Below are 57,395 nucleotides of genomic sequence, written 5' to 3'. Positions count from 1 at the left end.
CGACCTGGGTCGGGGCAGGCGTTGGCGTGGCCGCAGGCACCGGTGCAGCGCTGGCTGTTGCGCCCGGTGGTGGAGCCACGGTGGTAACGGTTGGTGGCGTGGCGCTGGAGCCTTCTACCGGCACACCGTCATCGCCTTCGGAAATGGCACCGGCTTCTTCTGCCAGCGGGCCACGCATGACCGGCTGGCCGACCATCGGCAGGTTGGTAGGCTGGCCGGACCCGGCAAACTCAACGGCTGGTGCGCCATTGGTGGTGGGCTTGCCCAGTGGCAATTGGGCCTGCTCGGTCGGTGCGCCCGGAGCGGTCGGGGCCTTGCTGCGGCCAGGAATCAGCCAGGCGGCGGCAACGGCAACCACGACAACAGCAGAAATCGCCAGTACGTGTTTCTTCGGCATGGTGAACCCCATCTTTGGACGCTTAACCGCAGAGCGGCTGGCAATCATTGCTTCAATCATCGCATCCCGGGCCACCTGGTTGATGGTGCCAGGCCAGCCGTCGGAGCTTTCGTGAATATCAGAGATCTGCTGCGCAGAGAAAAGTTCGATGCCCTGGCCAGCACCTTCAAGGCGCTGGGCCAGGTACTCGCGGGTTTCTTCTTCTTCGTAGGGCTGCAATTCGATGACGTGAAACAGCTCTTGCTCGCCACTGAGCTGCTCCAGATCGGCAATCAGCGACGCCTCACCGAACAGGAACACATGGGGACGACCTTCCGGCGTACCCGCCGCCAGCGCCAGCAAGGCTTCGAGGGCAGACTCGTCGAGCTGCTCGGCGTCGTCCACCAGCAGGTAGACTTCCTGGCCGGTCAGCCCCAGTTGCACGACCTGCTTGAGAATCGCGGTCGGCTCGGCATTGGCCACGTCCAGCGCCTGGGCAACCTGGCGCAACACGCCTGCCGCATCGCCGGCGCCACGGGCGGAAACCACCACGCTCTGCACCGATTGTTTGTTGGTGCTGGCCACCAGGGCCTGGCGCAGCAGGGTCTTGCCGCTGCCCAAGGGGCCGGTGACCACCAGCAGCAACTGGCTGTAGCGCGCCAGGTGGTGCAACTGCCCAAGCACCGGCTTGCGCTGCGCAGGGAAAAACTTGAAACCGGGGACCCGTGGCGCAAAAGGGTCATGGCTCAACTGGTAATGGCCGAGGAAAGCCTCGTCGGCATGCAAACTAGTCATCGGGATCTGGTTAACCTTTCAGCTGGGCCAGGGCGCGGTAATCCGCTCCCAGCGTGGCCTGTAGAATCTCTTTCGGATAATCGTCGGTCACTACCGCTTCGCCCATTCGGCGCAACAGCACCAGACGCAAACGACCATCGATCACTTTCTTGTCTATCGCCATATGTTCGAGGAAGTCAGCCTCGGTCATTTCCTCGGGAGGAATGACCGGCAACCCGGCGCGCTGGAACAGGCGGATACCGCGGTCACGCTCTTGGACACTGATCCAGCCCAGGCGTTGCGACATCTCCAAAGCCATCACTGTGCCAGCCGCTACAGCCTCGCCATGCAACCAGACACCATAGCCCATGTGGGTTTCAATCGCATGGCCGAAGGTGTGGCCCAGGTTCAAGGTGGCGCGCACACCCGACTCACGCTCGTCGGCATTGACCACCAGGGCCTTGGCCGCGCAGGAGCGGGAGATAGCCTCGGTCAGCGCCACCTGGTCCAGGTTGCGCAAGGCATCGACGTGTTCTTCAAGCCAGGTCAGGAACGGCTCGTCACAGATCAACCCATACTTGATGACTTCCGCCAGGCCCGCCGACAGCTCGCGGGGCGGCAAGGTATTGAGGGTGGCAGTATCGATCAGCACGGCGTTGGGCTGGTAGAACGCACCGACCATGTTCTTGCCTAGGGGATGGTTGATGCCGGTCTTGCCGCCCACCGACGAGTCGACCTGGGACAGCAGGGTGGTCGGCACCTGGATAAAGTCCACGCCACGCTGGTAGCACGCGGCCGCAAAACCGGCCATGTCGCCGATCACGCCGCCGCCAAGGGCGACCACCGTGGTACGCCGGTCATGGCGCGCGGTGAGCAGTCCGTCAAAGATCAGTTGCAGGGTTTCCCAGTTCTTGAACGCTTCGCCGTCGGGAAGAATCACCGAAATCACCGAATACGCTGCCAGGCTGCGACTCAGACGCTCAAGGTAGAGCGGCGCCACTGTCTCGTTGGAGATGATCGCCACTTGTCGCCCGGCAATATGCGGTGCGAGTAACTCGGGCTGGTCCAACAAACCTTCGCCAATATGGATCGGGTAGCTACGCTCGCCAAGATCGACCTTAAGTGTCTGCATGTGTCCCCGCGCTGAAGATGGAAGCAGGCGTCCTGCCCTGTATTAACGTTGTCGGCACCGTCGAGATCGGACGCTGCCTGATGGCTCTACGCCACACCTCGGACGGTTGCAACGCGTTGCCGAGGATAGCGCATTTCGGCCCTGGCTTTAACGGGGCGCAAGTTGCTGCAAGCGCTCGAGAATGTCGATTACGACCATGCGCGGCGGCCGTTCATCGGTTTCCACCACCAGATCGGCGATTTCCCGATAAAGCGGATCGCGCAGCGTCAGCAAGTCCCGCAGGGTTTTCTCGGGGTTGGCGGTGCGCAGCAATGGCCGATTGCGATCACGTGCGGTGCGCCCGACTTGCTGCTCGACCGACGCGTGCAAATAGACCACCCGACCGCCGGCATGCAGCGCCCGCCGGTTTTCCTCGCGCATCACCGCACCGCCGCCGGTGGCCAATACCACGCCATCGCAGCCGCACAGTTCGGCAATCATCGCCTGCTCGCGGTCACGAAAGCCCAGTTCGCCTTCCTTATCGAAGATCCACGGGATATTGGCGCCCGTGCGCAATTCAATTTCCTTATCGGAGTCTTTGAATGGCAGGCGCAGCTCTTTGGCCAGCAAACGGCCGATGGTGCTTTTTCCAGCCCCCATCGGCCCTACAAGAATCAAATTTCGCACAGAATCAACGACTCACAGCAATCGCCTGGTTATTCATAATACGCGGAGTCAGGAATACCAGCAGCTCGGATTTTCTTTGGGCAACGACATCACGCCGGAAAAGGCGGCCAAGATACGGCACATCGCCCAAAAATGGCACTTTATCTACCACCTTGCTTTGGTTTTTGGAGAAAACCCCGCCCAGGACGATGGTCTCGCCGTCCCTGACCAGAACCTTGGCAGTGACCTCGTTCTTCTTGATCGGCGGCACATCGTTGAGTTTGTTCAGGTAGTCCGGCTCATCCTTGGTCACCCGGACCTCCATGATGACCTGGTCATCCGGGGTGATTTGCGGCGTCACCTCCAAAGAAAGCGAGGCCTCCTTGAACGACACCGACGTCGCACCCTCGGCAGTGGCTTCCTGGTAGGGGATCTCGGTGCCCTTGAGAATCCGTGCGGTCTCCTTGTTGGAAGTGACCACCTTGGGCTGGGAGATCACCTCGCCATTGCCGCCTTTTTCCATGGCTGTGAGTTCCAGGTCCAGCAGCACGTTATCGGTGATAAACGCGATGCCCAGGCCAGAGCTTGCGTTGACCACGCCCAGGTCAACGAACGGCGAGCTATCGGGCGGCTCGCCCTCGCCGGACGGGCTTTTACCAACCCCACCCCCGCTCCAATGACCTTTATTGCGCAACAACCCACCCCAGCGCACGCCCACGCTTTTGTCATAGTCGACATTGGCCTCGACTATCCGCGCCTCGATCATCACCTGGCGCACCGGGATATCCAATTGATTGACGATGCGCCGCAGCTCCTCCAGGCGCTCCCCCGTCTGGTAGGCAATGATGTTGTTGGTACGGTCATCTACCGTCACCGAGCCACGCTCATCGGCCACGCCCTCAGGCCCGCTCACCGACTGGAACAGCTTGGCCAACTCGGCCGCCTTGGCGTAATTGACTTGCAGCAGCTCCCGCCGCAAGGGCGCCAGCTCGGTCATCAGCTTGCGCGACTCCAAGGCCAGCAGCTCACGGGCGGCCAGTTCCTCAGCCGGCGCCACCAGCAGCACATTGGCCGTCACCCGCTTGTCGAGCCCCTTGGCTTGCAGCACCAGGTCCAGGGCCTGATCCCAGGGCACGTCCTTGAGGCGCAGGGTGATCGAGCCCTGCACATCATCACCGGCCACCAGGTTGAGGCCAGCCACGTCGGCAATCTGCTGCAGGACTGCGCGGACCTCGATGTCCTGGAAGTTGAGAGAGAGCCTGTCACCGCTATAGGCCCCTCGTCCGGCGCCCAAAGGCGAAGCACCAGGGGGTGGCAACTGAATCAGGTCAATCCGCTTGGGCACAGCCTCAGTCATCGGTGCCGTGAACGCTATCCATAGCGCCACACCGAAGGACGAAATAATCCTTTTCATTTTTTGCTTCCGTTATGAATTCACGTTCAACACCAAGGTGCGCGGGCGCTCAAGCCAGGCACCCTCACCGTCGGGAAAAAGTTCGACCAGCTCCAATTGCCCCTCATGGATCGCCACGACACGCCCATGGTCGGCCCCCAGGTAATCCCCCACCGCCAGGCGGTGAACACCTGCGGCGCCACGCAGCAGGGCAAATGTCTGCGCGCCCAGCGACAAGGTGCCGACCATCTGGAACTGGTCCAAGGCAAACCCTTCGAGAAACTGCCGGGGGCGGTCGAAGTCCGGCGCAGGTCCGGCTTTGCCGGTGGGTCGACTGGCGGGCTGGCCCGCTGGCTGGAAGGGATCACGCACGGGTGGCGAGCTGGAGACAACCCGCAGCCCCGGCAATGCTGCGGGCGTTCCGTCAGCAAGAGGTACCACCTGCCGGCGAATCAATTGCAACTCGTCGTTCAGCGCCTGCAACTGCGGGTCACGCTCGCACCCCGCCAGAAGCAGCAGGCCCAGGCCCGTAACCATGAGGCGGTTCATGGCAATGCTCCCTGGTTGCTGTACCTGTAGGTCTTGGCAAGCATCGTCAGACTCAGCAATGCGCCATCCTGTGGACTCACAGGGCGAATGACAAAGTCATGCAGGGTTACGATATGCGACAACCCAGCCACCCCGCTGATGAAAGCCAACAGGTCGTGATAGGTGCCAAGCAGCCTGAGCTGCATCGGCCGCTCGACGAACACGGGCTGCACCTGCTCGTCCAGCACGCTGAGCTGCTCGACCAGCACCCCGCTGGCTTGCCCCAGCCGGGCGAAGTCTTCCAGCAGGCCGGGCATCTGCGTCAGCGTGGGCATTTGCCGCAACTGCTCGTTGAAGGCGATGCGCAAGGTCTCAAGCTCACGCGCCACCCCGTCATATTGCGCGGCTTGCCGGGCTTTTGCAGCAAACTGCTGGCGCAGCGCTACTTCCCCTGCTTCCTGGCGTTGCAACACCTCGCGGGCGCCGCCCAGGTACACCGCATCCCCCGCCAGCAGTACCAGCAACGCAAGCACCGCGCCCACCAGAAGCCTGCCAGCCAACGGCCAGCGTGCGATGTTGCAGTACAGCGTGGAGAGTTGTGGGAGTGCCAGCCCTGACAGGCTGGACCAAAGACTCACCGCTGCGTCTCCAGGTGCTCCCCATGGTCCACCATCAACTGGAAGGCGCTGCCTGCACCACCCTCCTCGGCCCGGACATGCCGCAGATTGGGCGCGCGCAGCGTGTTGGAAGCCTCCAGGCTGCGCATCAGCCGGGCGACATCATCGCTGGACACTGCCGTGCCAGTGACCTCCACCGATGTGCCACTGACGCTGACCTCGCTCAGTTGGACGCCATCCGGCATCGCCCGGGCCAACTGGTCGAACAACTCCTGGCCGGATGCGCGATGCCCCTGCAGGTCTTCGACCACTTTCATCCGTTCCATCAGTTGCTGACGCTGTTCGCGCAGTTCGTCGATGGTCTTGATCCGCGAGTCCAATACCGTGACTTGCTTGCTCAAGTGATTGTTACGGGCCACTTGTCGATCAATCGCTCGATCAATGACCCGGTCGGCCAGCCATACCGCAGCCAATGCAATAGTGGTGATCAGCAACAGAAAAATCAGGAAAAACCTGCGACGGCGCTCAGCGCGCTCTTCACGCCAGGGTAAAAGGTTGATTCTTGTCATCAATCGAAACTCCTGAGGGCCAAACCGCAGGCGACCCGCAATCCCTGGGCATCGGCTGCCCATTGTGCACTATTGATCCCACTCCCCGGCGCTATCCGGGCGACCACCTGGTCGGTCATCCGCGCCACGGCAAACGCCTCTACATCCACCACTCGCGCAACCAGGCCAGCCATGGCCAATACCGCTTCGCGCGCTTCCACCTGCTCCTTGAGGCACGCCACAAGCAGCACATCAACATAACCGGGTTCATGAGCCGATGGGCCCTGCACCTGAAAATCAATGGCAACCTCATCCAACGGATAAGGAATGTACTGGTCGGCTTCACAGCGCAAGCGCTGCTCCATCTCGTCGGGCTCAAGCCCAGCCTCCAGCGCAACCACCCGGCTGATCACCGCAGGGCCCGCCACGGCAACCGCCGCCTGCGTGACCTGGATCTGCGCCCGGAACAATGCCTTGGAAATGGTCTGCGCGACAACCTCCAGATCAACGATATTACTGTCGACCACCGCATGGCCCGGCAAAGGCTGGCTTGCATACGCGCACACGGCATAGCCCTCGCCGGCGCGGGCCAGCTCTAGTACGTTGATGCCGCTGTCCTGGATGTCCACACCCAGTACGGTTTCGGCTTTTCGCCTGAAAAATCCCTTTCTCATAAAACTCCCTAAAGCTTTGCCTGTCTCAGGGCTGGTCAGTTCCGGGTTTGATGCATTCGGTCGGCTCGGTTGAGCCGCGCCCATGACGCCCCGAGGCGAAAAATGCTTTAATGCCCAGCGTTTTTTCCCGCTTTTTATCCGCAGGTCGGGTCGATACATTCCTAGTCATGCCTATCCCGACACCTAACTCATTCTTTTCTCTGGAAATCCAAAAGCCTTGATTCGTCTGCTGAAGTTTTTCGGGTACTCCTTCGTCGCTATCGTTTGCGGGCTGCTGCTCGTGTTCAGCGGCGCCTATCTCTACCTTAGTCCTGGATTGCCCTCGGTAGAGGCCCTGAGAAGTATCCAGTTGCAGATTCCTTTGCGGGTCTACAGCAGCGATGAAAAACTGATCGCGGAGTTCGGCGAAATGCGCCGCACCCCGATCCGTTTCGCCGATATTCCGCCCAACTTCATCAATGCCCTGCTCTCGGCCGAAGACGATAATTTTGCCAACCACTATGGCGTGGACCCCAGCAGCCTGGTGCGCGCGGCCACACAACTGGTAAAAAGCGGACACATTCAATCGGGCGGCAGCACCATCACCATGCAGGTGGCGAAGAACTTCTTCCTCACCAGCGAGCGCAGCTTCTCGCGCAAGGCCACGGAAATCCTCCTGGCGCTGCAGATCGAACGCCAACTGACCAAGGATGAAATCCTTGAGCTGTACGTCAATAAGATCTACCTGGGCAACCGCGCCTACGGGATCGAGGCGGCGTCCCAGGTGTACTACGGCAAGTCGATTCGTGACGCCAGCCTGGCACAAATGGCAATGATTGCCGGCCTGCCCAAGGCGCCGTCGCGCTTCAACCCGCTGGCCAACCCGGCCCGCAGCAAAGAACGTCGCGACTGGATCCTGGGGCGCATGTACAAGCTGGGCAAGATCGACCAGAACGCTTATGAAACGGCGGTGGCCGAGCCGTTGAACGCCAGCTACCACGTACCGACGCCAGAAGTCAGCGCACCGTACATCGCCGAGATGGCCCGCGCCGAAATGGTCGGCCGCTATGGCAGCGACGCCTACACCGAAGGTTTCCGCGTCACTACGACAATTCCGAGCAATTTGCAGGAAATCGCCAACAACGCTGTGCATGAAGGGCTGATCACCTACGACCAGCGCCATGGCTACCGTGGGCCGGAATCGCGCCTGCCGGGCAAGACCCTGAGCGCCTGGACGGTCGAACTGGGTAAACAGCGCTCCATCAGCGGCCTGGATCCGGCCATCGTCACCCAAGTGAAGAAAGATGGCGTGCAGGTGCTGACCCGCAGCGGCGAAGAACATGTGGCGTGGGACAGCATGAAGTGGGCGCGCCCCTTCCTGAACACCAACAGCATGGGGCCGATGCCCAAGCAGCCATCGGACGTGGCCCAGGTCGGTGACCTGATCCGCGTGCAGCGCCAGAAGGACGACAGCCTGAAATTCAGCCAGGTCCCGGTCGCCCAGGGCGCCCTGGTATCCCTGGACCCGCAGAACGGTGCGATCCGCGCCTTGGTCGGCGGCTTCGCCTTCGAGCAGAGCAACTACAACCGCGCCACTCAGGCCAAGCGCCAGCCGGGCTCCAGCTTCAAGCCATTTGTCTACAGTGCCGCGCTGGATAACGGCTATACCGCAGCCAGCCTGGTCAACGACGCGCCTATCGTGTTTGTCGACGAGTACCTGGACAAGGTCTGGCGCCCGAAGAACGACACCAACACCTTCCTCGGCCCGATCCGCGTGCGCGAGGCGCTGTACAAGTCGCGCAACCTGGTGTCGATCCGCTTGCTGCAGGCGATGGGCGTGGGCAAGACCATCGACTATATGACCCGCTTTGGCTTCAACAAGCAGGACCTGCCGCCCAACCTGTCGCTGGCCCTGGGCACCGCCACCCTCACCCCGATGGAAATCGCGACGGGCTGGAGTACGTTTGCCAACGGCGGCTACAAGATCACGCCGTACCTGATCGACAAGATCGAGAGCCGCAACGGCGACACGCTGTTTGTTGCCAACCCGCCGAGCGTGCCCAACGGTGTCGCCGCCAGCGATGGCCTGGCCGCACCCGCCAACGGCGGCATCACCATCGAGCCCGTGCCCGGCGCTGCGCCCGCCGATGCTGCCGCAGCCGCCCCGCAAACACCGGCGGTGGCTGAGCGTGTGGTTGACGGACGTACCACCTATATCCTCACCAGCATGCTGCAGGACGTGATCAAGCGCGGCACCGGCCGCCGTGCGCTGGCCCTGGGCCGCACAGACCTGGCAGGCAAGACCGGTACCACCAACGAATCCAAGGATGCGTGGTTCTCCGGCTACAACGCCGACTACATCACCACCGTCTGGACTGGTTACGACCAGCCAGAAAGCCTCGGTCGCCGCGAATACGGCGGCACCGTCGCGCTGCCGATCTGGATGAGCTACATGGGCGGCGCCCTCAAGGACAAGCCGGCGCACACCCAGGCCGAGCCGGAAGGCATCCTGAGCCTGCGCATCGACCCGATCAGCGGCCGCGCTGCTACACCCGGCACGCCGAATGCGTACTTTGAACTGTTCAAGAGCGAAGACACGCCGCCGTCGATGAATGAACTGGGCAATGGCGTGGCACCGGGCAGCCCGTTGCCGGCGGATGAGTCGGCGCCGATCGATCTGTTCTGATTAACACAGACCCCCTTGTGGGAGCGGGCTTGCCCGCGATAGCAGCCTGTCAGTTGATGCATTTGTTGCTGATACACCGCCATCGCGGGCAAGCCCGCTCCACATTTGAGCCTGCATTCTGCCAGCCACAAAAAAGCCCCGACTCGCAAGAGCCGGGGCTTTTTGTTGGTGCGCTACAACGGCTTAGCCGTTGAACACATCATCCACGCTTTGCAGCGGGTAGTTCTTCGGATACGGCAGGGTTGCCACACCTGTCTCGATGGCGGCCTTGGCCACGGCATCGGAGATCACGGTGATCAGGCGCTTATCCATTGGTTTCGGGATGATGTACTCACGGCCGAATTCCAGTTTGCCGCCACCGTAGGCGTCGCACACGTCCTGGGGTACCGGCAGCTTGGCCAGTTCACGCAGGGCATTGGCGGCAGCCACTTTCATCTCTTCGTTGATGCGCTTGGCGCGAACGTCCAGGGCGCCACGGAAGATGAACGGGAAGCCCAGTACGTTGTTGACCTGGTTCGGGTAGTCCGAACGGCCAGTGGCCATGATCACGTCGTTACGGGTGGCGTGTGCCAGTTCCGGGGCGATTTCCGGATCAGGGTTCGAGCAGGCGAACACGATCGGGTTGGCCGCCATGGACTTCAGGCCTTCGGCGCTCAGCAGGTTCGGGCCGGACAGGCCGACGAACACGTCAGCACCGTCAAGTGCGTCTGCCAGGGTGCGCTTGGAGGACGGGTGAGCAAACATCGCCTTGTACTGGTTCAGGTCGGTACGCTCGGACTGGATCACGCCCTTGCTGTCGACCATGTAGATGTTTTCAAGGCGCGCGCCCATGCTCACGATCAGCTTCATGCAGGAGATGGCCGCAGCGCCGGCGCCCAGGCAGACGATCTTCGCGTCGGACAGGGTTTTGCCAGCGATTTCCAGGGCGTTGATCATGCCGGCCGCGGTAACGATCGCGGTGCCGTGCTGGTCATCGTGGAAAACCGGGATGTCGCACTGTTCGATCAGGGCCTTTTCGATCTCGAAGCACTCAGGTGCCTTGATGTCTTCCAGGTTGATGCCACCGAAGGTGATGGAGATGCGCTTGACGGTGTCGATGAAGGCCTGCGGGCTTTCGGAGTCGACTTCGATGTCGAAGACGTCGATGCCGGCAAAGCGCTTGAACAGTACGCCCTTGCCTTCCATCACTGGCTTGGACGCCAATGGGCCGAGATTACCCAGGCCAAGAATCGCGGTGCCATCAGAAATCACTGCAACCAGATTGCCCTTGCCGGTGTATTTGTAGGCCAGTTCGGGATCGCGGGCGATTTCACGCACGGGCTCGGCTACACCGGGGCTGTACGCCAGCGACAGGTCGCGTGCGGTAGCAGTGGCTTTGGTGAGCTCGACACTCAGCTTTCCTGGACGAGGATGGGCATGATATTCGAGAGCGGCAGTTTTCAAATCAGACATATCGGCATTCCGCTTTTTACTGTTGGACGACGGATCGCCGAGGATACTCGCCTCGCAAAGTCCCCACAAGACTGAGCAGTCACAGGTGTCAAGGGCCCTACCCTACGACTTTCGGCCAAGAGCCACGGGATACAAGGCCTACAACTGTTCACAATCGATAGAAAAAATGTCTACAATTTTTCTTATTGTGCCAATTGCAGCATGCCGGGATCGGTCAACGGGAGCAGCCAACGCGCCTGGCCACTTTTCAGGCCGCCACGCCGAGAGCGGTCCACCACCCAGCCACGGGCCTCGATATCCTGGCCTTGCAGGCGCCGGAGCAAGGCGTCATCGAATTGTCCGACAAGATTGGGTGCAACCCGTAATACCAGAGAGCCCTGCAATTCGATCCAGATCCCGCCACGATTGCGTTCGACCTTGCTTACGCGGCCACTGACCACGGCAAAGCCCGACTGCCTGATTTGCTCGGCTTTGTGCACGGGCGACTGGCGCCACAGGCCCAACCTGGCAGCCCGCGCACTGCGTTCGGCCGCTTGCTGGCAGGTGACCAAGTCGACATTGGGCGCCACCGCCACCAGGAATCCGAGGCCCTCGGCGAGCAGTTGGGCCTCCAGGTTCGCGCCGTTGGCCCCATAAAGATGGGCCAGGGTCCGCCCGTAACGGTCCTTGCCCTCACGGCCCGGCACCACCCCGACCCGGCCACCACTGGCATCCACCAACCCTTGCAGGCGTTGGTGCGCTGCTACGGCGAATGGCTCGTCCGGGCGGCCTTTCTTGCCGGTCTCCGGGGCATTGACGCCGATCATCCGCACACTGCGGCCGTCCTTGAGGCGGACGGTGTCGCCGTCGACCACGCGCTGCACCTCGACGGTACTGATCGCTGCAGGGGCGGGGCAAAACACCTCGGCCTGGGCGGCCGACAACCAAATCGCAGGCACAAAAAAGGCGCCCGCAAGGGACGCCTTTTTCATTAGCAGGTAAAAGCCCATCAGGCTTTTGAACCTTACTCTGCAGCAGCTGGAGCTTTCTTGCCGAAAGCACCGAAACGGTCGGCGAAGCGCTGTACACGGCCGCCAGTATCCAGAGTCTTCTGCTTACCGGTGTAGAACGGGTGGCACTCGTTGCATACGTCAGTACCCAGTGGCTTGCACAGGTTCGAACGAGTTTCGAACTTGTTGCCGCAGCTGCAAGTAACTTGGATGGTTTCGTACGCTGGATGGATATCGGCTTTCATGGTGTCTTCCTCAGGCTAGCGTGCCGCCACTCGACACTATTGTCGAATACCGCACGTAATTAGGCCGCGGATTCTACCAGAGCTTTTTAAACGCGCAAGCGCCGCCATGCCCCCTTTCATCAGAAACTGTGGCAGGACACTCCCCTGCGGGTCTGCTAGGCTCGCGCCCTTCTTCACCGCCTGCCATATGAGAATTTCCCGCGTGCCCGACGCCATTTTGCGCCTCGCCCTGCCCTCGCCCCTGCGCCGCCTGTTCGATTATCGGGCGCCTGCCGGTGTGGTGCGGGCGCAGCTGCAGCCGGGGATGCGCGTGCGCGTGCCGTTCGGCCGACGGGAGATGATCGGGATCCTGATCGAAGTGGCGGACCACAGCGAAGTGCCAGCAGAAAAGCTCAAGCCGGCCCTGGCCATCCTCGATGCCACGCCACCGCTGCCGGCGTCGCTGTTCAAGCTGTGCCTGTGGACCTCCCAGTATTACCAGCACAGCCTGGGCGACACCTTGAGCTGGGCCTTGCCGGTGCTGTTGCGCCAGGGCGAGCTGGCCGAGGCCCGCCAGGAGCGTTTCTGGTCGATGGCCCCCGGCGCACGCCTGGACGACCCACGCATCGCCCGCGCCCCGCGCCAGCGTGAAGCCCTGGCCACCCTGGCGCAGCACCCCCACGGCGTTGCCCATCAGTTGCTGAGCAAACTGATGTTGAGCAAGGACAGCCTGGACCTGCTGCTGGCCAAGGACCTGGTGCAAGTGGAAATCCGCCGCCATGCACCCGGCGAGCGCCATGAGCACTGGCTGGCCCAACCGGAACTGCCGCTGAACCCGGAACAGCGCGCCGCCTTTGAAGCCATCAGCGCTGGCGCCGACAGCTTCCACGCGTTCCTGCTGGCCGGCGTCACCGGCAGCGGCAAGACCGAAGTCTATTTGCAGTTGATCCGCGAAACCCTGGAAGCCGGCAAGCAGGCGCTGGTGCTGATCCCCGAGATCAACCTCGGCCCCCAGACCCTGGCGCGCTTCGAGCAGCGCTTCAATGCGCGGATCGCCCTGGTGCACTCGGCCGTCAACGACCGCGAGCGCCTGGAGTCCTGGCTTGCCGCGCGGGACGGCGAGGCCGACATTATTATCGGCACCCGCTCGGCGCTGTTCACGCCGATGAAAAACCCCGGCCTGATCATCATCGACGAAGAACACGACGGCTCCTACAAGCAGCAGGAAGGCCTGCGCTACCACGCCCGCGACCTGGCCCTGGTGCGCGCACGCCAGGAAAACATCCCGATTGTGCTGGGCTCGGCCACGCCCTCCCTGGAGAGCCTGCACAACGCCTATACCGGGCGCTACGGCCTGCTGCGCCTCAACGAACGGGCGGGCGGTGCCAAGCAACCGCGTTTCCTGCGCCTGGATGTAAAAAGCCGGCCACTGGACAGCGGTATTTCCGGGCCGATGCAACAAGCCATCGGCCAGACCCTGGCTGCCGGCCAGCAAGTGCTGGTGTTCCTCAATCGCCGGGGCTTTGCGCCGACCCTGCTGTGCCACGATTGCGGCTGGATGTCGGAATGCAACCGTTGCGACGCGCGGATGACCGTACACCAGCGCTCCGGCGAGTTGCGCTGCCACCACTGCGGCCATGTGGAACGGGTGCCACGCCATTGCCCGCAATGCGGCAAAGTCGACCTGCGGCCAGTGGGCGCAGGCACCGAGCGCGCCGAGGAACGCCTGGGGATTCTGTTTCCGGACTTCCCGGTGCTGCGTGTAGACCGCGACAGTACGTCGCGCAAGGACGCGATGAACCAGTTGTTCGCCACCATCCAGAAAGGCCAGCCGTGCATCCTGGTCGGCACGCAGATGCTTGCTAAAGGCCATCACTTCCCGCGCGTGACCTTGGTCTCGATCCTGGATGCCGATGGCGGGTTGTTCTCCGGGGACTTTCGCGCCAGTGAACGCATGGCACAACTGATCGTGCAGGTCGCAGGCCGCGCCGGGCGTGCCGAGGAACCGGGCAAAGTGATCATCCAGACCCACTTGGCCGACCACCCACTGCTGATTCAACTGACAGAACAAGGCTACTTCGCCTTCGCCGAGCAGGCGCTGAGCGAACGTCGCTCCGCCGGCCTGCCGCCTTTTGCGCACCTCGCACTGTTACGCGCCGAAGCCCATAAGCCGGGGCAGGCCGAAAGTTTCCTGGATGAAGCGTGCAGCGCGGCTGAACGTTTGCTCGGTGAGCTGGGTCTGAGCGGCATCGAGTTGCTGGGCCCTGTGCCAGCACCGATGGAACGGCGCGCCGGACGTTATCGCGCACAGCTCCTATTGCAAGCCACCGCCCGCGCACCGCTGCATCGGCTATTAAGTAGCTGGTTGCTTGCGCTGGAGCAAATGCCCAGCGGGCGACAGGTGCGATGGTCGTTGGATGTCGATCCGGTGGATTTGTACTGAGAGATAAATTGCTATCGCAGGCAAGCCAGCTCCCACATTTGACGGTATTCACACATCAAAATGTGGAAGCGGGCTGGCCCGCGATGAGGCCCGCAGGTCCAGTAACGGACCTTGATGGTTGGCAAGCCCGCCCTCGCACCGGATAATGTCCAGTTTTTCCACCTGCGCATCGCGCACCGCCGCTTGCGGTCGAAAGAGAACACCATGAAAGACACAATTCGCCAGTTGATCCAACAAGCCCTCACCCAACTCGTCAACGAAGGTGTGTTGCCTGAAGGCCTGACGCCGGCGATCCAGGTGGAAAACTCTCGAGACAAGACCCACGGTGACTTCGCCAGCAACATCGCAATGATGCTGGCCAAGCCTGCAGGCATGAAACCGCGGGACCTTGCGGAAAAAATCATTGCCGCACTGCCGGCCGACCCACAGGTGAGCAAGGCCGAAATCGCCGGCCCCGGCTTTATCAATATTTTCCAGAACACCCAGGCCCTGGCTTCACGCCTGGACGCCGCCCTGGCCGACGCCAAAATCGGCGTACGCAAGGCCGGCCCGGTACAGCGTGTGGCCATCGACCTGTCGGCCCCCAACCTGGCCAAGGAAATGCACGTTGGCCACCTGCGCTCGACCATCATTGGCGACGGCGTGGCGCGGGTCCTGGAGTTCCTCGGCGATACCGTGATCCGCCAGAACCACGTGGGCGACTGGGGCACGCAATTCGGCATGCTGATGGCGTACCTGCAAGAAAACCCCATCACCAGCAACGAACTGTCGGACCTGGAAAACTTCTACCGCGCCGCCAAGAAGCGCTTCGACGAATCCGAAGAGTTCGCCAACCGCGCCCGTGGTCTGGTGGTCAAGCTGCAGGCCGGCGACCAGGAATGCCTGGAGCTGTGGGCACGCTTCCGCGATATTTCCCTGTCCCACTGCCAGAAAATCTACGAACTGCTGAACGTCAAGCTGACCATGGCCGACGTCATGGGCGAAAGCGCCTACAACGACGACCTGATCAATGTGGTCAACGACCTCAAGGCCAAGGGCCTGCTGGTTGAAAGCAACGGCGCCCAGTGCGTGTTCCTCGACGAATTCAAGACCGCCGACGGCGAGCCGCTGCCAGTGATCATCGTCAAGGCCGATGGCGGTTATTTGTATGCCACCACTGACCTCGCGGCCGTGCGCTACCGCAGCGGCGTGCTCAAGGCCGACCGTGCGCTGTATTTCGTCGACCAGCGCCAGGCCCTGCACTTCCAGCAAGTGTTCGAAGTGGCGCGCCGCGCCGGTTTCGTCACCCACCCGATGCACATGGAACACATGGGCTTCGGCACCATGAACGGCGCCGATGGCCGTCCGTTCAAGACCCGCGACGGCGGCACCGTGAAGCTGATCGACCTGCTGAACGAAGCCCAGGAGCGTGCCTACAACCTGGTGAAGGAAAAGAACCCGGAACTGGCCGATGCCGACCTGCGCAACATCGCCCGGGTGGTGGGGATTGGCGCGGTGAAATACGCCGACCTGTCCAAGCACCGTACCAGCGACTACAGCTTCAACTTCGAACTGATGCTCAACTTCGAAGGCAACACCGCGCCGTACCTGCTCTATGCCTACACCCGTGTGGCGGGCGTATTCCGCAAGCTGGGCAAGGATTTCAGCGAAGTCGACGGCCAGATCATCCTGCAAGCGCCGCAAGAGCATGACCTGGCCGCCAAGCTGGCGCAGTTCGGCGAAGTACTCAACAGCGTGGGCGAGAAAGGCACGCCGCATATCCTGTGCACCTACCTGTATGAAGTCGCCGGGTTGTTCTCCAGCTTCTACGAGAACTGCCCGATCCTGAGTGCCGACGACGAAACGCAAAAGCAAAGCCGCCTGCGCCTCGCCGCACTGGCTGGACGGACCCTCAAGCAAGGCCTGGAACTGTTGGGCCTGGAAACTCTGGAGCGTATGTAAGTTGGCAGCCAAGAAAAAACCTGCACCCAAGCGCGGCGCCAGCCGCTACCAGGCACCGGCCAAACAACCGATCCCGGGCTGGATGTGGCTGGCCATCGGCCTGTCGGTCGGTGCGTTTATCGTGTTCCTGATGAAACTGGAGCCGGGCCAGGGTGAAGACGTCAAGCGGGTCAAGCAGGAGCAACAGAAGGCCAGCAAGATCGCCGAAGCGAACAAGACACCACCGAGCCCGACCGCGCCTGTGAAGCCGAAATACGACTTCTACACGCTGCTGCCGGAGTCGGAAGTGATCGTGCCGCAAGACGCCGTGCCGGAGAAAACCCTGCCGACACCGCAGGTGCCGACCACCCCGGTAACCCCGGCGGAAGCAGCGAAGATCGACACCGCGCGCGCCCAGGCGGCACTGGCCGGGATTACCCCGCCGCCGGCACCACCGGTCGCCACCACCAAGGCGGCGCCGGTGACCAAGTTCTTCCTGCAGGCGGGATCGTTCCCCAAGCAGGCGGATGCCGATCGGGTGCGTGCGCAGATCATCCTGCTCGGGCAGACCGTGACGGTGGAGTCCGGGACGGTGAAGGAGGCGACCTGGTATCGCGTGTTGGTCGGGCCGTTCAGCAACCGTGAACAGCTGACCGTGGCGCAGAAACAACTGGCGGGCGCTGGCTTTAGCAACCTGTTGTTACAACAACGCCAGAGCCGCTGATCCACAGTCAACACGAATCAAATGTGGGAGCTGGCTTGCCTGCGATAGCCACAGGTATCTACACAACTTTCAGAAACTGACGAACTCCCCCGTGGCGAGCGGGCTTGCCCCGCGCTGGGCTGCGAAGCAGCCCCAAAACCAGCCGCTGCGGTGTATCTGGTACAACGCATTCGGCTTATTGGGGCTGCTTCGCAGCCCAGCGCGGGGCAAGCCCGCTCGCCACAACTGCGCTATCTGCCTGGATCTAGGCGTTGCGGCAAAGTTGTGTAGATACCTATGCTGCGATAGCGGTGTATCAGTCAATATTTTCAGTGACTGATACACCGCTATCGCAGGCCAGCCAGCTCCCACACTGGTTTTATAGTGCGCTCAAGCCTGTGCCAGCCCGCTAGACACCACTCGTGCGCGTATCCTTCCTACGGTTGAAATCTCCCCCGCCACCCCCATATGAGTTTCATCAGGGCATTTTCGCCCCGCAGCGTGGAGACTCTCCCCTTGACCACCATCGTTTCAGTTCGTCGCCACGGCAAAGTCGTCATGGGCGGCGACGGCCAGGTTTCCCTTGGCAATACCGTGATGAAAGGCAACGCCAAAAAAGTGCGTCGCCTGTACCACGGCCAGGTCCTTGCCGGTTTTGCAGGGGCCACCGCTGACGCCTTTACCCTGTTCGAACGCTTTGAAGGCCAACTGGAAAAACACCAGGGCCATCTGGTGCGCGCCGCTGTCGAGCTGGCCAAGGAGTGGCGCACCGATCGCTCCCTCAGCCGCCTCGAGGCCATGCTCGCCGTCGCCAACAAAGACGCGTCCCTGATCATCACCGGCAACGGTGACGTGGTTGAGCCCGAGAACGGCCTGATCGCCATGGGTTCCGGCGGCGGCTACGCCCAGGCCGCCGCCAGCGCACTGCTGAAGAAAACCGACCTGTCGGCCCGGGAAATCGTCGAGACCGCCCTGGGTATCGCCGGCGATATCTGCGTGTTCACCAACCACAACCTGACCATTGAGGAGCAGGACCTCGCGGAATAAGCCGTCGGCTTTTTCCTGCTTGAGGACCACACACCACTATGTCCATGACTCCCCGCGAAATCGTCCATGAACTCAATCGCCATATCATCGGCCAGGACGATGCCAAGCGCGCCGTTGCCATCGCCCTGCGTAACCGCTGGCGCCGGATGCAACTGCCCGAAGAATTGCGCGTTGAAGTAACGCCCAAGAACATCCTGATGATCGGCCCGACCGGTGTCGGCAAGACCGAGATCGCCCGTCGCCTGGCCAAGCTGGCCAACGCGCCGTTCATCAAGGTCGAAGCCACCAAGTTCACCGAAGTTGGCTATGTGGGCCGTGACGTCGAGTCGATCATCCGTGATCTGGCCGACGCCGCCCTGAAGCTGCTGCGCGAACAGGAAATGACCAAGGTCAGCCATCGCGCTGAAGACGCTGCCGAAGAGCGCATCCTCGATGCCCTGCTGCCACCGGCACGTACCGGTTTCAATGAAGACGCTGCTCCCGCCTCGGATTCCAACACGCGCCAGCTGTTCCGCAAGCGCTTGCGTGAAGGCCAGTTGGACGACAAGGAAATCGAGATCGAAGTCGCCGAACACGCTGGCGTCGACATCTCCGCTCCGCCTGGCATGGAAGAAATGACCAGCCAGTTGCAGAACCTGTTTGCCAATATGGGCAAGGGCAAGAAGAAAAACCGCAAGCTCAAGGTCAAGGACGCGCTCAAGCTGGTGCGCGATGAGGAGGCCGGGCGCCTGGTCAACGAGGAAGAACTCAAGGCCAAGGCCCTGGAAGCCGTCGAGCAGCACGGTATCGTGTTTATCGACGAGATCGACAAGGTGGCCAAGCGCGGTAACTCCGGGGGCGTCGATGTGTCCCGCGAAGGCGTACAGCGCGACCTGTTGCCGCTGATCGAAGGCTGCACGGTGAATACCAAGCTGGGCATGGTCAAGACTGACCACATCCTGTTTATCGCGTCTGGTGCGTTCCACCTGAGCAAGCCAAGCGACCTGGTGCCGGAGCTGCAAGGCCGCCTGCCGATTCGCGTGGAACTCAAGGCGCTGACCCCTGGCGATTTCGAGCGCATTCTCAGCGAACCGCACGCCTCGCTCACCGAGCAATACCGCGAGCTGCTGAAGACCGAAGGCCTGGGCATCGAGTTCCTGCCGGACGGTATCAAGCGCCTGGCGGAGATTGCCTGGCAGGTCAACGAGAAGACCGAGAACATTGGCGCCCGTCGCCTGCATACCTTGCTTGAGCGCTTGCTGGAGGAAGTTTCCTTCAGCGCCGGCGACATGGCGGGCGCGCAGAATGGCGTGGCGATCAAGATCGACGCCGACTACGTCAACAGCCACCTGGGCGAATTGGCGCAGAACGAAGACTTGTCTCGTTATATCCTGTAAGCCTCACACAGGAACCGCTCTGCTTTAATGTGGGAGCGGGCTTGCTCGCGAATGCGGTGGGTCAGTTTATGCAACTGTGACTGACCCACCGCATTCGCGAGCAAGCCCGCTCCCACATTTTAAAGCCGGTTCCTTCAGGATCATCCATGAGCGGTTCCCCCAATGTCTAAAATGCCCACCGCCATCAACCTGCACAAAGCCTCCAAGACCCTGTCGCTGACCTACGGGCCGGACGAGGTCTATCACCTGAGTGCCGAACTGCTGCGGGTGCACTCGCCTTCCGCCGAGGTCCAGGGCCACGGCAATCCGATCCTGCAATTCGGCAAGCTCAATGTCGGCCTGACCAAGATCGAACCCGCCGGGCAGTACGCACTGAAATTGACCTTCGATGACGGGCATGACAGCGGACTGTTCACCTGGGACTACCTCTACCAACTCGCCGTACGTCAGGACGCGTTGTGGGCCGACTATCTTGCCGAGCTCAAGGCGGCCGGAAAAACCCGCGACCCGAGCCAGTCCGTCGTCAAGCTGATGCTCTAACTCAGGCTTCTTGCTCATTAGTGGGCATTTTCTAATTTCATCTGCTTGAATGCCCTGTCGTGTGGCCAACGATTGGCCCGCTTGCGCATTAAATAAAACTCGGGTAACCAATGGAATTGGCAAGTTCCCTGCATTTGACGATGTGGTATCAACGGTCACCCGAGCAGCAGTACCAGGCTTGTGTTGTGCCTCGATAGTTGGGGCACAGCGGTACCCGGTACTCGTCTTTCGGACAATGGAGCGTCGTAGATGAGTAATAAGAATAACGATGACTTGAAACGCCAGGCCTCGGAAAACACCCTGGGGCTGAACCCGATCATCGCGTTACGCAAAAAGGATTTATTGGCTTCTGCGCGGATGGTGCTGACCCAGGCCATCAAGCAACCGTTACACAGCGTCAAGCACGTCGCCCACTTTGGCGTCGAATTGAAGAACGTGGTGTTCGGCAAGTCCGAACTTGCCCCGGAAAGCGATGACCGTCGCTTCAACGACCCGGCCTGGAGCCAGAACCCGCTCTACAAGCGCTACCTGCAAACCTATCTGGCGTGGCGCAAGGAATTGCACGACTGGATCGGCGACAGCAACCTGTCGGAACAGGACATCAGCCGCGGGCACTTCGTCATCAACCTGATGACCGAGGCCATGGCGCCAACCAACAGTGCCGCCAACCCGGCCGCCGTCAAACGCTTCTTTGAAACCGGTGGCAAGAGCCTGCTCGATGGCCTCTCGCACCTGGCCAAGGACCTGGTCCATAACGGCGGCATGCCGAGCCAGGTGAACATGGGCGCCTTTGAAGTGGGCAAGAGCCTGGGCACCAGTGAAGGCGCGGTGGTGTTTCGCAATGACGTGCTGGAGTTGATCCAGTACAAACCGATCACCGAGCAGGTGCACGAACGGCCACTGCTGGTGGTGCCGCCGCAGATCAACAAGTTTTATGTATTCGACCTGAGTCCGGACAAGAGCCTGGCGCGCTTTTGCCTGCGCAATAACCAGCAGACCTTTATTGTCAGTTGGCGCAACCCCACCAAGGCCCAGCGCGAATGGGGCCTGTCGACCTACATCGAGGCGCTCAAAGAGGCGGTCGATGTGGTGACCGCGATTACCGGCAGCAAAGACATCAACATGCTCGGCGCCTGCTCGGGAGGCATCACTTGCACCGCGCTGCTGGGCCACTATGCGGCGCTGGGCGAGAAGAAGGTCAACGCCCTGACCTTGCTGGTGAGCGTGCTGGACACCACCCTTGACACCCAGGTGGCCCTGTTCGTCGACGAGCAGACCCTGGAATCAGCCAAGCGCCACTCCTATCAGGCCGGCGTCCTGGAAGGCCGGGACATGGCCAAGGTCTTCGCCTGGATGCGCCCCAATGACCTGATCTGGAATTACTGGGTCAACAACTACCTGCTGGGCAATGAGCCGCCGGTGTTCGACATCCTGTTCTGGAACAACGACACCACGCGCCTGCCCGCGGCCTTCCATGGCGACCTGATCGAGCTGTTCAAGAACAACCCGCTGATACGGGCCAATGCCCTGGAAGTGTGCGGTACACCGATCGATCTCAAGCAGGTGACGGCCGACATCTACTCGCTGGCGGGCACCAACGACCACATCACACCGTGGCAGTCCTGCTACAAGTCGGCGCAATTGTTTGGCGGCAAGGTCGAGTTCGTATTGTCCAGCAGCGGGCATATCCAGAGCATCCTCAACCCGCCCGGCAACCCGAAGGCGCGCTACCAGACCAGCGAGAGCATGGGCGAGAAGGCCTTGGACTGGCAGGAAAACGCCACCAAACATACCGACTCATGGTGGCTGCACTGGCAGGGCTGGATAGGGGAACGCTCGGGCAAGCTAAAGAAAGCACCTACGAGTTTGGGTAACAAGACCTACGCAGCGGCAGAGGCTGCACCCGGCACATACGTTCACGAGCGCTAAGGCAAACACTTTTGCGCGATTGAAATGGGATCAAATGTGGGAACTCGGTCAGGGTGGGAGCGGGCTTGCTCGCGATGCAGGCAACACGGTGTCTCTGTCAGGCCGAGTTGATGCCATCGCGGGCAAGCCCGCTCCCACACAAGCCCGCTCCTACATGGGCCGCATTCCAGCAGTAACACTTCACAGGGTTTGAGCATGCCGCAACCGTTCATCTTCCGTACCATCGACCTGGATGGCCAGACCATCCGCACGGCGGTACGACCGGGCAAGTCTCACTTGACGCCACTGCTGATTTTCAACGGCATCGGCGCCAACCTTGAGCTGGTGTTTCCGTTCGTCCAGGCCCTGGATCCGGACCTGGAAGTGATTGCCTTCGATGTACCCGGTGTCGGCGGCTCGTCGACACCCAGCCGCCCCTATCGCTTTCCCGGCCTGGCCAAGCTCACCGCGCGCATGCTCGATTACCTGGACTACGGCCAGGTCAATGCCGTTGGGGTTTCCTGGGGCGGCGCCCTGGCGCAGCAGTTTGCCTATGACTACCCGGAACGCTGCAAGAAACTGATCCTGGCCGCCACCGCCGCCGGCGCCTTCATGGTGCCGGGCAAGCCAAAAGTGCTGTGGCTGATGGCCAGCCCCCGGCGCTACATCCAACCGTCCCACGTGGTGCGCATCGCGCCAATGATTTATGGCGGCTCGTTCCGCCGGGATTCAAAGCTGGCCGCCGAGCACGCGAGCAAAGTGCGCTCGGCGGGCAAGCTGGGCTACTACTGGCAACTGTTCGCAGGCCTGGGCTGGACCAGCATTCACTGGCTGCACAAGATCAAGCAGCCGACCCTGGTGCTGGCCGGCGACGACGACCCGCTGATCCCGCTGGTCAATATGCGCATGCTGGCCTGGCGCATTCCCAATGCGCAGTTGCACATCATCGACGACGGCCATCTGTTCCTGATTACCCGGGCCGAAGCGGTGGCACCGATCATCATGAAGTTTCTCCAGGAAGAACGCTTGCGTGCGGTGATCCATCCGCAGCCGGCGCCCTACAGCAATACCTGAGCAGTAGCGGGTCAGGACGACCCTTACGCGCAACTTGGCCAGAACCGACTATGGTTCTGAACTGGCGTGCTTGTTGGCGAATTGACGAAGGAGTGTTGACCCATGCGTGACAGACCCGTAAATGTCCCGGCCCCCACACCCGCCGCGTTCATCAATGCACAAAGTGCAATCACCGGCCTGCGCGGCCGGGATCTGCTGTCGACCCTACGCAGTGTCGCGGCCCATGGCTTGCGCAACCCGTTGCACAGCGCCCGCCATGCCCTGGCACTGGGTGGGCAACTGGGTCGGGTGCTATTGGGTGAAACCGTACATGAGCCCAACCCCCACGACAGCCGCTTTGCCGACCCCACCTGGAAACTCAACCCCCTGTACCGGCGCAGCCTGCAAGCCTATTTGAGCTGGCAGAAGCAGACCCGGCACTGGATCGACGACAGCCACTTGAGTGACGACGATCGCGCGCGAGCACACTTTGTCTTCTCGTTGCTCAACGATGCGGTGTCGCCGTCCAACACCCTGCTCAACCCGCTGGCGATCAAGGAGTTGCTCAACTCCGGTGGCAACAGCGTGGTACGCGGCATGGGCAATCTGTTCGATGACGTGCTGCACAACAACGGCCTGCCGCGCCAGGTCAGCAAGCAGGCGTTTGAGGTGGGCAAGACAGTCGCCACCACGCCAGGCTCAGTGGTGTTTCGCAATGAACTGCTGGAGTTGATCCAGTACAAGCCCATGAGCGAAAAACAGTACGCCAAGCCGCTGCTGGTGGTGCCGCCGCAAATCAACAAGTACTACATTTTCGATTTGAGCCCGGCCAACAGCTTCGTGCAGTACGCCCTGAAGAACGGCCTGCAGGTGTTTATGGTCAGTTGGCGCAACCCGGATGTGCGCCATCGCGAATGGGGCCTGTCCACTTATGTGGCGGCGCTGGAAGAGGCGCTGAATATCTGCCGGGCAATCAGCGGCGCCCGTGAAGTGAACCTGATGGGCGCCTGCGCCGGTGGCCTGACCATCGCGGCCCTGCAAGGCCACCTGCAGGCCAAGCGCCAACAACGCCGGGTCGCCAGCGCCACCTACCTGGTCAGCCTGCTGGACAGCCAGATCGACAGCCCCGCCATGCTGTTTGCCGACGAACAGACCCTGGAGGCAGCCAAGCGCCGCTCCTACCAACAAGGGGTGCTGGATGGCCGCGACATGGCCAAGGTCTTCGCCTGGATACGCCCCAACGACCTGATCTGGAACTACTGGATCAACAACTACCTGCTGGGCAAGGAACCACCGGCGTTCGACATCCTGTACTGGAACAACGACAACACCCGCTTGCCGGCGGCCTTGCACGGCGATCTGCTGGACTTCTTCAAGCACAACCCGCTGAGCCATCCCGGTGGCCTGGAAGTGTGTGGTACGCCCATCGATTTGCAGAAAGTCACGGTCGACAGCTTCAGCGTGGCCGGGATCAACGATCACATCACGCCCTGGGACGCGGTCTACCGCTCGACCTTGCTGCTGGGCGGTGAAAAACGCTTCGTGCTCTCCAACAGCGGGCACATCCAGAGCATCCTCAACCCACCGGGCAACCCCAAGGCCAACTTTGTCGAAAACCTCAAGCTGAGCAGCGACCCGCGCGCCTGGTACTACGACGCCAGCCATATCGAGGGCAGTTGGTGGCCGCAGTGGCTTGAGTGGATCCAGCAACGCAGCGGGGTGCAGCGCGAGACCCTGACGGCCCTGGGCAACCAGAACTACCCACCGATGGAGGCGGCGCCCGGCACCTATGTGCGGGTTCGCTGACACCCTGGCCCCTTGAACACTAAGAAGACTGGATGAAAACCCGCGACCGTATCCTTGAATGTGCCCTGCAGTTGTTCAACCAAAAGGGCGAGCCGAATGTTTCAACCATGGAAGTGGCCAATGAAATGGGGATCAGCCCCGGCAACCTCTATTACCACTTCCATGGCAAGGAACCCCTGGTCATCGGGCTGTTCGAGCGCTTCCAGGGCGAACTGGCCCCACTGCTCGACCCACCGGCGCAAGTGCAGTTGGCGCCGGAGGATTACTGGTTGTTCCTGCACTTGATCGTCGAACGCATGGCGCACTATCGGTTCCTGTTCCAGGACCTGTCGAACCTGGCCGGGCGCTTGCCGAAGCTGGCCAAGGGCATTCGCAACCTGCTGACCGCACTCAAGCGCACCCTGGCTTCACTGTTGGCGCGGCTCAAGGCCGAAGGCCAGTTGGTCAGCGAAACCCAGGCCCTGGGCCAACTGGTGGAGCAGATCACCATGACCCTGCTGTTTTCCCTGGATTACCAGCGGATTCTTGATCGCGAGGCTGAGGTGCGAGTCGTGGTCTATCAAGTGATGATGCTGGTGGCCCCGCACCTGTTGATGCCCGCACGCTTGGCGACCGAGCGTTTCGCCCTGCGTTACCTGGATGACCCGGTTTGACGGTCAAGGCCGAACCCCGCCTGTGGAAGGGGCCAGGTTCAGCCTCCCGTCAGGTTATCCCGACTTCCTGAACTGGTGCGTGAACTTGAACAGTTCACTGTCGCTGCTGATTCCCAACTTTCGATAAGCCGATTGTTTTTGTGTACTGATCGTACTTGCACTGCGCGAGAACTTTGCCGCAATTGAGTTCACCGACATACCATCCAAAAAACACCGCAGTACTTCTTGCTCCTTGGGTGAGAGACAAGCGTTCAATTGCAACGGCGTTGCAAAGTCCATTTTCGACTTAATGCTCGCGACTTCAAGCACCGATTGCATGCCTTGCAGGGCTGGCACCATACAAGGTTGCAGGTATATGCGGCCTTGGGCGACGGTGCGAATCGCCGTAATCAACTCCGTCAAGTTCTGGGTTTTACCCAGAATCCCCCAACAGCCGGCTTTCAATGACAGTGAAACCGTGGCCGGCGTGTAGTGCGAACAGACAATCAACGGCCGGCACTGCCTGAAACGCCTGTTCAGCGCCTGGATCAGGCTGATGCCATCGCTGTCCGAGGGGGCCAGGATAAAGTCCATGACCACCACATCCACCGGGCGCCGGGCCAGCGCTTCCAACAACTCCCGCCCCGTCCCGAATGATCCGACCACGTCCAGATCGGTCTCTTTGCTCAAGCCCAGCTCGATGCCCTGGCGGACCATTGCGTGGTCGTCCAGCAGCATGACGGTATAAGGGGTGGCAATTGAAGTAGGCATAAATAGCCTCGCTTAAATGAATGCAGCAGCACATACCTGATCTGTTACTGCAAGCACGGTATACCCGGCCACACACTAGGATCAATACAACACAGCAATAAGTTAGATGCCTACAGCAATTACCTACAGACCATTCTTAGTACTACAGAAAATTCTGAAATTTATTAATTTTGTTTTCGAACAATTACGAGACAAAACTCGCTACTTCTCTATAGATGCAACGCGCGCAAACAGACAAATTAGGGCTCCCCGCCTTTTAAGCACCCAGCGTTTGAAACACTGGCGGGCCACCCCGATGACTCACGACTGGAAACACCATGAAAGGCAACACTGTATCCACGCTTACAGCCGCGCTGGCCTTGACCGCCGCAGTATCACAAGCCGCCCACGCAGCAGATGGCGTTATCAACTTCAGCGGTCTGGTGACCGATGTCACCTGCACGATCGAGGGCGCGGCACCGGGCTCTGGGGCAGTGGTCAAGGACATCAACCTGGGGGGCGTGTCGGCTGCGCGCCTGGCCGTCGCAGGCAATCGCGCCAACCTCACGGGCTTCACCATCCGTATTGGCGCCCCCGGCGAAGGCAGTTGCACCAACGGGCGCACCGCCATGGTGGCCTTTGACCCGACCAGCCCGGCCATTGATGTGGCAACCGGGCGCTTGAACATCGACGGTTACGATAATCCGTCCGACAGCAGCAACGCCAAGAACGTACAGATCGAAGTCACCAACCGCGATGGCACGCCGATCAATCTTTACAGCGAGAAATCCACCGGTGTGGTGATCGCCGACAACCAGGCACTGATCCCCCTGGCTGCGCAAATGTACGCCAGCGCGCCTGCCACCGAAGGCAAGGTCAATACCCGTGTCGGCTTTTTGATCGAGTACGCCGAGTAAGGGCGCAACCAGCCTTGCCAGTGCCGACCTGCGTGAATCGCGCAGCTCGGTACTGGCTGATGCGAAGAGATTTCAGACGATGAAAACAACAAACTGCCGGGTGCTGCTCGCCTGTGCCTGCTGCTTATTATTGCTGCTGCCCCCGCCATCCCATGCCGGGGTGATTGTTCACGGCACACGGGTGATCTACCCCGCGCAACAGCAGGAGGTGGTGGTGCGCCTGGAGAACAAAGGGACACGTCCCGCGCTGGTGCAAGCCTGGCTGGACGCCGGTGATCGGCATTCGCCCCCCGCGGCGGCGAAAACCCCGTTCACCCTGTCGCCACCGATCTTGCGCATCGAGCCCTACCAGCAACAGGCGATACGCCTGCGGTACACCGGCGAGCCGATAGCCGAGGACCGCGAAAGCCTGTTCTGGCTCAACGTGCTGGAAGTGCCGCCGCTTGCCACCGACGCGATGCAAAAGAACCAGATTGAATTGTCATTCCGCACCCGCTTGCGCGTCTTTCTGCGCCCACAAGCACTGCCTTACCCGGTCGACAGCGCGCCGGCAAAACTGCAATGGCAACTGCTGGCCCACGAACAAGGCCTGGCCCTGCAAGCCAGCAACCCGACGCCGTACCATATTTCGCTTGCCTCGATCGAGTTGTTGAGCGATGGCCAACGCTTCAGTAAAGCGCCGAACAAAGCCGCCGATGACAGCCTGCTGCTACCGGGTGGAGGCGTGAAGGTGTTTGCACTCCCCCTGCTACGCCAGCGCCCCCACGGCGAGGCCAAAGTGGAGTTCACCACGGTCAGCGATTTTGGCGCCCGCGTACGCCATTCCGTTGACCTTGGCCCTACGCCCGCCAAGCGAGTCACGCCATGAGTGCGACCAACCGCTTCATGACGTTAACCGTTGCGCTGTTGAGCAGCGCCGCCGTGCAAGCGAGCGTTATCGTCAACAGCACCCGCATTGTCTATCCACAGAACGACAATGAAGTGACCGTCCGGCTTGAGAGCAAGAACCAGGCCCCGGTACTGGTCCAGGCGTGGCTGGACAGCGGCGATGAACAATCCACCCCGGACGTGGCCACCGCACCGTTTGTGGTCATCCCGCCGATCTTTCGCATGGAGCCGGGCAAGCAACAGGTTGTGCGCCTGGCTTATACCGGCCAGGACCTGCCCTCGGCCCAGGAAGGCCTGTTCTGGTTCAACCTGCTGGAGGTGCCCTCACAGCGCCAGGGCGCTGCACAGAGCAATCAGTTTCAGTTGGCTTTCCGCTCGCGCATCAAGCTGTTCCTGCGCCCGGCCAACCTGCCCTACGGAGTCGAGGCCGCGCCCGGCAAGCTGCAGTGGCAGCGCGTGGCCACCGAGCAGGGCCAGGCTCTGGACGTGTTCAATCCAAGCCCTTACCACGTGACCTTCGAACAGATCCGCGTGCAGGTGGCAGAGCAGCAGCACGTGCGCGAACCCGCGGCCTCGGGTGTTGAAAACATGGTGATACCCGGTGGCCGCCTGCGCTTCGCCTTACCTCGGCTCACCGCGCCTTTGAACAGCTGCGCGACTGTGGCGTTTGAGACATTGGATGATTTCGGGGCAAAGGTGCGGCACACCACCGAGGTCTGTCCATGATGGGCCAATGACGGCATCGGTAATGGGAGCTGTGGGGGGCTTTGTTGGGGCTGCTTCGCAGCCCAGCGCGGGCGATGCGGCGTGCCGACAAGCCCGCTCGCCACAGTAAGCCCGCTGGCCACAGCAGGCGCCGCGCGATATGGGGCGGCGCGGATTAATTCTTCAACACATGCCTTCGCTGAATGCCCATTGCCCGGGGTAGGGACGCCCTATGCCGGGATTTGGACAGCACTTGCCTTTGAGAATCGTAGATATGAGTTTCAACACCCTGGTGCCTAGCCTGCTGCTGAGCGGCGCCTATGCCATGGCCGCCTACAGTGCCGAACATGTCGAGTTCAACCCGGCCTTCTTCGCCGGTGCAGCGGCGGGTTTGCAGGTCGATATTGCCAAGTTCAACCAGGGTAACGTGGTGCTGCCCGGCAGTTACCGCACCGAGGTACACCTCAACGGGCAATGGATCGGACGCGAAACCTTGACCTTCGTCGCACTCGACGGCCAGCGTAGCGCCCAGGTCTGCCTGGAGCGTGATGCGCTGCAGCGGTTTGGCATCGACCTGGGCAGCGCCGCATTTGCCCCCTGCGCCGATATCGCCACTTATCTGCCTGGCGCCAGCGGCCAATTTGACCCAGGCGAAAACCGCCTGGACCTGCAGGTGCCACAGGTTTACCTGGCTCGCCAGGCGCGGGGCTACATCGACCCACGGCACTGGGACAGCGGCATCGATGCCGCCTTTGTGCGCTACAACGCCAATACCTTCAGCACCCAGGCCGGCGGGCGCTCACAGGGCTCGATGTACCTGGGCCTCAACACCGGGCTCAATCTGGGTGATTGGCACTGGCGTCACGACGCCAGTTACAGCCACTCCAACAATGCCAGCGGCTATCAAAGCAACGCCACCTATGTGCAGCGCGAGCTGAGCGCGTGGCAATCACAGTTGATGGTGGGCGAAATCTACACACCGGGGGAGCTGTTCGACAGCGTGCGCCTGCGCGGTGCCAGTGTGTCGAGTGATGACCGCATGCTGCCGGACTCCCTGACCGGTTTTGCGCCCGTGGTGCGCGGCGTCGCCGAGACCAACGCCCGCGTCAGCGTGCGCCAGCGCGGCGTGTTGTTGGACGAAGTCTCCGTCGCGCCTGGCCCCTTTGTGCTCAAGGACTTTTCCCCGACCGGCTATGGCGGCGACCTGAGCGTGACGATCACCGAAGCCGACGGGCGCCAGCGCGCGTTCATCGTGCCGTTCGCCGCCAATGCCAACCTGCTGCGTCCCGGCTATCACCGCCACTCGTTGAGTGTCGGTCAACTTGATGAAATCGGCCTGCGGCATCCGCCCAGCCTGGTGCAGGCCACTTATCAGCATGGCCTGAACAATCTGCTGACCGGCTACACCGGCGCCATGATGGGTGACGACTACCAATCGCAGTTGCTGGGCACGGCATTCAATACGCCATGGGGTGCGCTGTCTGTCGACCTGACCCATTCAAATGCCCATCTGCCGGGTCACGGCTCCCGTGACGGGCAGAGCGTACAACTGCGCTACAGCAAGAACTTCGCAGATACCGGCACCCACTTTGCCCTTGGCGCTTACCGTTACTCCACCACCGGTTTCCTGAGCCTGGGCGACGCTGCGCGCATTCGCGACCTCGCCATCGACGGGCTGAACCTGGACGACGTGACCCGCCTGCGCGCCCGCACGGACCTGAGCCTGAGCCAGGGCGTGGGCAGCGGTTCGGTGTACCTGACAGGTTCTGCACAAAACTACTGGAACCGCGCGCAGGGCAACCTGACGTTCACGGCGGGGTACAGCAGCACCTGGAAAGGCCTTCACTACACCGTCAGCGCCCAACGCAGCCGTGACGTGCTCAGTGAAAGGGTCACTCAGCAAGTAGACGTCACCTTGAGCCTGCCACTGGGCAGCGGCGCCCGCTCGCCAACCTTGACTACCACGGCCTACCGCGGCGACCAAGGCAGCGGTGAGCGGATCAGCCTGGGCGGCAGCCTGGGCGAACACAGTCAACTGAGCTACAGCGTCAGCCGCAGCCGGGCCCAGGGCAGCGGCAGCACCACCAGCGCCGACGCGAAATACCAGACAAACCATGGCGTGCTGTCTGCCGGTTATGGCCAGAGCGACGCCTACCGCTCGACCTCCCTGGGCATGACCGGGGGCATTGTCGCCCACTCGGGCGGGGTGATTTTTGCCCCCGAACTGGGCGATACCCTGGGCATCGTCCAAGCCCCCGACGCCCAGGGCGCGCAAATCAATGGTCACCACCGTTCGCAAGTCACCGACAGCGGCTTTGCCGTGGTGCCCCACCTGACGCCCTACCGCCAGAACATCGTCGAACTGGACCCCAAGGACCTGCCCGTCGATGTCGAGCTCAAGACGGCCTCGCAGAATGTGGCGCCCCGCGCCGGTTCGGTGGTCAAGCTGCAATTCGGCACGATCAGCGGTCAGGCCTTATTGATCACGGCACCGCGCCAGGACCGCAGCCCGCTGCCGTTCGGTGCCGATGTGTTCGACGAGGACGGTGCCAGCGTCGGGGTTGTCGGCCAGGGCGGCAAAGCGTTTGTCCGCGTGGCCCGCCCGTTGGGCCAATTGACCGTCAGGTGGGGCGCCGACGCCAGCACCGCGTGCCAGTTGCACTACGACGTGAACGCCCAGGCGCAGGCGGCTGGCACCCAGCGGCTGCGTCATCTGCACGCAGGCACCTGCCGGGGCGATGCAGCCAACGCCGCGTTGTAGACAGCCACGCACACGCCCTATTTCCCAGCGCAGGACAGACGATGAAACACCCCATCAAACTCATTGCAACACTGCTGATGTCCGGCCTCTCGAGTGCCGCGCACGCCGCGTGCGACCGGTATCAGAACGACACACTGACCCTCAACATGCCCGCCACTGTCACCGTACCGGCCAGTCTCCCGGTGGGTGCCGAAATTTTCAGTGGTACCTTCAGCGGCACAGCGCAGGCCTTCACCACGAACTGCCCCACCTTGACACTGTTGACGATCACCGGGCGCTACCAGACCAAAGACCCCGGCTACCCAGCGGCCTATCGCACCGAAGCGCCAGGTGTGGGCGTACGTCTGAGACTCACGAATGCCGCAGGCATCGATTATCCGTTCGCATTGCATAACCAGCAGAGCAGATTCTCAGGACAAGTCCACAGCTTCACCGGCGCGACGCTGAAGTTCTATAAAACCGGGCCGGTCACCGACGGCACCCTCCCGGCCGGGGCCATCCGGGTGAACCGGATGGACAACACCCCGGAGAGTTTCACCCTGCTGCTCGGCAACGCCGTGCGTTTTGTCAGCCCTGCTGCCACCTGCGACCTGGCAACCGGGGACGTCAACCGCACCATTGCACTCGATCCGGTCAAGGTCAGTACTTTGCAAAACGCCACCTTCGCCGGCGCCCGCGACTTCGAGCTCACTGCGATCTGCCAGGATGCCTCCCAGGTCACTTTCCGTTTTTCCGGCGCTCCCGCCGGGGGCAACAACGCCCTCTTCGCCAATACCGGCACTGCCGGCGGCGTCGCACTGTGGCTGTATTCGCGGATCAATGGCGCAGTCCAGAACATCAACGCCGACGGCACCAGCGACACGCGCACGGTGGAGGTTTCCGGCGATCGCGCAGTCCTGCCGCTGGGCGCGGCTTATCACGCAAACGGCACGGTCAGCCAAGGCACCCTCCTCAGCACCGCTACCGTCAACATCACCTACAACTGAATCCCGGAGAACTATCTAATGAGCACCCGCAGACTCTCGCTACTGCTGGCCGTGACGGCTGGCCTCGCGGCCAACACGGCGCACGCAAATGCCACGGGCACCCTGCACTTCACCGGCCAGGTCGAGGCCGGCACGTGCAACCTGGCCGCCGGCGACGAAAACCGCACCTTTACGCTGCCGGCCATCAAGATCTCCGACTTCGATGCCGCGCCGAGTGCGGGCGCGTTTGATTTCGAGATTTCGGCCGATTGCGAATCGGACATCCGCCACGTGACGTTCTTGTTCGCCGGCACGCCGTCGACCGGCAATCCGGCATTGTTTTCCAATACGGGGACATCGAAAGGCACGGCCTTGTGGTTGGCACACCGCGCGTCCCCGGTTTTTGCGATTGCTGCCAATGGCAACGCGGCCAAACGCAGCCGCAAGATTGCAACGAACAGCCACAAGGCGGTGATCCCGCTCACGGCGGCGTACCATAAAACCGGCGCAGCGATCAGCCAAGGCACGCTGGTGAGCGCGGTGACCGTTTCAATCACCTACAACTGATGGGTTTGGGTGGCGCTGGCGAAATAGCTCGTTGTGCACAATAAAAAACGCCCGACCTTTGCAGGCCGGGCGTTTTCAGGTGTCCCGTAACGATCAGGACTGACTGGTAGGCGGGGTTACCGGCGTGACAGTCGGGGTAGCCGCAGCGGGCGTCGGCGCAGTGGCCGAGTTGGTCGCGGATGTCGCCGTTGCAGGTTTGGCCGCAGCGGCTGGCTTTGGTGCTGCTGGCTTCTTGGCTACAGCCGGCTTTTTCGCCGCAGGCTTTGCAGCAGGTTTGGCCGCTGCAGGCTTGGCGGCCGGTTTGGCTGCAACGGGCTTGGCCGCAGGTTTCGCCGCAGCGGTTTTTGCCGCTGGCTTGGCGGCTGGCTTGGCTGCCGGTTTCGCGGCTGGCTTGGCCACAGGTTTTGCAGCAGCTTTGGCAGCCACTGGTTTCTTGGCCGCAGGTTTGGCCGCAGCCGTTTTTGCCGCTGGCTTGGCAGCTGCCTTGGCCGCGGGCTTAGCGGCAGGTTTGGCGGCGGCCTTGACCAACGGTTTGGCTGCGGTTTTCGCTGCAGGCTTGGCTGCCGCGGTTTTCGCAACCGGCTTGGCAGCAGGTTTTGCCGCCGCTTTGGCGGGAGCCACTTTGGCGCCGGTCAGTTTCTCGATCTGCTTGGTCAGGGTATCGACCTTGCTGTGCAGCGCCTTCACTTCATTGCGGCTGGGCACGCCCAGGCGCGAAATGGCACTGTTAAGACGCTTGTCGAGTGCACCTTCCAGTTCGCCCCAGGTACCCAGGACCTGTTTTTTGGCATCACTGATACGGGACTTGGCAGAGCTGGCGCTCGCCTTGGCCGCATCGACTTGTTTACCGACGGTGCTCTTGGTCAACTTCTCGGCCTTCTCGCCGTCTTTAACCAAAGTCTCGAAGAGTTTGCTGCCGTCACTGTCGATCTTCGAGTACACGCCTAAACCAGCCAGCCAGATCTTGCGGGAGTATTCTTCAACTTTCCCGACCCAAGAGCTGCCTTCTTTCTGAGTAGTCTTTTTAACAGCCATCCGATGTCTCCTTAGTGTTTACGCGCGACACGTTCGAGCAATGCCGTTAGCTCATCGAGCTTAGCAGAGAGTGTCTCCACGTCATGTTTAGACGCAATGCCGATACGATTCAAGGCACTTGCGACACGCGCATCAAAAGCCTTCTCGACTTTATCCAGTTGCACTTCCACACGACCTTTGACGCCGGAGACATTGCTCTTGACGTAATCAATCTGACTGTTGGCTGCATCAAGTTGTTCATTCACAACTTTTTTGCCTTTGCTTTCAACATGTTGACCGGACTTAACGAGTTCCTTGAAGTACTCGCTGCCTTCGCTGCCGACCTTCGCGTAAGCCCCCAAACCCGCCAACCAGATCTTGCGAGCATAGGTTTTAACCTCACTCAGAGCGTTGTTTTGGGTGTCGATTTTTTTCTTCAAAATAACTTTGGCCATGGTGCACCTCACGCATAAAAGGGTGGAGGAACTGCCCACAGGAGTTGAGGGCTGACTACAAAGTAGGGAGAAAAATTAGAATCGGCACCCTAACAAGCAGCCCTTTCTAAGGCGCTCAAGTACCACTTCGTGCCTAGCAAGTGTGGCGAGCGGGCTTGTCGGAGCGCCGCATCGCCCCCGCTGGGCTGCGCAGCAGCCCCAAAGCCTGGCACCTCGGTGTATCTGATAAAAATGAGGTGTGCCTTATTGGGGCTGCTGCGCAGCCCAGCGGGGGTGAGCCCCCTCGCCACAGCAGCCTGCTGCCACAGTTGAGTGTTTGCGCTGCAAGTACAGGTCAGGCCAGTGCCTTATCCAAGGCCTTTTCGATTTCCGACTTGATGGTGCCACTCATGGCCGACATCAATAGGCCCAGTTCCACCTCGACCCTTAAAGAGTCCTCGGCTACTTTCACCGTGCCTTTGACCCCGGAACGCTTGAGGTTCAGCGTATCGCCGGACCACGACGGCTCAAGGCCGTATTGTTCCTTGAGTTTGTGCGCCAACTTGTCGGCCTTCGCCCTGGCGACTTCTTTGCCAAGTGTATGGGCACGTTCAACCTGTATCCGGGCCATGTGAATGACTCCTCGCTGCAAAGACTTAGTGAGCCCCTTGTTTACCCGGCCATGCGGCAAAAGGTCTCGGTGGCGATCTATCTTACCTTCAGCCTTGCCAAGACAAAGCAGGCCCTGGGGATTATCATGTCCCGCATTCTCTTTTGGTGACAGCGATATGACTGATCAGCGCAAAGGCAGCGATGCCGAACCCACCACTCACTTCGGCTTCAAGAACGTCCCGGAAAGCCAGAAAGCGGAAAAAGTCGCTGAAGTGTTCCACTCCGTGGCCGCCAAGTACGACCTGATGAACGACGTACTGTCGGGCGGCATGCACCGCCTGTGGAAACGGTTCACTATCGAGTTGTCGGGCGTGCGCACCGGCAACCGGGTGCTGGACATCGCCGGCGGCACAGGCGACCTGGCAGCCAAGTTCTCCAAGCTCGTTGGCCCTACCGGCCAGGTGGTATTGGCCGACATCAATGGCTCGATGCTCAAGGTGGGCCGCGATCGCCTGCTGGACAAGGGCGTGGCGGGCAATATCGAATTCGTCCAGGCCGACGCTGAAAAGCTGCCGTTCCCCGACAACCATTTCGACTGCGTGACCATCGCCTTCGGCCTGCGCAACGTGACCCATAAAGAAGACGCCCTGCGCTCGATGCTGCGGGTGCTCAAGCCGGGCGGCCGCCTGCTGGTGCTGGAGTTCTCCAAGCCGACCAACGCGCTGATGTCCAAGGTCTACGACACCTACTCGTTCGCCTTCATGCCGTTGATGGGCAAGCTGATCACCAATGACGCCGAAAGCTATCGCTACCTGGCCGAATCGATCCGCATGCACCCGAACCAGGAAACCCTGAAGTCGATGATGGTCGAGGCCGGCTTCGACCGCGTGACCTACCACAACATGACCTCCGGCATCGTTGCCCTGCACCGCGGCATCAAACCCTGATGTTGTTCACGGGCCTTCTCGCCAGCGTCGAACACGGCCTCAACCGTGTCCTGCGCCTGGACAGCACCGCTCTGGCGCGGCTGGCGCACCTCAATGGCAAGATCATTGCCGTCGATTGCACCAGCCCCGCCTTGCAACTGTTCATCCTGCCCAGCGATGAAGGCCTGTTGCTGGCGGCACACTGGGCCGCCGATGCCGACTGTACCCTGCGTGCCTCCGGCTCAAGCCTGCTGCGCCTGGCCATGAGCCGGGACAAGACCGCGATCCTGCACGGCCCGGACGTGGAGCTTGAGGGCGACAGCGCGGTGCTGATGGACCTGGCCGCCGTGCTGCAAGACCTGGAGCTGGACTGGGAATACGAGCTGTCCCGCTGGCTCGGCCCCGTGGCCACCCAACTGATCAGCGGGCACCTGCGCAGCCGCTCGCGCTGGTACCAGCAGGGTTTCGCCAGCCTCAATCAAAACCTCGCCGAATACCTGAGCGAAGAATCGCGCACCCTCGTCGGACAACGGGAAGCCGAAGCGCGCTTTCGTGAACTCGACCAGGCCAAACTCGACCTGGAACGGCTTGAGGCGCGCTTCGAGCGCCTGAGCCGCTCCCTTGATCCAAGCGATAACGCATGAAGCTGCTCGCCGTCCGCCGTCTGTTCCGAATCCAACGCGTCGTCATTCGCTACCGCCTCGATGACCTGCTGTTCGCCCTGCCGCTGCCGTGGTTTCTGCTGGCTGTGCGCTACGTGCTGCCGTGGCGCTGGTTCCCGCGCAAGACCCTGGACCTGAGCCGTGGTGCGCGCCTGCGCCTGGCCTTGCAGGACCTGGGGCCGATCTTCATCAAGTTCGGGCAGATCCTGTCCACCCGCCGTGACCTGCTGCCCGAAGATATCGCCGACGAGCTGATGCTGCTGCAAGACCGCGTGCCGCCGTTCGACTCACAGCAATCGATGAAGCTGATCGAAGAACAGCTGGGCAAGAAAATCAGCGAGGTGTTCAGCCGGTTCGACGTCGAGCCCCTGGCCTCGGCTTCGGTCGCCCAGGTGCATGCCGCGCAGCTGAAAACCGGCGAAGAAGTCGTGGTCAAGGTTATCCGCCCTGGCCTCAAGCCGATCATCGGCCAGGACCTGGCGTGGCTGTTCATCCTCGCCCGCGCCGCCGAGCGGTTCTCTGCCGATGCGCGCCTGCTGCACCCGGTGGACGTGGTCGCCGACTACGAAAAAACCATCTACGACGAACTCGACCTGCTGCGCGAGGCGGCCAACGCCAGCCAGCTCAAGCGTAACTTCGAGGGCTCGCCGCTGCTGTATGTGCCGCAGGTGTATTGGGACTGGTGCCGGCCAAAAGTGCTGGTGATGGAGCGTATCTACGGGGTGCAGGTCACCGACCTGGCGACCCTGGCCGACCAGCGCACCGATATGAAGATGCTCGCCGAGCGCGGTGTGGAGATTTTCTTTACCCAGGTGTTTCGCGACAGTTTCTTCCACGCCGACATGCACCCCGGCAATATCTTCGTCAGTACGGTGAACCCGTGGAGCCCGCAGTACATCGCCATCGACTGTGGCATCGTCGGCAGTCTCACCCCCGAGGACCAGGACTACCTGGCGCGCAACCTGTTTGCCTTCTTCAAGCGTGACTACCGCCGCGTGGCGCAATTGCACATCGATTCGGGCTGGGTGCCGGCCGAAACCAAGCTCAATGAGTTCGAAGCGGCGATCCGCACCGTGTGCGAGCCGATCTTCGAAAAACCGTTAAAAGATATTTCCTTCGGCCAGGTACTGATGCGCCTGTTCCAGACGGCCCGGCGCTTCAATATGGAAGTGCAGCCGCAACTGGTACTGCTGCAAAAGACCCTGCTCAATATCGAAGGCCTGGGCCGCCAGCTGTACCCGGACCTGGACCTGTGGAACACCGCACAACCGTTCCTTGAGCGCTGGATGCGCGAGCGCGTCAGCCCGAAAACCCTGCTGGGCAACCTGCAAAGCCAGGTCGAGCAGCTGCCGCACCTGGCCAACATGACCCGCGACCTGCTCGAGCGCATGTCCCAGCCCCACGCCAAGGACCCGGCGCCGCCGTGGCACCAGCGCAAGGACGACTGGTTCCTGCGCCTGCTGGGCGCGGCGCACCTGGGCGCTGGCGCGGTGCTTGCCGTCGGCGGGCCGTTGCACGAACTGGGTCACTGGCCGGCCGGAATCATGGTCGCCGTGGGCCTTTATCTGGTCGTGCGTCGATAGGCCGACCGGTTATACACTGTTGCACAATGCCGGGGCGGGCCACGCACGGCTGTCGGAGTCGAAGATGAAAGACTGGCTGGACGAGATCAAGTGGGACAGTGACGGCCTGGTGCCAGCCATTGCCCAGGACCACAAGACCGGGCGCATCCTGATGATGGCCTGGATGAACCGCGAGGCCCTGAGCCTGACTGCCGCCGAGCAGCGTGCCATCTACTGGTCACGTTCCCGTGGCAAACTGTGGCGCAAGGGCGAAGAGTCCGGGCATGTGCAAAAACTGCACGAGATGCGCCTGGATTGCGACGCCGATGTGATCGTGCTGATGGTCGAGCAGATCGGCGACATCGCCTGTCATACCGGCCGCCACAGCTGCTTCTACCGGGTGTTCGAGAACGGCGCGTGGAAAACCGTCGAGCCGGTGCTCAAAGACCCGCACGCCATTTACTCGGCAGGACATTGAACATGAGCGATACCCTGAACCGTGTGGCCCAGGTGCTGGAAGACCGCAAAGGTGCGGACGCCGACAGCTCCTATGTCGCCAGCCTGTACCACAAGGGTCTGAACAAGATTCTGGAAAAACTCGGCGAAGAATCCGTCGAGACCATCATCGCCGCCAAGGATGCCGAAATCAGCGGCGACTACAGCGATGTAATCTATGAAACCGCCGACTTGTGGTTCCATAGCCTGGTGATGCTCGCCCAACTGGGGCAGCACCCACAGGCCGTGCTGGATGAACTGGACCGTCGCTTCGGCTTGTCCGGGCACGCCGAAAAGGCCTCGCGCCCGTCCGCCTGAATAACTTTCTGACTGAGGAATTGCAGCATGGGCATTTTTGACTGGAAACACTGGATCGTCATTCTCGTGGTAGTCGTCCTGGTGTTCGGTACCAAGAAACTGAAGAACCTGGGCACCGATGTCGGCGAATCCATCAAGGGCTTTCGCAAGGCCATGAACGACGACGAAAAACCGGCCGATGCCGGCGCCAACCCGATTCCTCCGGCGCAACCTGTACACCCCCAGGCCGCGCAGCCGATCACTGAGCGTCGCACCTTCGACGTACAGGCCGAGAAAGTCGAAGAGCCGTCCCGCAAAGACTCGTGAGCACTGACTAATGTTTGGTATCAGCTTCTCTGAACTGCTGCTCGTCGGCCTTGTTGCCCTGTTGGTGCTGGGGCCTGAACGCCTGCCCGGCGCCGCACGCACGGCCGGCCTGTGGGTCGGGCGCCTGAAACGCAGTTTCAACGCCATCAAACAGGAAGTTGAACGGGAAATCGGCGCCGACGAGATCCGCCGGCAACTGCACAACGAACACATTCTGTCCCTGGAGCAGGAAGCGCGGAAAATCCTCGCGCCCCAGCAACAGGCGCCGACACCGGTTGAGCCGGTGGCCGAGCAGAGCATTGCGCCTGTGGCCCAAACCACCCCGGCCGCAACGCCCGTGCCCCCAGCAGAGCCAGCGCCGACGCCTGCCGCGTCGCCCGCTCCCCACGACCCTACATTGCCGCCGCGAGCCCCATGAGCGCTGATAAACCGGAAAACGACCAGCACATGCCGCTGGTCTCGCACCTCACCGAGTTGCGCACCCGCCTGCTGCGGTGTGTCGCGGCGATCTTCGTGATCTTTGCCGGGCTGTTTGCCTTTACCCAGCAGATCTACACCTTTGTCTCCACGCCGCTGCGCGAGTACCTGCCGGTGGGCGCGACGATGATCGCCACCGACGTATCCTCGCCGTTCCTGACGCCGCTCAAGCTGACGATGATGGTTTCGCTGTTTTTGGCGATCCCGGTGATCCTGCACCAGATCTGGGGCTTTATCGCCCCGGGCCTGTACAAGCATGAAAAGCGCATCGCGGTGCCGCTGCTGGTGTCGAGCATCATGCTGTTCTACACCGGCATGGCGTTTGCGTACTTCCTGGTGTTCCCGCTGATCTTCAAGTTCTTCGCCGCCGCCACCCCGGCCGGCGTGGAAATGATGACCGACATCACCAGCTACCTCGACTTCGTGATGACGCTGTTCTTCGCCTTTGGCGTGGCCTTCGAGATCCCGGTGGCGGTGGTATTGCTGGTGTGGATCGGCGTGGTCGACGTGCAGTACCTGCGCAAGATCCGCCCTTACGTGATCATCGGCTGCTTCGTGGTCGGCATGATCCTGACCCCGCCGGATATCTTCTCGCAAACCTTGCTGGCCGTGCCGATGTGGATGCTGTTTGAAGTAGGCATCCTGTTTGGCAGCCTGGTGAGCAAGCGTGGCGAACACCCGGATGACCAACCCGCCGATGACGACCAGCCGCCAGCGACACAACCGTGAACCTGCTGCTGCTTGAAGACGCCGACTTTATCGCGGCCGACCGGGTGGTGCTGCGTGACCGACGCCTGGTGCACATGCAGCAAGTGCATCGCGCGGCGGTCGGCGACAGCCTGCGCGTGGGGCGCATTGGCGCTCTGATGGGCAATGCCCAGCTGCTGCGCCTGGAAGCGGACGAAGCCGAGCTGCAAATCACCCTCGACCAGCCGCCACCGGCCAAACTGCCACTGACGTTACTGCTGGCCCTGCCGCGCCCGAAAATGCTCCGCCGGGTGTTGCAGACGGTGGCGTCCATGGGCGTGCCACGGGTGGTGCTGGTCAACAGCTATCGGGTCGAGAAGAGCTTCTGGCAGACGCCCTTCCTGGAGCCCGAAGCGGTTCGCGAACAACTGATCCTTGGCCTGGAACAGGCCCGGGATACCGTGTTGCCCGAGATCATCATCGAAAAGCGCTTCAAGCCCTTCGTCGAAGACCGCCTGCCGGCCCTGGCCCAGGGCACCCTTGGCCTGGTCGGACACCCCGGCGCGTACCCGCCCTGCCCTCGCGATGTGGATGAGCCGGTGACCCTGGCCATCGGCCCCGAAGGTGGCTGGATCCCCTATGAGGTGGATTTGCTGGCCAAGGCCGGGTTGCAGCCGGTGCAGCTGGGTGCGCGGATCCTGCGGGTAGAAACCGCCGTCACCGCGCTGCTGGCCCGCCTCTTCTAACCCGCTCTGATAGACCACTGAAATCTCCTGTAGGAGCGAGCTTGCTCGCAAAAAACTTGAGAGCCGCGCGTTCATTTAGCAAGTACCCGTTATCGTTGACAATTTTCGCGAGCAAGCTCGCTCCTACAGAATCGCGCGTGCATGCCGATACCCTCAGGATAAGTCCAAGCCTTGTTCAGGGGAGTTCACCGCATGCACCGTTGGCTAGCTGAAAAACTGGGAAATGTGAGCGTCAATCGCAAGCTGAGCGTGGGCTTTGGCCTGGTGTTGCTCCTCACGCTTCTGATCACCTTCACTGGCTGGACGGGCCTTAGCGGCGTGATCAGCCGGGGCGATAAACTGGGCTTTATTTCCAGCCTCAATGAACTGACCAAAGACCTGCGCCAGGCCCGCCTGGACTATGAAATGCGCCGTGGCGAACAGGGTCCCGGGCTGGTCAACGAGCTGATGGAAAAACTCGACAGCGGCCTCAAGACTGCGCGTAGCCAGATCGAGCAGCCGGCCGATGTCGCCTTGATCGACGAGCAACTGGCTGCCGTCGCCAAGTACAAGCAGTCCTTCAGCGCCATGGTCCAGGCCGGTGCCAGCCGCGAAGACGCCCGCAGCAAACTCGGCGCCACCGCTGACAACGCCGTCGCCCGCGTGTCGGAAATCGAAAAGAGCCTGCTGCAAGGTGAAAGCGTCAGCCAATTCAACAGCGTGATCGACTTGAGCAAGTTGATCCAACAGGCGCGCTTCCAGGTACGTGGCTACACCTATAGCGCCAAGGTCGAGGCCGAGCAGCCGGCCCTGGACGCCATCGCCAACGCCCTGAAAAACGCCGACAGCCTGCGCAGTCAATTGCCGGAGCAATACAGCGCCAACCTGCAAGAGGCCAGCGACTCCCTCAAGGCCTACCTCGCGGCAGTCAGCCAGTTCCGTGATTCCCAGGTGGCCAGCGCCGCAGCCCTCAAGGCCATGGCTGAACAAGGCGACCTGCTGTTCGACCGCAGCAAAAAACTCACAGCCTCACAAACCATCATCCGCGACGCCGACGCTGCACAGGCCAAGTTCCTGTTGATGCTCGCCACCGCCCTGGCGCTGGTCTTCGGCATCGTGGCGGCCTGGGCGATCACCCGCCAGATCGTGATTCCACTGAGCCAGACCCTCAAGGTCGCCGAGCGGGTCGCTGCCGGTGACCTGACCCACGACCTGGTGTCGCAACGCCAGGACGAACTGGGCCAACTGCAACGTGCCATGCAAAGCATGACCATGGGCCTGCGCGACTTGATCGGCGGGATCAGCGACGGCGTGACGCAGATCGCCAGTGCTGCCGAAGAATTGTCGGCCGTTACCGAGCAGACCAGCGCCGGGGTCAACAGCCAGAAGGTCGAGACTGACCAGGTCGCCACCGCCATGAACGAAATGGCCGCCACCGTGCAGGAAGTGGCGCGCAATGCCGAAGAGGCTTCCGAAGCCGCCGTCGCCGCCGACCAACAGGCCCGCGAAGGTGACAGAGTGGTCGGCGAGGCCATCGCCCAGATCGAGCGCCTGGCCGGTGAAGTCGGCAACTCCACCGAGGCCATGGGCCATCTCAAGCGCGAAAGCGACAAGATCGGCAGCGTCCTGGACGTGATCAAGTCCGTGGCCCAACAAACCAACCTGCTGGCACTCAACGCCGCTATTGAAGCCGCACGCGCCGGGGAAGCCGGTCGTGGCTTCGCGGTGGTGGCCGATGAGGTGCGCAGCCTGGCGCAACGCACGCAGAAATCCACCGAGGAGATCGAAGAACTGATCGTCGGCCTGCAAAGTGGCACCCAACAAGTGGCGACCATCATGGACAACAGCCGCAGCCTCACCGACAGCAGCGTCGAGCTGACCCGCCGGGCCGGCAATGCCCTGGAAAACATCACTCGCACGGTTTCGGCGATCCAGGCCATGAACCAGCAGATCGCCACCGCCGCCGAGCAACAGAGCGCGGTGGCCGAAGAGATCAACCGCAGCGTGCTGAATGTGCGTGACGTGTCGGAGCAGACCGCAGCGGCCAGTGAAGAGACCGCCGCCTCCAGTACCGAACTGGCGCGCCTGGGCACCCATCTGCAGGCACTGGTCGGCCGTTTCCGGGTTTGATACCTGCCCTTCGCGGCGATCCGTCCGGGTCGCCGCTTAAAGCTTGTGAAGTTTCCTACATTCTTTTCAGACCGTGATCCATACGCCCGGCGCCCAACGGAACTAGCGTTCAAATGGGTTCACTGTGTCCACGCCCTTCGGCGCCCCGGTACAGCGAACGCCTTTGTTCACTTGCCGGAGGTTGACCATGCTTCGTCGAATGACTCAACTGCTGGGTGACGCCAGCGTCACCCTCAAACTGGTTCTGGGTTTTGCCTTGGTCTTGGCCCTGAGCCTGGTGATTGCCCTCACCGGCTGGCAGGCCCTGGCCGCCTCGCTCTACCGTTCGCAGACCCTGAGCGTACTGGCGCAACTGGCGGTGACCGGCGAAGAGCTGCGAGCCGACCGCATCGTCTACCGCACCCTTGACGATGAGGCCAGCCTGAAAAAACTCAGCCTCTCCATAGAGCGGGTCGACGGGTATCTGGCCGAGGTTACAACACGGGTCAAGGTAGCCAAGCCGCTCCAATACCTGCAAAGCATGGTCAGTATTTCCGGTCAGTTCAAAACCACGCTCAAGGATGTACCGGCACTGGTCAAGCAGCGGGAAACCGCCCGTGAACAATTGAAGCAAAGCACAATCGACAGCGGTGACGCCCTGTCCCAATTGGCCAGCGACCTACCCGATCAAGAAGACCAAAAAGCCCTCGATACCGTCGAGGATTTGCGCCTGGCCATCGAACAGGCCGAAGACCGCGCCACAAGCCCGGCCTGGACCGCCAGTTCCCTGGATGCCTATGCCCAGGCCGTCAGCGACGCGCAACGCAGCCTCGAACTGGCCCAGGCCGCCGTAGAAAAGTTACCGGTGGACAGCGGCGCATTGAAAAATGTCGTACTCAGCATCCGCACCCATCTGACACGCCTGCGCGATACCCAACTCAACACCGAAAAGGCGCAAAACCTGCTGGAGCAGCAGTTGGACCAACTGTTGGCACAAAGTGACCTGCTCAGTCAGGACCAGACCGAGCGTCGCAACCAAGCGGCGGAAAATGCCCGCACCCAAACCGTTGCCATCACTGCTGCAGCCTTGCTGTTCGGCGCCCTGGCGGCCTGGGTGATTGCCGGGCAGATCGTAAAACCGCTACGCCGGGCGCTGGCCGTGGCCAACCGCATCGCCGATGGAGACCTGAGCCACGATGTGCAAACCCGGCGCCGGGATGAACTGGGTCAGTTGCAATGCAGCATGGCGCAAATGACCCTCAACCTGCGGAGCCTAATCGGCAGCATCAGCGACAATGCCCGGCAGATCGCCAGCGCCGCCGAAGAGCTTTCGGCCGTCACCGAGCAAACCCGCGCGGGCGTCAGCAATCAGCGCGACGAAACCGAGCAGGTAGCAACCGCCATGAACCAGATGCTCGCCACCGCCCAGGAAGTGGCCCGGCATGCCGAACAGGCCGCGATTGCCGCCAGCCAGGCCAATCAGCAGACCGAACTGGGGGACCAGGTGGTGACAGATGCGGTGGCGCACATTGAACACCTCGCCCACGAGATGGCGCGCTCAAGCCAGGCGATGCTGGGCCTGCAACGGGAAAGCCAGAAGATCGGCAGTGTGCTGGAGGTGATCAAGTCGGTGTCCCAGCAGACCAACCTGCTGGCGCTCAATGCGGCGATCGAAGCCGCCCGCGCCGGGGAAGCCGGCCAAGGCTTTGCCGTGGTCGCTGACGAAGTGCGCAGCCTTGCCCAACGCACCCAGCAATCTGCCGAGGAAATCGAAGAACTGATTGGCGGGCTGCACAGTGGCACGCAACAGGTTGCCGATATCATGGACAACAGCCGCACCCTGACCGATCGCAGTGTCGGCCTGACCCGCAACGCCGGGGATGCCCTGACGGAAATCGCGCGCACTGTGCTGCTCATCCAGGAAATGAACCCACAGATCGCCGCCGCCGCCGAGCAGCAAAGTGCGGTGGCCGAAGAGATCAATCGCAGCGTGTTGAAAGTGCGGGATGTGTCGGAACAAACCGCCGCGGCCAGCGAACAGACAGCGGCGGCAAGTATTGAACTGGCCCGATTGGGCAGCAATCTTCAGAAGTGCGTGGGCAAGTTCAAGGTTTGAACCTGCCCCCGCGACTTACAGGACCTGACGCAAGAACGCCTGTGCCCGTGGATCCTTCGGCGAATCGAAGAACTGCGCGGGCGCAGCATCTTCCAGCAGTTTGCCGTGATCGAAAAACAACACCCGATCCGCCACTTCCCGGGCAAAGCCCATTTCGTGGGTGACGCAGACCATGGTCATGCCTTCCAGGGCCAGGGTTTTCATGACATCCAGCACTTCGCCGACCATTTCCGGGTCCAGCGCCGAAGTCGGCTCGTCAAACAACATGACCTTGGGTTCCATGGCCAAAGCTCGGGCAATCGCCACACGCTGTTGCTGGCCACCGGAAAGCCGCGAGGGGAACTCGTTGGCTTTCTGTGCAATGCCGACCTTTTCCAGCAACGCCAGGGCCTTGGCCTCACGCTCTTTCTTGCCGCGCTTGCGCACGACTTTCTGCGCCAGGCACAGGTTCTCCAGGACGGTCATGTGCGGGAACAGGTTGAAGTGCTGGAACACCATGCCGACTTCGCGACGATAGGCGTTCACATCGGTCTTGGGGTCGGCCAGTTGCAAGCCGTCGATGCTCACCGAGCCTGAGTCGAACTCCTCCAGGCCATTGAGGCAGCGCAGGAACGTCGACTTACCAGAGCCAGATGGGCCGATTACTACCAGCACTTCGCCCTTGGCCACCTGGGTGGTGACGTGATCCACGGCGCGGACCACATGCCCACGGGTGTCGAAGACTTTTACCAGATCGCGGACTTCAATCACTTTGCGCGAGCCTCCGCTCAAGCCGGCTGGCCATTTTCGACAGCGGCAGGTTGATCAGCAGGTACAGGCCTGCGACACAGAACAGGATTTCAAACGGCGAGAACGAGGTGGTTATGACCTCGCGACCGCTCTTGAGCAGCTCGGTAATGGCGATCACCGAGACCAGCGAGGTGTCCTTGACCAGGCTGATAAACTGCCCGGCCAACGGCGGCAGCACGCGTTTGAAGGCCTGCGGCAACACCACGTGGCGCATCGACTGGCTGGCGCTCAAACCCAGGGACCGGGCCGCTTCGCCTTGGCCACGGGCAATCGACTGCACACCGGCACGCACGATTTCCGCCACGTAGGCGCCGGTAAACAGCGACAGCGCAGCAATACCGGCGAACTCACGGGACAGGTTCAGTACCGTGCCGATGAAGAAGTAGAAAATGAAGATCTGCACCAATAGCGGCGTGCCGCGTACCAGTTCGACGTAGATCGTCGACAGATCGCGTAGGGTCGGGTTATTCGACAAACGACACAGGCCCGTCGCCAGGCCAATCAACAAGCCCAATACCCCCGAGACCAGCGACAGCCACAGGGTGGTCCACAACCCCCACATCAACGGGCCCAGCGCCCAATGTCGGGTCACACCGATCACATCGCCTTCGGCCACATCGTCGCCACGGGCCACTTGCAGGCTGTTTTCGGCCACCGTCAGGTGCTGCTCGGCGCCGGCGTCGTTGCGCAAGGTAACTTCAGCAACGTCGCCCTTGCGTACCAACTCGACCACGGTGGAAATATCCGCCGCCCGCTTGGACTCTTCAGCCTGGTAGGCGAAGTATTGCGGCACGCGGTTCCAGCGCCATTCGTAGGACATCAGCGAGGTGGCGTAGTACAACGCGCCGGCCAGGCCGACCAGCACCAGCACGGTCAGCAGGTGCCAGGGCCATTGGGCTTTTTTCTGTTTCATTGCGGGTTCCGGGATGTGTATCGGCTGTCAGGCCGCCATCGCGGGCAAGCCCGCTCCCACCTTGGAATGCACTCCAACTGTGGGAGCGGGCTTGCCCGCGATGGGCGCGACGCGATTTCTAGCTTATTCCATGTCCTTGAGCCACTCGGAGCTCTTGAACCACTTGTCATGGATGCGATCGTAGGTGCCGTCGTGCTTGATCTGGTGCAGGAAGTTGTTGATGAAGTTGATGCTGTCGTAGTCGCCCTTCTTCAGGCCAAATGCCAGAGGCTCGTAGGTGAAGGGTTCTTCGAGGTACACCAGCTTGCCATTGCCGACTTTTTTCTCGGCAACCACGTTGTACGGCGCGTCGTAGACAAAGGCGTCGGCCTTGCCGTTGACCACATCAAGCACACCTTCCTGCTCGTTGTCGTAGCCGTGGTACTTAGCCTTGGAGATCAGCTTCTTGGCCACCATCTCGCCGGTGGTACCGAGCTTGGAGGTCAGGCGGTATTTCTCGTCATTCAGGTCTTTATAGGACTTGATGGTGCCTTCCAGGTCCTTGCGGATCAGCAGGGTCTGGCCCACCACGATGAACGGTTCGCTGAAGTTCAGGCGCAGGTTACGCTCCTGGGTCAGGGTCATGCCGCTGCCGATCATGTCGAACTTGCCGGTCAGGAAGGCCGGGATAATGCCGTCGTAACCGGTGGAGACCAGTTCCAGCTTGACCCCCATGGACTTGGCCATCGCCTTGAGCAGGTCAACTTCGAAACCAATGATTTCGCCGCGTTTGTTGGTCATCTCGAACGGCATGTAGGTCGGATCCATACCGACTTTCAAGGTGCCGCGCTTGACCGCGTCGTCAATCGCACCGGCCTGGGCCGTATTGACTGCCAGCAAGGCTGTAACACCGAGCATGAGCATCGAAAGATACTTTTTCATCACCAAGTCCCCTGACTCATTTTATTTTGATGCAGGCCTTAGCACGGCCGCACTATTTCTTCGGGGAGCGATGCTAACCCACTCGCCCACCGGCACAAAGGTCTAGCCGGGATTTGTTGGCGGATATGACAGAAAAACCCCACAAAACCCCGGAGAAAAGCGCAGTTAGACGGTTTGCCACAGGGGGCCAGGCTCTAGAACTTATGTAAGCAGTTGTGACCATCATTCGATCTCCGACAACCAGTCCGTGTCCCGGAACCACTTGTCATGCAGCCGATCGTAGGTGCCGTCCTGGGCAATCTGATTCAGGAAGTGATTGATCCAGTTCAGGCTGTCGTAATCGCCCTTCTTCACCCCAAACGCCAGGGGTTCATAGGTAAAAGGCTGTTCCAGGGCCAGCAGCCCGTGGTTTTGCGGCTTGGCCAGGGCAATCAGGTTATAGGGCGCATCGTGGATAAACGCATCCACCTCGCCGCTGACCACCTGACGTACGCCTTCCTCCGCCGTGGCAAAGCTGCGCAGCTGTGCAGCCCCCAGGAAGCGACGCGCCGCGGCTTCGCCGGTGGTGCCGTCTGCGGCAGCAATGCGATAGCCGGCTTCGTTCAAGTCTTCAATGCTGCCGACCTTGCCGGCCAGGCGCGGGTGGAGCAGGACGGTCTGGCCGACAATGATGAACGAATCACTGAAGTTGAGTTGCAGGTTGCGCTCCTGGGTCACGGTCATGCCGCTGCCGATCAGGTCGAAGCGGCCGGCCAGCAGGCCAGGGATCAGTTCGGTGTAGGCCACCGGGACCCATTCCAGCGTCACCCCCAGGGCATTGCTCATCTCTTCGAGCAGGTCGGCTTCAAAGCCAATCACACGCCCGTGCTTGTCGGTCATTTCAAAGGGCACGTAGTTGGGGTCGGTCCCCACTTTCAGTACCCCGCGCCGCACGGCCTCATCGATGGCGCCTGCCTGTGCCACCTGCACCTGCAGAAACGCGATAAAGCCCAGCAGCAGTATCGACCAGTAACCCTTGACCATGAAAAGCCCCTTTTTCATTAAGCAGCCGCGCACCGGGCGTTGCGGATTCAGCGCAAACCAGAGGCGGTCTATTCAGATTTGGGGGGCGATCCTAACCCACTGGCAGGCACGGCAATACGCCTTGAGCCAGGGTCTTTTGTATCGAAGTTAGAAGGTTGAGACACGAGCGACAAGCGCTGTAGGACGGGCGTATCAAGCGCCCCCGAGACAGGTCTCGGGGGCGTCTGAATCAGGCAGGTTGCACCTGAGAGGACAGCGGTTTGAGCGGCAGCAACGGCGCATGCGGGTCGGCCTTGACCGACTCGCGCCAAGCGCCAAGCCATTCGGCGTGCCCTTCGCTCCAGACCTGCTCATGCAAGCGAGCCAGGGCCACCGGGTCGCTGAGCAAGGCTACGCGCTCGTTGTTGGTCAGCCCAGCCGGGCCGACTTTCAACGCATGGCGCACGCGATCGGTACGCAGCCACTCAATCGGCTCCGCCTGACCATGGCGCGAGGTTGCCAGGGCGCAGGCCAGGGCGTTCTGTTGCGGATCGACCACTGCCCGTACAAAACCGTCGTTGAGTGCATGCCAACGGTTTTCGTGGGTGTAGAGGTCGGTCGACAGCAGCGCCTGCGGCGGATTGTATTCCTCGGGGATCAGGAACAGGCTTTCATCGCGAGACTTGAGGCCCAGCTTGACCCGGCTGGAGATCACCGAGACCGGGATCGACAGCATCAACGAACCGACAATCGGCACCAACCACCACAGGAAGCTAGGGTTCAACCACACCACCAGCAGGGCCCAGAAGAAGCCCAGCAAGGTCTGTGGGCCGTGGCGCTTGACCGCCTCGCTCCATGGGGTGGAGTCGTCGTCACGTTGCGGCGAATTCCAGGTCGCAGCCCAGCCGAGGAACGCGGCGAGTACAAAGCGGGTGTGGAAAATCATCCGTACCGGCGCCAGCAGCATGGAGAACAACATCTCCAGCAGCATCGACAAGGTCACCTTGAACTTGCCACCGAACTCTTTCGCGCCCTTGGCCCAGATCAGGATGATGCTCAGCAACTTGGGCAGGAACAGCAGCACGATGGTGGTGGAGAACAGTGCCACCGCCTTGTCCGGGTGCCATTGCGGCCACAGCGGGTACAACTGGCGTGGCGCCATGAAGTACTGCGGCTCCATCAGGGTGTTGACCGCCAGCAGGGCCGTGGACAGCACCAGGAACAGGAACCACAACGGCGCCGACAGGTAGGACATCACGCCGGTGAGGAACACCGCGCGGTGTACCGGGTGCATGCCCTTGACCAGGAACAGGCGGAAGTTCATCAGGTTACCGTGGCACCAGCGACGGTCACGCTTGAGTTCGTCCAGCAGGTTGGGCGGCAATTCTTCGTAGCTGCCGGGCAGGTCATAGGCAATCCACACGCCCCAGCCGGCACGGCGCATCAGCGCTGCTTCAACAAAGTCGTGGGACAGGATGGAGCCAGCGAACGCACCTTTACCTGGCAATGGCGCCAGGGCGCAATGCTCGATAAACGGCTTCATGCGGATAATGGCGTTGTGGCCCCAGTAGTGGGATTCACCCAACTGCCAGAAGTGCAGGCCGGCGGTGAACAGCGGGCCATAGACGCGGGTGGCGAACTGCTGCATGCGCGCATACAGGGTGTCCATGCCCGAAGCCCGTGGCGCGGTCTGGATGATCCCGGCGTCCGGCGTGGCTTCCATCAGGCGCACCAGGCTGGTCAGGCATTCGCCGCTCATCACGCTGTCGGCGTCGAGGACCACCATGTACTTGTAGTCACCGCCCCAGCGACGGCAGAAGTCGTCGAGGTTACCGCTCTTGCGTTTGACGCGACGGCGACGGCGGCGATAGAAGATCTTGCCAAAGCCACCGGCTTCGCGGCAGACGTCGAGCCAGGCTTGCTGTTCGGCGATGCAGATATCGGCGTCGTTACTGTCGCTGAGCACGAAGAAGTCGAAACGATCCAGGTCACCGGTAGCAGCTACCGACTCGAAGGTCGCGCGCAGGCCGGCAAAAACCCGCGGCACGTCTTCGTTGCAGATCGGCATGACCAGCGCGGTACGGGCTTCTTTCGGGATCGGCTCGTCGCCGGCGCTTTTGCCGGAGATGCGGTACTTGTCGTGACCGGTGAGCAGCTCGAGGAAGCCCATCAGCGCGGTCCAGAAACCTGCCGAAACCCAGCAGAACAAGATCCCGAACATAATCAGGATGCTGGTTTGCAGCGCGTATGGCAGTACCTGGGTGGCCGTTTGCAGCAGGGTCTGGTTGCGTACCTCGTCAAAGTCGACGAAGGACCAGCCCTGGTAAGGCATGATGCCTTTCATGTACCAGCCGGCCACAATCGTCTGGCCGAGCATCAGCACCAGCAGGATATAGCGGCGGATCGAACCGACCGTGCGCCAGCGCGCAGCCGGCAGCACGCGTTCGTCTTTGGGCGGCGCAGGCGGGTTGCTGCGGCCGGTCAGCCGGCGCCAGCCGCGCACCAGGATATTGGTGCGCCAAGGCTCGGGCACCACCCTGGTACGGCGGATCGGCGGCGTGGCCTTGAGGCAAACCCGACCTGCGGCGTCGAGCACCAGCATTTCGGCGTCTTCGAGCTCTTCGGCCGTGTTGAGGGTCAAGCGGCGGCCAACCGACGCCTGCGCGGCGTCCACCGGTGCGTCAAAGGTCGACGACGACAGGCGCTCGTGCAGTTCGGAGAAGGACTTGCAGCCCGCCAGTTCGGCGCGCTGCTCGTCGGTCATCGGAAGATGCGCCAGATACTCGGCAAGAGTCTCTGGCTGGACTTGGGAGTTACTCATCGGCAGGCAACTGATTGCTCCAGGTTTCAGTCAGGACTTGTTCTGTCTTGACCGGTTCCGGGGTGGCTGGGGCAGCTTCTGGCTGCTTGTCTTGCTTGTCCTTGGCATCTTTCTTGGCCTGTTTCTCGTGTTGCTTGGCCAGGACTTTGTCAGCCTTCAGGACTTGGGTGGAAGCCTGCTCTGGCTCAGGCTTGACGATGTCCTGGACCAGGGCCGCACGCATTTCGGTCGGCTTGCCTGCGTCCTTGATCTTCAAGCGCAGGGTCAGGCGCCAGCCTTTGGTGTGCGGGTTGTAGCGCACGCTGTTTTCCACGACTTCGCCGTTTTCGCCGACGCTGACCTGGCTGCGCACTGCCGCATCGGGCTTCAAGGCCTTGAGGGACGGGCCTTCGAAGTCCACCAGATAGGCCACGCTGCCGTCTGGCTGGCGGATCAGGTTCGATTGCTTCACGTCACCGGTCGAACGCAGGGTCTGCTTGACCCAGGCGCTGTCTGGCGAGTGGAACGGTGCGTCGTTGAGAGTCCAGTGCAGGCGGTAGGCGATATCCAGCGGCTCACCCGGCTTGGGCAGCTCGGCAGGGCTCCAGAACGCAACGATGTTGTCGTTGGTCTCGTCGGCTGTGGGAATCTCTACCAGGTCGACGGAACCCTTGCCCCAGTCGCCTTCAGGCTCGATCCAGGCGCTTGGGCGCTTGTCGTAGTTGTCGTCGAGGTCTTCGTACTGGCTGAAGTTGCGACCGCGCTGCAACAGGCCGAAACCACGCGGGTTTTCTACCGAGAAGTTGCTGACCGACAGGTGTTTTGGGTTGTTCAGCGGGCGCCAGATCCACTCGCCGTTGCCGGCATGGATCGACAGACCGCTGGAATCGTGCAGTTCACGACGGTAGTTGAGCACTTTGGACGGCTGGTTCGCGCCGAACAGGAACATGCTGGTCAACGGGGCAACCCCCAGTTTGCTGACCTTGTCGCGCAGGAACATCTGCGACTTGACGTCAACAATGGTGTCGGTACCCGGGCGCAGGATCAGGCGATAGGCGCCAGTGGCCCGTGGCGAATCCAGCAAGGCAAAGATCACCAGGTGCTTGTCACCCGGTTTTGGACGCTCAATCCAGAATTCGGTGAAACGCGGGAACTCTTCGCCGGACGGCAGCGCGGTATCGATCGCCATGCCACGGGCGGACAGGCCATAGACCTGGTCCTTGCCCACGACGCGGAAGTAGCTGGCGCCGAGCATGGTCATGATTTCGTCTTGCTTATCGTCCTTGTTGATCGGGTACAGCACGCGAAAGCCGGCATAACCCAGCTGATCGGTGGCTTTGGGATCAAACGTGACGTCGCCGAAATCGAAACGAGTCGGGTCGTACTTGATTTCCTGGACGTCGGTCGCGGTGATTTCGTTGATCTTCACCGGCGTGTCGAAGTGCATGCCCTGGTGATAGAACGACAGCTTGAACGGGGTTTTCTGATCGGCCCACTCGGCTTTTTCATTGCGGAAACGAATTTTCTGGTAGTCAGCGAATTTCATTTCGCGGAATTCGTTCGGCAGATTGCTGCGCGGGGCTTCGTACTTCTGCCCGGCCAGCTCTTTTGCCTTGGCCGACACATCGTCCAGACTGAATGCCCACAGTTGACCCGCGCCGAACAGGCAAAACAGGGCGGAGCCCGTCACCAGTGCGTTTCGTAACCGTTTAGCAGACAATTTTGGTGCATTACAGGGACTAACAATCACGAGCAACCCTCGCCGAAAACAGATCAAAAAACCAACGGCCAGCTATCTATATGCCAGGTTGGCGAGCATTGTTCCGACTCCGATGGGGCTAAATGATTCCCCAAGGGCGAGCGGACAAGTCTCTACCTAAATCAAAATTGGACCAATTTACGCTGATCCCCGTAGCGCGCGATTATCTAGTAGCCCGTGAGATAACGCAGCAGGGGCAGCGAAGTATTTGTAGCGAAAACTTGGGTTTTTGCGCATTAAAAGTCGTTTTTCATACAATCAGGTCTGCAAAAGGAAGGTGACCGGCCCGTCATTGACCAGATGTACCTGCATATCCGCGCCAAAACGCCCCGATGCCACCGTGCCATGCAATTGTTGCGCTTGTAGCAGCAAGTACCCAAAAAGCGCCTCGCCCAACGCCGGAGGCGCCGCCGTGGAGAAGCTGGGACGCAGGCCACTCTTGGTATCGGCCGCCAGGGTGAACTGGGACACCAGCAGCAAACCACCGCCAATATCCTTCAACGACAGGTTCATCTTGCCGTCGTCGTCACTGAACACCCGATAGTTAAGCAGCTTATGCAACAGCTTGTCGGCACTGGCCGCTGTATCTGAAGGTTCGACGGCCACCAGCACCAGCAAACCCTGGTCTATCGCCCCCACCACTTCGCCTGCCACTTCGACCCGGGCGCCGCGCACCCGTTGTAAAAGCCCCTTCATGCTTCTTCTGGCGGCAGATCAAGCAGGCGCCGTGCCATCTCGTTCGTGGCTCGCACCAGCGCATCGGTGATTCCAGGCTCGGCGGCAGAATGACCCGCCTCGCGGATCACCTGCAATTCGCTGTTCGGCCAGGCTTGATGCAATTCCCAGGCATTGTCCAGCGGGCAGATCATATCGTAGCGGCCATGCACGATGACGCCCGGCAGGTGAGCGATCTTGTGCATGTCGCGAATCAGCTGGTCGGGCTCCAGGAAGGAGTTATGGGTGAAGTAGTGGCACTCGATACGCGCAATCGACAAGGCGCGCTGGGGCTCGGAAAAACGCTCGATCAACTGCGGGTTGGGGCACAGGCCCAACATGCGGCCTTCCCAGGTGGACCAGGCCTTGGCGGCATGCATCTGGGCGATCTGGTCGTTGCCGGTCAGGCGCTTGTGGTAAGCGCTGATCATGTCGTGGCGTTCTTCCACAGGGATTGGCGCGATGTAGTCCTGCCAGTAATCGGGGAACAGACGGCTCGCGCCGGCCTGGTAGAACCACTGGATATCCTGGGGGCGGGCCAGGAAGATGCCGCGCACGATCAGGCCAAGCACACGCTCGGGGTGGGTTTGCGCATAGGCCAGGGCCAGGGTCGAGCCCCAGGAGCCGCCGAACAGCACCCACTTTTCAATGCCCAGGTGCTCGCGAATGCGCTCAAGGTCAGCGACCAGATCCCACGTGGTGTTGTTTTCCAGGTTGGCCCGTGGCGTGGAGCGCCCGCAACCGCGCTGGTCAAAGGTGACGATACGGTACAGGTTGGGATCGAAATAGCAGCGGCTGTTGGCATCGCAGCCGGCGCCGGGGCCGCCGTGGATGAAAACTACGGGCAAACCTTGCGGGGAACCACTTTCGTCGACATACAGCGTGTGGGTTTCATCGACGGCCAGATCGTGCCGGGCGTAGGGTTTGATCTGCGGGAACAAAGTCTGCATTGCGCGCTCCGTAAGGGGTCGGGTCCATCCCTGGGGGGACGTCTATTATTTTGCCGTCTGGCATCATAAACCCGAATTGTGCAATGAGCATGCCCTCGAAGGCCTGGATCTGTGTCAGTAGAACCTTGCGGAGGCAGCCAAACAGCCAATCGCACAGGCGACCCTGCCTGAAAGTTAAAATTTACACCACCGCAACCTGACTAAAATGCGGCCCCTTTCCAGTACGCAGCTTTCACTACAACTCTAATAACCTATCTTATTCAAATCGCCAAACAGTCTAAAGAACTGTCAACTTCAACAGTAGATACAACGCCATGTAGAGCTTTCAATTAAAGCACGCAGCACATTGCTGCACTGATAACTGGAGGAATATCATGACTGTCCCACCCGAAGAATTCAAAGCGCTTGTGGAATATGCAAACAGCACGGAAAACTTTGTCGCCAACAAAGTTAATATTATTGCGGGAAAAGACAACTCAGGCGTTGAGTGCTGGACAATAATGGCTTTTCAGGACATTTTTGAGAAAGGCCAAAGGCCCCATGAGATACGAGCCATTCATATCATCTTGCCTAAGAGTTCTTTAGCCGCAGAGGTTGACCTATCACCCGCCGCGTCTGCAGAGCTGAAGATCAACAGTGCAAGCTATTTTAAAATTATAAACATCGACTACGAAACAAAAAAATCAACCGAGCTAACCTACCTCGGTAAAGAGGGCTCTATAAAATACAAATGGAGTACCGACCCCAGCCAAGCAGAAGGCAACTTCGGTTTCACTTCAATAGATAACAACAATCAGCCTTTTAAAGTAAATGGTTATTTTCACATATTAAATCGTGGTGCTCACACTATCTAACGGTCAGGATGAATACCGGTGCGATTTCCAGATTCGAAATCGCACCGATCCCATTTCAATACTGCTTGCGACCCCAAGCCAAAACACCTTCCAACAACGCCTTCAATACCACCCGCGTCGGCTCGGCCAGGTCAGCCCGATAACGAAACGGCTCGAACTCCTCCATATACGTGCACTGCCCCAACTCCAGTTGCACCGCATGGATAGCCTGCGCCGGGTTGCCGTAGTGCCGGGTGATGTGCCCGCCCTTGAAACGCCCGTTCAGCACATGGCTGTATTGCGGGTGCGCCGCGCAGATCGCTTCCAACTGGCTGGCCAACCCGGGATCGCAGGCGGCACCGTTGAACGTGCCGAGGTTGAAGTCCGGCAACTTGCCGTCGAACAGGTGCGGGATGACTGAGCGGATAGAATGCGCATCGAACAGCAATGCGTAGCCGAATTCGGCCTTGAGCCGCGCCAGTTCGTGCTGCAGGGTCTGGTGATAGGGCGTCCAGATCTGCTCCAGGTAGGTCGCCCGTTCCTCTTTCGACGGCTCCTTGCCTTCGCTGAACAACGGCACGCCATCAAACAACGTCGCTGGAAACAGGCCCGTGGTCGCGCCGGCATACAGCGGCTTGTCGTCAGATGGCCGGTTCAGGTCGATCACAAACCGCGAATACTCGGCCGCCAGGGTGCTGGCCCCCAGCTCTGCCGCAAAATCGTACAGCGTGGGGATATGCCAGTCGGTATCCGGCAGGCTTTGTGCCTCGGGGATCAAGCCCGCCGCCACCGCAGGCGTCAGGCGCAGGCCGGCATGGGGCATGCTGATCAGCAGCGGGGTGCTGCCTTGTTTGAAGTTCAGAACCTTGTCCACAACGCTACTCCTTACACAGTGACGTCGACGCCATGGCGCACGACGCGTTTATCCAGCTCGCCGCCCAGCCAGTAGGCCAGGTCGGCGGGGCGATCGATCTGCCAGGCGACAAAGTCCGCCATCTTGCCCACTTCCAGCGAGCCGTGGGTGTCACCCATGCCCAGCGCCGTGGCGGCATGCCGGGTGGCGCCGGCCAGGGCTTCTTCCGGGGTCATGCGGAACAAGGTGCAGGCCATGTTCAACATCAGCCGTAATGACAGGGCCGGTGAAGTGCCGGGGTTGAGGTCGCTGGCAATCGCGATCTTCACCCCGTGCTTGCGCAAGGCATCCATCGCAGGCAACTGGGTTTCACGCAGGAAATAGAACGCCCCCGGCAATAGCACGGCGACAGTGCCGGAG

General features: G+C 61.2%; 53 protein-coding genes and 2 pseudogenes (2 of these 55 only partly in view). 30 read left to right on the top strand and 25 right to left on the bottom strand.

The window, feature by feature from the left end; translation table 11 throughout:
• From HKK57_RS11360 to pilM, 8 genes and pseudogenes are all read right to left on the bottom strand, one after another.
• Positions 1-1,171, bottom strand: partial view of an SPOR domain-containing protein gene (locus tag HKK57_RS11360; RefSeq protein WP_092232914.1) — the 5' portion only. The gene continues 404 nt to the left of window position 1, outside the view; the window shows 1,171 of its 1,575 coding nt (coding positions 1-1,171); its start codon is at positions 1,169-1,171; the stop codon falls past the left edge of the window.
• A 10-nt stretch (positions 1,172-1,181) separates the two neighbouring features.
• A complete protein-coding gene (aroB, locus tag HKK57_RS11355; RefSeq protein ID WP_057958082.1) occupies positions 1,182-2,282 on the bottom strand; it encodes a 3-dehydroquinate synthase in 1,101 nt (366 codons plus the stop codon).
• A gap of 147 nt (positions 2,283-2,429) precedes the next feature.
• Entirely contained in the window at positions 2,430-2,948 is a 519-nt protein-coding gene (aroK, locus tag HKK57_RS11350) for a shikimate kinase AroK (RefSeq protein WP_029296072.1), read from the bottom strand.
• A gap of 4 nt (positions 2,949-2,952) precedes the next feature.
• Complete coding sequence (locus HKK57_RS11345; protein WP_092232908.1) at positions 2,953-4,284, bottom strand: type IV pilus secretin PilQ; 1,332 nt, start codon at positions 4,282-4,284, stop codon at positions 2,953-2,955.
• A 69-nt stretch (positions 4,285-4,353) separates the two neighbouring features.
• Positions 4,354-4,725, bottom strand: a pseudogene (locus HKK57_RS26965) (pilus assembly protein PilP); the annotation flags it as partial.
• 140 nt (positions 4,726-4,865) lie between these two features.
• On the bottom strand, positions 4,866-5,486 hold the full coding sequence (locus tag HKK57_RS11335; protein ID WP_050492912.1) for a type 4a pilus biogenesis protein PilO: 621 nt from the start codon (positions 5,484-5,486) through the stop codon (positions 4,866-4,868).
• Entirely contained in the window at positions 5,483-6,034 is a 552-nt protein-coding gene (locus HKK57_RS11330; RefSeq protein WP_029296063.1) for a PilN domain-containing protein, read from the bottom strand. Before HKK57_RS11330 ends, HKK57_RS11335 begins: the two co-directional genes overlap by 4 nt.
• The gene (pilM, locus tag HKK57_RS11325; RefSeq protein WP_092232896.1) at positions 6,034-6,687 is read right to left on the bottom strand and encodes a type IV pilus biogenesis protein PilM; all 654 of its coding nucleotides are present in this window, start codon (positions 6,685-6,687) and stop codon (positions 6,034-6,036) included. Before pilM ends, HKK57_RS11330 begins: the two co-directional genes overlap by 1 nt.
• Positions 6,688-6,907: 220 nt before the next feature.
• Between pilM and HKK57_RS11320 the strand changes: the two genes are divergently transcribed.
• Positions 6,908-9,352 carry a penicillin-binding protein 1A gene (locus tag HKK57_RS11320; protein WP_371128933.1) on the top strand — a complete coding sequence of 815 codons (2,445 nt, stop codon included), beginning with the start codon at positions 6,908-6,910 and terminating at the stop codon, positions 9,350-9,352.
• A gap of 183 nt (positions 9,353-9,535) precedes the next feature.
• Here HKK57_RS11320 and HKK57_RS11315 read toward each other — a convergent pair whose 3' ends face one another.
• The 3 genes from HKK57_RS11315 to rpmE form a co-directional block, all read right to left on the bottom strand.
• Complete coding sequence (locus HKK57_RS11315) at positions 9,536-10,804, bottom strand: malic enzyme-like NAD(P)-binding protein (RefSeq protein ID WP_029296057.1); 1,269 nt, start codon at positions 10,802-10,804, stop codon at positions 9,536-9,538.
• A 182-nt stretch (positions 10,805-10,986) separates the two neighbouring features.
• Entirely contained in the window at positions 10,987-11,793 is an 807-nt protein-coding gene (locus tag HKK57_RS11310) for a thermonuclease family protein (RefSeq protein ID WP_169390173.1), read from the bottom strand.
• A 14-nt stretch (positions 11,794-11,807) separates the two neighbouring features.
• Positions 11,808-12,038 (bottom strand): 50S ribosomal protein L31, encoded by a 231-nt coding sequence (gene rpmE, locus HKK57_RS11305; protein ID WP_029296053.1) that lies wholly within the window; start codon positions 12,036-12,038, stop codon positions 11,808-11,810.
• Positions 12,039-12,240: 202 nt separating this feature from the next.
• On the opposite strand from rpmE, the gene HKK57_RS11300 reads away from it, so the two are divergent.
• The 10 genes from HKK57_RS11300 (at position 12,241) to HKK57_RS11255 (ending at position 25,466) form a co-directional block, all read left to right on the top strand.
• Entirely contained in the window at positions 12,241-14,460 is a 2,220-nt protein-coding gene (locus HKK57_RS11300; RefSeq protein ID WP_029296049.1) for a primosomal protein N', read from the top strand.
• Positions 14,461-14,664: 204 nt separating this feature from the next.
• A complete protein-coding gene (argS, locus tag HKK57_RS11295; protein WP_029296047.1) occupies positions 14,665-16,401 on the top strand; it encodes an arginine--tRNA ligase in 1,737 nt (578 codons plus the stop codon).
• Between the two features lies 1 nt (position 16,402).
• Positions 16,403-17,104, top strand: coding sequence for an SPOR domain-containing protein (locus tag HKK57_RS11290; RefSeq protein ID WP_029296044.1), 702 nt, complete (start codon positions 16,403-16,405; stop codon positions 17,102-17,104).
• Between the two features lie 495 nt (positions 17,105-17,599).
• Positions 17,600-18,130, top strand: a complete 531-nt coding sequence (hslV, locus tag HKK57_RS11285) for an ATP-dependent protease subunit HslV (protein WP_017738857.1) — start codon at positions 17,600-17,602, stop codon at positions 18,128-18,130.
• A 38-nt stretch (positions 18,131-18,168) separates the two neighbouring features.
• Entirely contained in the window at positions 18,169-19,506 is a 1,338-nt protein-coding gene (gene hslU, locus HKK57_RS11280; RefSeq protein WP_029296041.1) for an ATP-dependent protease ATPase subunit HslU, read from the top strand.
• A 162-nt stretch (positions 19,507-19,668) separates the two neighbouring features.
• Entirely contained in the window at positions 19,669-20,046 is a 378-nt protein-coding gene (locus HKK57_RS11275; protein ID WP_029296039.1) for a gamma-butyrobetaine hydroxylase-like domain-containing protein, read from the top strand.
• A gap of 249 nt (positions 20,047-20,295) precedes the next feature.
• Complete coding sequence (gene phaC / locus HKK57_RS11270; RefSeq protein ID WP_029296037.1) at positions 20,296-21,975, top strand: class II poly(R)-hydroxyalkanoic acid synthase; 1,680 nt, start codon at positions 20,296-20,298, stop codon at positions 21,973-21,975.
• 195 nt (positions 21,976-22,170) lie between these two features.
• Positions 22,171-23,028 (top strand): poly(3-hydroxyalkanoate) depolymerase, encoded by an 858-nt coding sequence (gene phaZ / locus HKK57_RS11265; protein ID WP_029296035.1) that lies wholly within the window; start codon positions 22,171-22,173, stop codon positions 23,026-23,028.
• A gap of 102 nt (positions 23,029-23,130) precedes the next feature.
• Positions 23,131-24,813 (top strand): class II poly(R)-hydroxyalkanoic acid synthase, encoded by a 1,683-nt coding sequence (gene phaC / locus HKK57_RS11260; protein ID WP_169390172.1) that lies wholly within the window; start codon positions 23,131-23,133, stop codon positions 24,811-24,813.
• Between the two features lie 32 nt (positions 24,814-24,845).
• Positions 24,846-25,466, top strand: coding sequence for a TetR/AcrR family transcriptional regulator (locus HKK57_RS11255; protein WP_029296031.1), 621 nt, complete (start codon positions 24,846-24,848; stop codon positions 25,464-25,466).
• A gap of 54 nt (positions 25,467-25,520) precedes the next feature.
• Here the strand turns inward: HKK57_RS11255 and HKK57_RS11250 are convergent, their stop codons facing one another.
• On the bottom strand, positions 25,521-26,183 hold the full coding sequence (locus tag HKK57_RS11250; RefSeq protein ID WP_070996228.1) for a response regulator transcription factor: 663 nt from the start codon (positions 26,181-26,183) through the stop codon (positions 25,521-25,523).
• Between the two features lie 350 nt (positions 26,184-26,533).
• Between HKK57_RS11250 and HKK57_RS11245 the strand changes: the two genes are divergently transcribed.
• The 6 genes from HKK57_RS11245 (at position 26,534) to HKK57_RS11220 (ending at position 32,998) form a co-directional block, all read left to right on the top strand.
• Positions 26,534-27,112, top strand: a complete 579-nt coding sequence (locus tag HKK57_RS11245; RefSeq protein ID WP_169390171.1) for a fimbrial protein — start codon at positions 26,534-26,536, stop codon at positions 27,110-27,112.
• A 79-nt stretch (positions 27,113-27,191) separates the two neighbouring features.
• Positions 27,192-27,980, top strand: a complete 789-nt coding sequence (locus tag HKK57_RS11240) for a fimbria/pilus periplasmic chaperone (protein ID WP_169390170.1) — start codon at positions 27,192-27,194, stop codon at positions 27,978-27,980.
• Complete coding sequence (locus tag HKK57_RS11235) at positions 27,977-28,726, top strand: fimbrial biogenesis chaperone (protein WP_237150395.1); 750 nt, start codon at positions 27,977-27,979, stop codon at positions 28,724-28,726. The genes HKK57_RS11240 and HKK57_RS11235 overlap by 4 nt, the downstream gene beginning before the upstream one ends.
• Positions 28,727-28,979: 253 nt before the next feature.
• Positions 28,980-31,466: a fimbria/pilus outer membrane usher protein gene (locus HKK57_RS11230; protein WP_169390169.1), complete on the top strand. Its 2,487-nt coding sequence runs from the start codon at positions 28,980-28,982 to the stop codon at positions 31,464-31,466.
• Between the two features lie 41 nt (positions 31,467-31,507).
• Positions 31,508-32,452 carry a fimbrial protein gene (locus HKK57_RS11225; protein WP_169390168.1) on the top strand — a complete coding sequence of 315 codons (945 nt, stop codon included), beginning with the start codon at positions 31,508-31,510 and terminating at the stop codon, positions 32,450-32,452.
• 18 nt (positions 32,453-32,470) lie between these two features.
• Positions 32,471-32,998, top strand: coding sequence for a fimbrial protein (locus HKK57_RS11220; RefSeq protein ID WP_169390167.1), 528 nt, complete (start codon positions 32,471-32,473; stop codon positions 32,996-32,998).
• Positions 32,999-33,091: 93 nt separating this feature from the next.
• On the opposite strand, the gene HKK57_RS11215 is transcribed toward HKK57_RS11220, so the two are convergent.
• The 3 genes from HKK57_RS11215 to HKK57_RS11205 form a co-directional block, all read right to left on the bottom strand.
• Positions 33,092-34,033 carry a phasin family protein gene (locus HKK57_RS11215; protein ID WP_169390166.1) on the bottom strand — a complete coding sequence of 314 codons (942 nt, stop codon included), beginning with the start codon at positions 34,031-34,033 and terminating at the stop codon, positions 33,092-33,094.
• 11 nt (positions 34,034-34,044) lie between these two features.
• A complete protein-coding gene (locus HKK57_RS11210; RefSeq protein ID WP_029296013.1) occupies positions 34,045-34,467 on the bottom strand; it encodes a phasin family protein in 423 nt (140 codons plus the stop codon).
• A 334-nt stretch (positions 34,468-34,801) separates the two neighbouring features.
• On the bottom strand, positions 34,802-35,077 hold the full coding sequence (locus HKK57_RS11205; RefSeq protein WP_029296011.1) for a polyhydroxyalkanoic acid system family protein: 276 nt from the start codon (positions 35,075-35,077) through the stop codon (positions 34,802-34,804).
• Between the two features lie 157 nt (positions 35,078-35,234).
• On the opposite strand from HKK57_RS11205, the gene ubiE reads away from it, so the two are divergent.
• The 12 genes and pseudogenes from ubiE to HKK57_RS11150 all read left to right on the top strand — a co-directional run bounded on the left by ubiE (position 35,235) and on the right by HKK57_RS11150 (position 45,441).
• Positions 35,235-36,005, top strand: a complete 771-nt coding sequence (gene ubiE, locus HKK57_RS11200) for a bifunctional demethylmenaquinone methyltransferase/2-methoxy-6-polyprenyl-1,4-benzoquinol methylase UbiE (RefSeq protein ID WP_003209306.1) — start codon at positions 35,235-35,237, stop codon at positions 36,003-36,005.
• Positions 36,005-36,628, top strand: a complete 624-nt coding sequence (locus HKK57_RS11195; RefSeq protein WP_029296005.1) for a ubiquinone biosynthesis accessory factor UbiJ — start codon at positions 36,005-36,007, stop codon at positions 36,626-36,628. The genes ubiE and HKK57_RS11195 overlap by 1 nt, the downstream gene beginning before the upstream one ends.
• Complete coding sequence (ubiB, locus tag HKK57_RS11190) at positions 36,625-38,229, top strand: ubiquinone biosynthesis regulatory protein kinase UbiB (RefSeq protein ID WP_154907214.1); 1,605 nt, start codon at positions 36,625-36,627, stop codon at positions 38,227-38,229. Before HKK57_RS11195 ends, ubiB begins: the two co-directional genes overlap by 4 nt.
• A gap of 64 nt (positions 38,230-38,293) precedes the next feature.
• Positions 38,294-38,686 (top strand): phosphoribosyl-AMP cyclohydrolase, encoded by a 393-nt coding sequence (hisI, locus tag HKK57_RS11185; protein WP_029296001.1) that lies wholly within the window; start codon positions 38,294-38,296, stop codon positions 38,684-38,686.
• A gap of 2 nt (positions 38,687-38,688) precedes the next feature.
• Positions 38,689-39,021, top strand: a complete 333-nt coding sequence (locus HKK57_RS11180; protein ID WP_029295998.1) for a phosphoribosyl-ATP diphosphatase — start codon at positions 38,689-38,691, stop codon at positions 39,019-39,021.
• Positions 39,022-39,048: 27 nt separating this feature from the next.
• On the top strand, positions 39,049-39,327 hold the full coding sequence (locus tag HKK57_RS11175; protein WP_070995899.1) for a twin-arginine translocase TatA/TatE family subunit: 279 nt from the start codon (positions 39,049-39,051) through the stop codon (positions 39,325-39,327).
• Between the two features lie 10 nt (positions 39,328-39,337).
• Entirely contained in the window at positions 39,338-39,745 is a 408-nt protein-coding gene (gene tatB / locus HKK57_RS11170) for a Sec-independent protein translocase protein TatB (RefSeq protein ID WP_029295994.1), read from the top strand.
• The gene (tatC, locus tag HKK57_RS11165) at positions 39,742-40,533 is read left to right on the top strand and encodes a twin-arginine translocase subunit TatC (protein ID WP_029295992.1); all 792 of its coding nucleotides are present in this window, start codon (positions 39,742-39,744) and stop codon (positions 40,531-40,533) included. The genes tatB and tatC overlap by 4 nt, the downstream gene beginning before the upstream one ends.
• Positions 40,530-41,237 (top strand): 16S rRNA (uracil(1498)-N(3))-methyltransferase, encoded by a 708-nt coding sequence (locus HKK57_RS11160; protein ID WP_029295990.1) that lies wholly within the window; start codon positions 40,530-40,532, stop codon positions 41,235-41,237. Before tatC ends, HKK57_RS11160 begins: the two co-directional genes overlap by 4 nt.
• Positions 41,238-41,429: 192 nt before the next feature.
• A pseudogene (locus HKK57_RS27295) lies at positions 41,430-42,491 on the top strand (methyl-accepting chemotaxis protein); the annotation flags it as partial.
• A complete protein-coding gene (locus HKK57_RS27290; protein ID WP_371923394.1) occupies positions 42,474-43,346 on the top strand; it encodes a methyl-accepting chemotaxis protein in 873 nt (290 codons plus the stop codon). The pseudogene HKK57_RS27295 and the gene HKK57_RS27290, both read left to right, overlap by 18 nt.
• A 187-nt stretch (positions 43,347-43,533) precedes the next feature.
• On the top strand, positions 43,534-45,441 hold the full coding sequence (locus HKK57_RS11150) for a methyl-accepting chemotaxis protein (RefSeq protein WP_169390165.1): 1,908 nt from the start codon (positions 43,534-43,536) through the stop codon (positions 45,439-45,441).
• A 15-nt stretch (positions 45,442-45,456) separates the two neighbouring features.
• On the opposite strand, the gene HKK57_RS11145 is transcribed toward HKK57_RS11150, so the two are convergent.
• From HKK57_RS11145 to pip, 8 genes are all read right to left on the bottom strand, one after another.
• A complete protein-coding gene (locus HKK57_RS11145) occupies positions 45,457-46,191 on the bottom strand; it encodes an amino acid ABC transporter ATP-binding protein (RefSeq protein WP_029295984.1) in 735 nt (244 codons plus the stop codon).
• A complete protein-coding gene (locus HKK57_RS11140) occupies positions 46,184-47,143 on the bottom strand; it encodes an amino acid ABC transporter permease (protein ID WP_070995902.1) in 960 nt (319 codons plus the stop codon). The genes HKK57_RS11145 and HKK57_RS11140 overlap by 8 nt, the downstream gene beginning before the upstream one ends.
• 123 nt (positions 47,144-47,266) lie before the next feature.
• Positions 47,267-48,064 (bottom strand): transporter substrate-binding domain-containing protein, encoded by a 798-nt coding sequence (locus HKK57_RS11135; protein ID WP_029295979.1) that lies wholly within the window; start codon positions 48,062-48,064, stop codon positions 47,267-47,269.
• Positions 48,065-48,286: 222 nt separating this feature from the next.
• Complete coding sequence (locus HKK57_RS11130) at positions 48,287-49,087, bottom strand: transporter substrate-binding domain-containing protein (RefSeq protein ID WP_104911403.1); 801 nt, start codon at positions 49,085-49,087, stop codon at positions 48,287-48,289.
• A gap of 229 nt (positions 49,088-49,316) precedes the next feature.
• Positions 49,317-51,887: a glucans biosynthesis glucosyltransferase MdoH gene (gene mdoH, locus HKK57_RS11125; protein WP_169390164.1), complete on the bottom strand. Its 2,571-nt coding sequence runs from the start codon at positions 51,885-51,887 to the stop codon at positions 49,317-49,319.
• Positions 51,880-53,616, bottom strand: coding sequence for a glucan biosynthesis protein G (locus HKK57_RS11120; protein WP_029295974.1), 1,737 nt, complete (start codon positions 53,614-53,616; stop codon positions 51,880-51,882). Before HKK57_RS11120 ends, mdoH begins: the two co-directional genes overlap by 8 nt.
• 267 nt (positions 53,617-53,883) lie before the next feature.
• Positions 53,884-54,321 (bottom strand): D-aminoacyl-tRNA deacylase, encoded by a 438-nt coding sequence (gene dtd, locus HKK57_RS11115; RefSeq protein WP_169390163.1) that lies wholly within the window; start codon positions 54,319-54,321, stop codon positions 53,884-53,886.
• Positions 54,318-55,289, bottom strand: coding sequence for a prolyl aminopeptidase (gene pip, locus HKK57_RS11110; protein WP_029295970.1), 972 nt, complete (start codon positions 55,287-55,289; stop codon positions 54,318-54,320). The genes dtd and pip overlap by 4 nt, the downstream gene beginning before the upstream one ends.
• Positions 55,290-55,663: 374 nt before the next feature.
• On the opposite strand from pip, the gene HKK57_RS11105 reads away from it, so the two are divergent.
• The gene (locus tag HKK57_RS11105; protein WP_070995905.1) at positions 55,664-56,143 is read left to right on the top strand and encodes a hypothetical protein; all 480 of its coding nucleotides are present in this window, start codon (positions 55,664-55,666) and stop codon (positions 56,141-56,143) included.
• A 55-nt stretch (positions 56,144-56,198) separates the two neighbouring features.
• Here the strand turns inward: HKK57_RS11105 and hutG are convergent, their stop codons facing one another.
• Positions 56,199-56,996 carry an N-formylglutamate deformylase gene (gene hutG, locus HKK57_RS11100; protein ID WP_029295966.1) on the bottom strand — a complete coding sequence of 266 codons (798 nt, stop codon included), beginning with the start codon at positions 56,994-56,996 and terminating at the stop codon, positions 56,199-56,201.
• 11 nt (positions 56,997-57,007) lie between these two features.
• Positions 57,008-57,395, bottom strand: the 3' portion of a protein-coding gene (gene hutI / locus HKK57_RS11095) for an imidazolonepropionase (protein WP_169390162.1). It continues 818 nt past the right edge of the window; only the last 388 of its 1,206 coding nucleotides appear in the window; the start codon falls outside the window, past its right edge — the gene reads right to left on this strand; its stop codon occupies positions 57,008-57,010.

The sequence above is a fragment of the Pseudomonas sp. ADAK21 genome (genome assembly GCF_012935735.1).
Lineage (GTDB): Bacteria > Pseudomonadota > Gammaproteobacteria > Pseudomonadales > Pseudomonadaceae > Aquipseudomonas > Aquipseudomonas proteolytica.
The sequence above is the reverse complement of the archived record's forward strand: the minus strand, read 5'-3'. Positions and strand labels throughout refer to the sequence as shown.

Excerpts from the sequence above, each read along its gene's own strand:
- pip (WP_029295970.1), bottom strand. The coding sequence starts at position 55,289 with ATGCAGACTTTGTTCCCGCAGATCAAACCCTACGCCCGGCACGATCTG.
- pilM (WP_092232896.1), bottom strand. The coding sequence starts at position 6,687 with ATGAGAAAGGGATTTTTCAGGCGAAAAGCCGAAACCGTACTGGGTGTG.
- HKK57_RS11105 (WP_070995905.1), top strand. The coding sequence starts at position 55,664 with ATGACTGTCCCACCCGAAGAATTCAAAGCGCTTGTGGAATATGCAAAC.
- tatB (WP_029295994.1), top strand. The coding sequence starts at position 39,338 with ATGTTTGGTATCAGCTTCTCTGAACTGCTGCTCGTCGGCCTTGTTGCC.
- hslU (WP_029296041.1), top strand. The coding sequence starts at position 18,169 with ATGTCCATGACTCCCCGCGAAATCGTCCATGAACTCAATCGCCATATC.
- HKK57_RS11180 (WP_029295998.1), top strand. The coding sequence starts at position 38,689 with ATGAGCGATACCCTGAACCGTGTGGCCCAGGTGCTGGAAGACCGCAAA.
- HKK57_RS11195 (WP_029296005.1), top strand. The coding sequence starts at position 36,005 with ATGTTGTTCACGGGCCTTCTCGCCAGCGTCGAACACGGCCTCAACCGT.
- HKK57_RS27290 (WP_371923394.1), top strand. The coding sequence starts at position 42,474 with ATGCAAAGCATGACCATGGGCCTGCGCGACTTGATCGGCGGGATCAGC.
- HKK57_RS11205 (WP_029296011.1), bottom strand. The coding sequence starts at position 35,077 with ATGGCCCGGATACAGGTTGAACGTGCCCATACACTTGGCAAAGAAGTC.
- HKK57_RS11345 (WP_092232908.1), bottom strand. The coding sequence starts at position 4,284 with ATGACTGAGGCTGTGCCCAAGCGGATTGACCTGATTCAGTTGCCACCC.
- mdoH (WP_169390164.1), bottom strand. The coding sequence starts at position 51,887 with ATGAGTAACTCCCAAGTCCAGCCAGAGACTCTTGCCGAGTATCTGGCG.
- HKK57_RS11245 (WP_169390171.1), top strand. The coding sequence starts at position 26,534 with ATGAAAGGCAACACTGTATCCACGCTTACAGCCGCGCTGGCCTTGACC.
- rpmE (WP_029296053.1), bottom strand. The coding sequence starts at position 12,038 with ATGAAAGCCGATATCCATCCAGCGTACGAAACCATCCAAGTTACTTGC.
- argS (WP_029296047.1), top strand. The coding sequence starts at position 14,665 with ATGAAAGACACAATTCGCCAGTTGATCCAACAAGCCCTCACCCAACTC.
- HKK57_RS11225 (WP_169390168.1), top strand. The coding sequence starts at position 31,508 with ATGAAACACCCCATCAAACTCATTGCAACACTGCTGATGTCCGGCCTC.
- HKK57_RS11255 (WP_029296031.1), top strand. The coding sequence starts at position 24,846 with ATGAAAACCCGCGACCGTATCCTTGAATGTGCCCTGCAGTTGTTCAAC.
- HKK57_RS11220 (WP_169390167.1), top strand. The coding sequence starts at position 32,471 with ATGAGCACCCGCAGACTCTCGCTACTGCTGGCCGTGACGGCTGGCCTC.
- HKK57_RS11330 (WP_029296063.1), bottom strand. The coding sequence starts at position 6,034 with ATGACAAGAATCAACCTTTTACCCTGGCGTGAAGAGCGCGCTGAGCGC.
- HKK57_RS11140 (WP_070995902.1), bottom strand. The coding sequence starts at position 47,143 with ATGAAACAGAAAAAAGCCCAATGGCCCTGGCACCTGCTGACCGTGCTG.
- aroB (WP_057958082.1), bottom strand. The coding sequence starts at position 2,282 with ATGCAGACACTTAAGGTCGATCTTGGCGAGCGTAGCTACCCGATCCAT.
- tatC (WP_029295992.1), top strand. The coding sequence starts at position 39,742 with ATGAGCGCTGATAAACCGGAAAACGACCAGCACATGCCGCTGGTCTCG.
- HKK57_RS11175 (WP_070995899.1), top strand. The coding sequence starts at position 39,049 with ATGGGCATTTTTGACTGGAAACACTGGATCGTCATTCTCGTGGTAGTC.
- phaC (WP_169390172.1), top strand. The coding sequence starts at position 23,131 with ATGCGTGACAGACCCGTAAATGTCCCGGCCCCCACACCCGCCGCGTTC.
- phaC (WP_029296037.1), top strand. The coding sequence starts at position 20,296 with ATGAGTAATAAGAATAACGATGACTTGAAACGCCAGGCCTCGGAAAAC.
- HKK57_RS11215 (WP_169390166.1), bottom strand. The coding sequence starts at position 34,033 with ATGGCTGTTAAAAAGACTACTCAGAAAGAAGGCAGCTCTTGGGTCGGG.
- phaZ (WP_029296035.1), top strand. The coding sequence starts at position 22,171 with ATGCCGCAACCGTTCATCTTCCGTACCATCGACCTGGATGGCCAGACC.
- HKK57_RS11310 (WP_169390173.1), bottom strand. The coding sequence starts at position 11,793 with ATGGGCTTTTACCTGCTAATGAAAAAGGCGTCCCTTGCGGGCGCCTTT.
- HKK57_RS11240 (WP_169390170.1), top strand. The coding sequence starts at position 27,192 with ATGAAAACAACAAACTGCCGGGTGCTGCTCGCCTGTGCCTGCTGCTTA.
- HKK57_RS11250 (WP_070996228.1), bottom strand. The coding sequence starts at position 26,183 with ATGCTGCTGGACGACCACGCAATGGTCCGCCAGGGCATCGAGCTGGGC.
- HKK57_RS11275 (WP_029296039.1), top strand. The coding sequence starts at position 19,669 with ATGTCTAAAATGCCCACCGCCATCAACCTGCACAAAGCCTCCAAGACC.
- HKK57_RS11315 (WP_029296057.1), bottom strand. The coding sequence starts at position 10,804 with ATGTCTGATTTGAAAACTGCCGCTCTCGAATATCATGCCCATCCTCGT.
- hisI (WP_029296001.1), top strand. The coding sequence starts at position 38,294 with ATGAAAGACTGGCTGGACGAGATCAAGTGGGACAGTGACGGCCTGGTG.
- HKK57_RS11210 (WP_029296013.1), bottom strand. The coding sequence starts at position 34,467 with ATGGCCAAAGTTATTTTGAAGAAAAAAATCGACACCCAAAACAACGCT.
- HKK57_RS11150 (WP_169390165.1), top strand. The coding sequence starts at position 43,534 with ATGCTTCGTCGAATGACTCAACTGCTGGGTGACGCCAGCGTCACCCTC.
- HKK57_RS11130 (WP_104911403.1), bottom strand. The coding sequence starts at position 49,087 with ATGGTCAAGGGTTACTGGTCGATACTGCTGCTGGGCTTTATCGCGTTT.
- HKK57_RS11135 (WP_029295979.1), bottom strand. The coding sequence starts at position 48,064 with ATGAAAAAGTATCTTTCGATGCTCATGCTCGGTGTTACAGCCTTGCTG.
- dtd (WP_169390163.1), bottom strand. The coding sequence starts at position 54,321 with ATGAAGGGGCTTTTACAACGGGTGCGCGGCGCCCGGGTCGAAGTGGCA.
- ubiE (WP_003209306.1), top strand. The coding sequence starts at position 35,235 with ATGACTGATCAGCGCAAAGGCAGCGATGCCGAACCCACCACTCACTTC.
- ubiB (WP_154907214.1), top strand. The coding sequence starts at position 36,625 with ATGAAGCTGCTCGCCGTCCGCCGTCTGTTCCGAATCCAACGCGTCGTC.
- HKK57_RS11235 (WP_237150395.1), top strand. The coding sequence starts at position 27,977 with ATGAGTGCGACCAACCGCTTCATGACGTTAACCGTTGCGCTGTTGAGC.
- HKK57_RS11230 (WP_169390169.1), top strand. The coding sequence starts at position 28,980 with ATGAGTTTCAACACCCTGGTGCCTAGCCTGCTGCTGAGCGGCGCCTAT.